Annotated in this window: 48 protein-coding genes (2 of these 48 cut by a window edge); 17 read left to right on the top strand and 31 right to left on the bottom strand. The window is 45.1% G+C overall.

Annotated elements, in window-relative coordinates:
* Positions 1–2,585 carry the 5' portion of a glycosyl hydrolase gene (locus R3D00_24670; GenBank protein ID MEZ4776392.1) on the bottom strand. It extends 1,525 nt beyond the left edge of the window, so only the first 2,585 of its 4,110 coding nucleotides appear in the window; the start codon lies at positions 2,583–2,585; its stop codon lies beyond the left edge, outside the window.
* 209 nt (positions 2,586–2,794) lie between these two features.
* Between R3D00_24670 and R3D00_24665 the strand changes: the two genes are divergently transcribed.
* Entirely contained in the window at positions 2,795–4,618 is a 1,824-nt protein-coding gene (locus tag R3D00_24665) for a TIR domain-containing protein (GenBank protein ID MEZ4776391.1), read from the top strand.
* A gap of 119 nt (positions 4,619–4,737) precedes the next feature.
* On the opposite strand, the gene R3D00_24660 is transcribed toward R3D00_24665, so the two are convergent.
* The 4 genes from R3D00_24660 to R3D00_24645 all read right to left on the bottom strand — a co-directional run bounded on the left by R3D00_24660 (position 4,738) and on the right by R3D00_24645 (position 10,499).
* Positions 4,738–6,732: a T9SS type A sorting domain-containing protein gene (locus tag R3D00_24660; GenBank protein MEZ4776390.1), complete on the bottom strand. Its 1,995-nt coding sequence runs from the start codon at positions 6,730–6,732 to the stop codon at positions 4,738–4,740.
* Between the two features lie 548 nt (positions 6,733–7,280).
* Positions 7,281–8,327 (bottom strand): hypothetical protein, encoded by a 1,047-nt coding sequence (locus tag R3D00_24655; GenBank protein MEZ4776389.1) that lies wholly within the window; start codon positions 8,325–8,327, stop codon positions 7,281–7,283.
* Between the two features lie 28 nt (positions 8,328–8,355).
* Positions 8,356–9,396 (bottom strand): hypothetical protein, encoded by a 1,041-nt coding sequence (locus R3D00_24650; protein MEZ4776388.1) that lies wholly within the window; start codon positions 9,394–9,396, stop codon positions 8,356–8,358.
* 20 nt (positions 9,397–9,416) lie between these two features.
* Positions 9,417–10,499 (bottom strand): hypothetical protein, encoded by a 1,083-nt coding sequence (locus tag R3D00_24645; protein MEZ4776387.1) that lies wholly within the window; start codon positions 10,497–10,499, stop codon positions 9,417–9,419.
* A gap of 851 nt (positions 10,500–11,350) precedes the next feature.
* On the opposite strand from R3D00_24645, the gene R3D00_24640 reads away from it, so the two are divergent.
* On the top strand, positions 11,351–12,829 hold the full coding sequence (locus R3D00_24640) for a hypothetical protein (protein MEZ4776386.1): 1,479 nt from the start codon (positions 11,351–11,353) through the stop codon (positions 12,827–12,829).
* Between the two features lie 33 nt (positions 12,830–12,862).
* On the opposite strand, the gene R3D00_24635 is transcribed toward R3D00_24640, so the two are convergent.
* Entirely contained in the window at positions 12,863–13,294 is a 432-nt protein-coding gene (locus R3D00_24635) for a T9SS type A sorting domain-containing protein (protein ID MEZ4776385.1), read from the bottom strand.
* Between the two features lie 196 nt (positions 13,295–13,490).
* Between R3D00_24635 and R3D00_24630 the strand changes: the two genes are divergently transcribed.
* Positions 13,491–14,300 carry a hypothetical protein gene (locus R3D00_24630; protein ID MEZ4776384.1) on the top strand — a complete coding sequence of 270 codons (810 nt, stop codon included), beginning with the start codon at positions 13,491–13,493 and terminating at the stop codon, positions 14,298–14,300.
* Between the two features lie 79 nt (positions 14,301–14,379).
* On the opposite strand, the gene R3D00_24625 is transcribed toward R3D00_24630, so the two are convergent.
* The 4 genes from R3D00_24625 to R3D00_24610 all read right to left on the bottom strand — a co-directional run bounded on the left by R3D00_24625 (position 14,380) and on the right by R3D00_24610 (position 18,500).
* Positions 14,380–15,264, bottom strand: coding sequence for an Rpn family recombination-promoting nuclease/putative transposase (locus tag R3D00_24625; protein MEZ4776383.1), 885 nt, complete (start codon positions 15,262–15,264; stop codon positions 14,380–14,382).
* A gap of 162 nt (positions 15,265–15,426) precedes the next feature.
* Positions 15,427–16,461 carry a cytochrome d ubiquinol oxidase subunit II gene (gene cydB, locus R3D00_24620; GenBank protein ID MEZ4776382.1) on the bottom strand — a complete coding sequence of 345 codons (1,035 nt, stop codon included), beginning with the start codon at positions 16,459–16,461 and terminating at the stop codon, positions 15,427–15,429.
* Between the two features lie 8 nt (positions 16,462–16,469).
* Entirely contained in the window at positions 16,470–17,852 is a 1,383-nt protein-coding gene (locus R3D00_24615; protein ID MEZ4776381.1) for a cytochrome ubiquinol oxidase subunit I, read from the bottom strand.
* 6 nt (positions 17,853–17,858) lie between these two features.
* Positions 17,859–18,500 (bottom strand): Crp/Fnr family transcriptional regulator, encoded by a 642-nt coding sequence (locus R3D00_24610; protein MEZ4776380.1) that lies wholly within the window; start codon positions 18,498–18,500, stop codon positions 17,859–17,861.
* A gap of 145 nt (positions 18,501–18,645) precedes the next feature.
* Here R3D00_24610 and R3D00_24605 point away from each other — a divergent pair, with 145 nt between their 5' ends.
* Entirely contained in the window at positions 18,646–18,996 is a 351-nt protein-coding gene (locus R3D00_24605) for an iron-sulfur cluster assembly accessory protein (GenBank protein MEZ4776379.1), read from the top strand.
* An 8-nt stretch (positions 18,997–19,004) separates the two neighbouring features.
* Here R3D00_24605 and R3D00_24600 read toward each other — a convergent pair whose 3' ends face one another.
* From R3D00_24600 to R3D00_24590, 3 genes are all read right to left on the bottom strand, one after another.
* Positions 19,005–19,394, bottom strand: a complete 390-nt coding sequence (locus R3D00_24600) for a helix-turn-helix domain-containing protein (GenBank protein MEZ4776378.1) — start codon at positions 19,392–19,394, stop codon at positions 19,005–19,007.
* Positions 19,342–19,659 (bottom strand): type II toxin-antitoxin system HigB family toxin, encoded by a 318-nt coding sequence (locus tag R3D00_24595; GenBank protein ID MEZ4776377.1) that lies wholly within the window; start codon positions 19,657–19,659, stop codon positions 19,342–19,344. The genes R3D00_24600 and R3D00_24595 overlap by 53 nt, the downstream gene beginning before the upstream one ends.
* Before the next feature lie 113 nt (positions 19,660–19,772).
* The gene (locus R3D00_24590; protein ID MEZ4776376.1) at positions 19,773–20,627 is read right to left on the bottom strand and encodes a thioredoxin family protein; all 855 of its coding nucleotides are present in this window, start codon (positions 20,625–20,627) and stop codon (positions 19,773–19,775) included.
* A gap of 757 nt (positions 20,628–21,384) precedes the next feature.
* Here R3D00_24590 and R3D00_24585 point away from each other — a divergent pair.
* From R3D00_24585 to R3D00_24570, 4 genes are all read left to right on the top strand, one after another.
* Positions 21,385–22,482, top strand: a complete 1,098-nt coding sequence (locus R3D00_24585; GenBank protein MEZ4776375.1) for an ATP-dependent 6-phosphofructokinase — start codon at positions 21,385–21,387, stop codon at positions 22,480–22,482.
* Positions 22,483–22,496: 14 nt separating this feature from the next.
* Positions 22,497–23,648: an iron-containing alcohol dehydrogenase gene (locus tag R3D00_24580; protein ID MEZ4776374.1), complete on the top strand. Its 1,152-nt coding sequence runs from the start codon at positions 22,497–22,499 to the stop codon at positions 23,646–23,648.
* A gap of 88 nt (positions 23,649–23,736) precedes the next feature.
* The gene (locus R3D00_24575) at positions 23,737–24,324 is read left to right on the top strand and encodes a sigma-70 family RNA polymerase sigma factor (GenBank protein MEZ4776373.1); all 588 of its coding nucleotides are present in this window, start codon (positions 23,737–23,739) and stop codon (positions 24,322–24,324) included.
* Positions 24,325–24,336: 12 nt separating this feature from the next.
* Positions 24,337–25,098: a hypothetical protein gene (locus R3D00_24570; GenBank protein MEZ4776372.1), complete on the top strand. Its 762-nt coding sequence runs from the start codon at positions 24,337–24,339 to the stop codon at positions 25,096–25,098.
* A 91-nt stretch (positions 25,099–25,189) separates the two neighbouring features.
* Here the strand turns inward: R3D00_24570 and R3D00_24565 are convergent, their stop codons facing one another.
* The 4 genes from R3D00_24565 to R3D00_24550 all read right to left on the bottom strand — a co-directional run bounded on the left by R3D00_24565 (position 25,190) and on the right by R3D00_24550 (position 31,489).
* On the bottom strand, positions 25,190–28,228 hold the full coding sequence (locus R3D00_24565) for an efflux RND transporter permease subunit (GenBank protein MEZ4776371.1): 3,039 nt from the start codon (positions 28,226–28,228) through the stop codon (positions 25,190–25,192).
* A 44-nt stretch (positions 28,229–28,272) separates the two neighbouring features.
* Entirely contained in the window at positions 28,273–29,352 is a 1,080-nt protein-coding gene (locus R3D00_24560) for an efflux RND transporter periplasmic adaptor subunit (protein ID MEZ4776370.1), read from the bottom strand.
* A gap of 31 nt (positions 29,353–29,383) precedes the next feature.
* Positions 29,384–30,751 (bottom strand): TolC family protein, encoded by a 1,368-nt coding sequence (locus R3D00_24555; GenBank protein MEZ4776369.1) that lies wholly within the window; start codon positions 30,749–30,751, stop codon positions 29,384–29,386.
* Positions 30,752–30,844: 93 nt separating this feature from the next.
* Complete coding sequence (locus R3D00_24550; protein MEZ4776368.1) at positions 30,845–31,489, bottom strand: TetR/AcrR family transcriptional regulator; 645 nt, start codon at positions 31,487–31,489, stop codon at positions 30,845–30,847.
* 95 nt (positions 31,490–31,584) lie between these two features.
* Between R3D00_24550 and R3D00_24545 the strand changes: the two genes are divergently transcribed.
* Both R3D00_24545 and R3D00_24540 read left to right on the top strand, forming a co-directional pair.
* Entirely contained in the window at positions 31,585–32,232 is a 648-nt protein-coding gene (locus R3D00_24545) for an esterase (protein MEZ4776367.1), read from the top strand.
* A 28-nt stretch (positions 32,233–32,260) separates the two neighbouring features.
* Positions 32,261–33,784 carry a serine hydrolase gene (locus tag R3D00_24540; GenBank protein ID MEZ4776366.1) on the top strand — a complete coding sequence of 508 codons (1,524 nt, stop codon included), beginning with the start codon at positions 32,261–32,263 and terminating at the stop codon, positions 33,782–33,784.
* A 35-nt stretch (positions 33,785–33,819) separates the two neighbouring features.
* Here R3D00_24540 and R3D00_24535 read toward each other — a convergent pair whose 3' ends face one another.
* The 3 genes from R3D00_24535 to R3D00_24525 are packed head-to-tail and all read right to left on the bottom strand — an operon-like array spanning position 33,820 to position 35,885.
* Positions 33,820–34,230: a DUF6157 family protein gene (locus R3D00_24535; GenBank protein ID MEZ4776365.1), complete on the bottom strand. Its 411-nt coding sequence runs from the start codon at positions 34,228–34,230 to the stop codon at positions 33,820–33,822.
* Positions 34,231–34,273: 43 nt separating this feature from the next.
* Positions 34,274–35,002, bottom strand: coding sequence for a YafY family protein (locus R3D00_24530; GenBank protein ID MEZ4776364.1), 729 nt, complete (start codon positions 35,000–35,002; stop codon positions 34,274–34,276).
* 34 nt (positions 35,003–35,036) lie between these two features.
* The gene (locus tag R3D00_24525; GenBank protein MEZ4776363.1) at positions 35,037–35,885 is read right to left on the bottom strand and encodes a 3-keto-5-aminohexanoate cleavage protein; all 849 of its coding nucleotides are present in this window, start codon (positions 35,883–35,885) and stop codon (positions 35,037–35,039) included.
* A gap of 95 nt (positions 35,886–35,980) precedes the next feature.
* On the opposite strand from R3D00_24525, the gene R3D00_24520 reads away from it, so the two are divergent.
* From R3D00_24520 to udk, 4 genes are read left to right on the top strand one after another with little or no spacing between them, the layout of a single operon-like run.
* Positions 35,981–37,699 (top strand): 2Fe-2S iron-sulfur cluster-binding protein, encoded by a 1,719-nt coding sequence (locus R3D00_24520; protein ID MEZ4776362.1) that lies wholly within the window; start codon positions 35,981–35,983, stop codon positions 37,697–37,699.
* A gap of 14 nt (positions 37,700–37,713) precedes the next feature.
* Positions 37,714–38,229 carry a hypothetical protein gene (locus tag R3D00_24515; protein ID MEZ4776361.1) on the top strand — a complete coding sequence of 172 codons (516 nt, stop codon included), beginning with the start codon at positions 37,714–37,716 and terminating at the stop codon, positions 38,227–38,229.
* 1 nt (position 38,230) lies between these two features.
* Positions 38,231–38,818 carry an RdgB/HAM1 family non-canonical purine NTP pyrophosphatase gene (gene rdgB / locus R3D00_24510; GenBank protein MEZ4776360.1) on the top strand — a complete coding sequence of 196 codons (588 nt, stop codon included), beginning with the start codon at positions 38,231–38,233 and terminating at the stop codon, positions 38,816–38,818.
* 18 nt (positions 38,819–38,836) lie between these two features.
* Positions 38,837–39,469, top strand: a complete 633-nt coding sequence (gene udk / locus R3D00_24505) for a uridine kinase (GenBank protein MEZ4776359.1) — start codon at positions 38,837–38,839, stop codon at positions 39,467–39,469.
* Positions 39,470–39,518: 49 nt separating this feature from the next.
* Here udk and rpsA read toward each other — a convergent pair whose 3' ends face one another.
* Both rpsA and R3D00_24495 read right to left on the bottom strand, forming a co-directional pair.
* A complete protein-coding gene (gene rpsA / locus R3D00_24500) occupies positions 39,519–41,666 on the bottom strand; it encodes a 30S ribosomal protein S1 (GenBank protein MEZ4776358.1) in 2,148 nt (715 codons plus the stop codon).
* Between the two features lie 91 nt (positions 41,667–41,757).
* Positions 41,758–43,731: a hypothetical protein gene (locus tag R3D00_24495; GenBank protein MEZ4776357.1), complete on the bottom strand. Its 1,974-nt coding sequence runs from the start codon at positions 43,729–43,731 to the stop codon at positions 41,758–41,760.
* A gap of 143 nt (positions 43,732–43,874) precedes the next feature.
* Here R3D00_24495 and R3D00_24490 point away from each other — a divergent pair, with 143 nt between their 5' ends.
* Complete coding sequence (locus R3D00_24490; GenBank protein ID MEZ4776356.1) at positions 43,875–45,029, top strand: methionine aminotransferase; 1,155 nt, start codon at positions 43,875–43,877, stop codon at positions 45,027–45,029.
* A 16-nt stretch (positions 45,030–45,045) separates the two neighbouring features.
* Here R3D00_24490 and R3D00_24485 read toward each other — a convergent pair whose 3' ends face one another.
* The 9 genes from R3D00_24485 to R3D00_24445 form a co-directional block, all read right to left on the bottom strand.
* A complete protein-coding gene (locus tag R3D00_24485; GenBank protein MEZ4776355.1) occupies positions 45,046–45,780 on the bottom strand; it encodes a tetratricopeptide repeat protein in 735 nt (244 codons plus the stop codon).
* Positions 45,777–46,766 carry a VWA domain-containing protein gene (locus tag R3D00_24480; protein ID MEZ4776354.1) on the bottom strand — a complete coding sequence of 330 codons (990 nt, stop codon included), beginning with the start codon at positions 46,764–46,766 and terminating at the stop codon, positions 45,777–45,779. Before R3D00_24480 ends, R3D00_24485 begins: the two co-directional genes overlap by 4 nt.
* A gap of 68 nt (positions 46,767–46,834) precedes the next feature.
* On the bottom strand, positions 46,835–48,343 hold the full coding sequence (locus R3D00_24475) for an LptF/LptG family permease (GenBank protein ID MEZ4776353.1): 1,509 nt from the start codon (positions 48,341–48,343) through the stop codon (positions 46,835–46,837).
* A gap of 72 nt (positions 48,344–48,415) precedes the next feature.
* Positions 48,416–49,336, bottom strand: a complete 921-nt coding sequence (locus R3D00_24470) for an aspartate carbamoyltransferase catalytic subunit (protein MEZ4776352.1) — start codon at positions 49,334–49,336, stop codon at positions 48,416–48,418.
* A gap of 32 nt (positions 49,337–49,368) precedes the next feature.
* Positions 49,369–49,911, bottom strand: coding sequence for a bifunctional pyr operon transcriptional regulator/uracil phosphoribosyltransferase PyrR (gene pyrR / locus R3D00_24465; protein MEZ4776351.1), 543 nt, complete (start codon positions 49,909–49,911; stop codon positions 49,369–49,371).
* A 405-nt stretch (positions 49,912–50,316) separates the two neighbouring features.
* Entirely contained in the window at positions 50,317–51,225 is a 909-nt protein-coding gene (locus tag R3D00_24460; protein ID MEZ4776350.1) for a sugar phosphate isomerase/epimerase family protein, read from the bottom strand.
* Positions 51,226–51,228: 3 nt separating this feature from the next.
* Entirely contained in the window at positions 51,229–52,533 is a 1,305-nt protein-coding gene (locus R3D00_24455) for a Gfo/Idh/MocA family oxidoreductase (GenBank protein MEZ4776349.1), read from the bottom strand.
* 81 nt (positions 52,534–52,614) lie between these two features.
* A complete protein-coding gene (locus tag R3D00_24450; GenBank protein MEZ4776348.1) occupies positions 52,615–53,790 on the bottom strand; it encodes an acetylxylan esterase in 1,176 nt (391 codons plus the stop codon).
* 28 nt (positions 53,791–53,818) lie between these two features.
* Positions 53,819–55,219: a Gfo/Idh/MocA family oxidoreductase gene (locus R3D00_24445; GenBank protein MEZ4776347.1), complete on the bottom strand. Its 1,401-nt coding sequence runs from the start codon at positions 55,217–55,219 to the stop codon at positions 53,819–53,821.
* A gap of 58 nt (positions 55,220–55,277) precedes the next feature.
* Here R3D00_24445 and R3D00_24440 point away from each other — a divergent pair, with 58 nt between their 5' ends.
* Positions 55,278–56,600 carry an MFS transporter gene (locus tag R3D00_24440; GenBank protein MEZ4776346.1) on the top strand — a complete coding sequence of 441 codons (1,323 nt, stop codon included), beginning with the start codon at positions 55,278–55,280 and terminating at the stop codon, positions 56,598–56,600.
* 25 nt (positions 56,601–56,625) lie between these two features.
* A protein-coding gene (locus tag R3D00_24435; GenBank protein ID MEZ4776345.1) for a glycoside hydrolase family 2 TIM barrel-domain containing protein crosses the window boundary here: on the top strand, positions 56,626–57,671 show its 5' end (the start). Its footprint extends 2,086 nt past the window's final position; only the first 1,046 of its 3,132 coding nucleotides appear in the window; the start codon lies at positions 56,626–56,628; the stop codon falls past the right edge of the window.

The raw sequence follows: 57,671 nt of genomic DNA, 5'->3' as shown, positions 1-57,671 counted from the left end.
ACACCGCCCTCAAAGATATCATAGTGCGCTGCCTGAAATGTACCGGGGATGGTAATGGGTGATCCGGAATAAGGGCGCTGCTCACCGACGATCACCGTTACGATATTGGTGAGATTAAACAGCGTATCGTTATATACCTTCGCATAAAAATTGTGCCTTCCTACGCTCAAATTTGCTGCGGTAACCACAAAAGGCGCCGATGCTGTTTGCCCTACTAAAACATTCCCATCATAAAATTCAACCTTTGTTGCTGTTCCGCCGCTGACTACGGTTGTCAAATCTACACTTCCGCCCGGATAAGCTTCCGGGAAACTGGAAGTCAAAACACCTTTTATGGCGATATCTCTGCTTGTGGCCAGGGTTCGCGGCGGTACTTTCAATATATATCCATCAGAGAAAGTTACGCTGATCGTATCCATGCCATAGTTTTGGCCAACATAAGTTTTTGCGCCGTTTTTATTAAAAGCTACTGCCAGCGGATGGTTGGCTGTAAGGGAAACATCAACATTCCCTAAAACATTCATACTATGCAGCCAGTGATAGGTTTGCGCATCAGAGACACCAAATTTCAGCGAACGCTCGGGATATGAGTCGTACAACTCAATGGCTTTCTCAGGGTTGACAAACGCCAGGTATTCCCACATGATATCATGCCATAGGTTGACGTTGGGTGCGTTGGTCAAAATGCCGGTATTTTGCGCAATTTCGTTCCAGAGCTGGTTGACATAGGTTGTGTCATGGCCCAAATACAGCGACCCCCCATGTATCGGGTATAATTCGATGCCATAAGATGCGGCAATGTCGTTGGTCCAAAACGTACCATTATCATAGCTGTTGCCCCAGACTCTGGACACCAGACTGTAGGGATGGGGGGGGGCAAAGTTGCGGTTGTATTTATCAAACCAATATTCTTCAACGGCGGATTGCTCGGTGGTATATAGGTAAATGCCCAAATCTCTGATGGAATCGTTGCCGGTAATTTCTCCCCAATGGATGAGCGAGGAATTAAATTGCATACTTTCAGAGGTTGATTCCTGATCGTTGCCCTGCGGGAAAGAAGCAAAACCATTTGCCCAGCAGTGACCTGCGTAAGGGCTGAAGTTTCGCAGGAAAGGAAACAGATTATCCTGTCGGTTTGGGCTGGCAGCATCCCTCACCAATAGATTGATCATATCCCCCCACTGGGCTGCCCAACCGGGCTCAAATTGCTCTATAAAGGAAGCAGCATGAATAAAATACCCCCAGTGAAAGTGGTGGTCGTTGATATTGCCGTCCTGTCCGTGGCCTGCGGGATAGCCGATCATGGCAGACCAGGTTTGATTGTAATAGAATAAAAAAGCGACTTCGCCACCGTTGACTTTCAGCCAGTCTTCCAGCCGCGCTTTGACGGTGGTCAGTAGCTTTTGTAAAGCAACGGTGTCGCCGGAAAGCTGGGCTACTCTGGCAGTCTGAATCAGTCGATTCATTTCCTGCCCTTCGTTGTAGGAGTCTGTCCAGCTGTTCAGGCCGTCATTTTGCAGCAGTTTTACTTTTTCATTTAATTGCGCCGGACTAAAACCCGGGCTGTAATAATCGAGATAAGGGAGGGTGGGTAAAATACCGTAAAAAGTATTTTCGACGGTAAAGCTATTGCCGTCCAGCATTTTCATCTGGCCTCTGACTGTATTGTAAGTGTATGGGGTTAGTCCTGGAGCACCAGGCGCTAAGTTTGCCCATTGGTGTGGGAGCAAACCCAAAAGCATCGTACTATCTGTCCCTTCTTTTACCTCTGTTTCAACCGTAAAATTGGTGGTGACTACGGAAGATGTTTCATCATAAGACCAGTCAGTCTTTGTGTTTGCCGGGAAAACGTAAGCGTATTTTTTATAGGCATTTGCGGTGGAAGTAACGTTTGAGGCGTTTAGCGGGATAAACCCTAATGACCAGTAATTTTGACCATTTAAAGTAGAAGTGTACGTATTGCCATTTTGCGACCAAACACTTCCCATTGGCGCGTAAACAGCGAAGTCTGCCCCATTTCGCGCATCGACGATGATCAGCATTTCATTTGAAATCGTTACTGTTCCCTGGTTGACGGTAACCCGTGCTACGTCATTGGTACCTTTTGAAAAATAGATAAAAGGCATTCCGATGCCCGATTTCGCCTGGAAATTGTTGGCTCCACTACTCCAGTCTATGGAAACGGTCCAATCTGTGAAGTCGGAAACATTTGCTGCCGAAGCGTTTAACCCGGTAACCCCCACAATCACAGGCTCAATATTATCGATCACACCCCAGGGAATATACGATACGACGAGACCCGAATTGACCGTTTTCATCGTAAAGGGATAGTTGAATAAATTGTCGGAATGGCTATTTTTTACTTTATGAGACCACCAGTCATTGGTTGGTGTAGGTTTCGTAGCAGCAACCCCTATGGTAAAAGGCGTACCGGAAGGAAAGGTATTTCTTCCGGCGGCATCGGTTCCGGGGAAAGTTTGGGTATAACTCCCACTGCCGACATTGACGATTTGCCCAAAGGTTGTTGCTGTAATACACAGCAGCAGAGAAAGTAAACCTACTTTAAAAAATGGGTGGATGATCATTTTGTATTTTTAAGCGATAAGTAATAGGAATGAGACAGGAAATAGTTAACGGTTATCAGAGCCTGTTGTTCAACCGTATCAGGTAAAGATAATCAATTCTGTTAGCGGGATCGCATTTTTTGTTGTAGGTAGCTGGTTGGGCTTTGGCTGTTTTCTCAAAAAAAACTATTTTTAGAAGCATCTTCTGCTTTGAGAAAGTCTTTATTAATATGAAAAATCCGTTTCGGGAAGAGAAATTTGAGTTCGATGTATTTATCTCTCACGCAGTAGAAGATAAGCAGCATTTTACAGAAGCATTTGTAGAGGCATTATCACAAACTGACCTAAAGGTTTGGTATTCAGGATATAAACTAAAACCTGGGAATAAGCTAATGGGGGAGATTGATGCAGCTATTTCTCGGTCAGCATATTGTGTGGCGATTATCAGTCTAGCCTATTTAGAGCATAAATGGACGAGAGATGAATATGCGGCATTTTACGGAGTTGAAACGGTAGGTCAGTCCAGAATTATTCCTATCTGGCATGGCGTAACAGAAAGTGAAGTAAGAAAATCTTCACCCATGATGGCAGACCGGTTTGCCATTTCCTCGGAACTACCAACAGAAGAAATTGTAGAAAAAATCGTGTCCATTGTCCGTGGAAATCCGGTTTCCAGGAGGTCAGGAACTTTATGGTCCAGCGTTCGGCGATTTGCTTCAAATCAAAAGAGAACAGGTCTGATAGGGCTGGTAATCGGGTTGTTTGTGGGGGGGAGCACTTATATTGGAAACCAATATAATTCTGGTAGAGATCTTATTATTAATCCAGGAGCCGATGAGCATTTTCAGGGTGCATGGAACTCTATCCATGAAGAAATGAAGAATCTCTTCTCTAACTATAGTTCCCTGCTTTGGATGTTGGAAGAAGATAATCCAGCGCCATATTGGGGCACCAAAAAAATCAATGAAATTGAAGAAGGCTTTCAGCAGCGTGCACTTCATAGCTTTCGCCAGTACGAGGAAAATATCCAAATGTACCGAAGAAAGTGGCCTATCAACCGCCGACAGTACGAAGTGCTGAATAAAGATCTGGTTTTTCAGCCTAAAGTCAAGGAAGGCGTTGATTTTGTCTATCGGTTTTTCGAGGACATTGACATGCAAATCTCGGAGTATCAGGACCAATTGCTGTATCTCCAGCGATTGGATCATATCAGCGACACAGAAAGAGCCGCGAGGGCAAAATATTTCCGGGACATGAAAATCGTGGAAGGTAAACGGGCATTGGTTGAAGCTACCCTGAAGTACATCCAGTTGCCCGAAGCGGATCCCGGTTTCCCTGAAGATCAGTTCCGCGCACTTCAGCTCGACCTGCCACTTCCAGAGGGTAAACTTACGTTTCAGGAATGGAATCAGGTTCTCTCTACCCTTTACCAGCAGAAAACAGAATTGCTAAGTAGAGAAACCGGAATAATGGAAGATGCCCAAAAACGCGAAATCAAACGACAGATCACCGATCCCTACCTGGTTTACCTGCGCAAACTTACCGGACTACCTGACAGCCTTACGGAGGGAGAGTATGAAAACCTGAAAAAACAGACTTTAGACAACAGCATTACAGATCCGGCGGAGTTGTTTGAGAGAGCGGCCTTTTCGTTTATCGAATGTGATGGACAGGCATCGGCTTATTATTTTCGACAGGCGTTGAAAAACACAGAATTGAGCCCGCTTCAGCAGTTATATGCCCGTGTTTCCATCTACAGGATTGAAAACCCGGCAACCTATCAGGGCAGTCTGGGGATTATGGTATTGGGTACAGACGAAGGTGGAAACCTCGAAAAATCAGGCATAAAAGTCGGGGATGTCATCGTTGCTCTGGATGGCATCAGGGTAAATGAGCCTTCCGAAATTTCATCTATCCTTGGCAAATCAGACAAGGCCCAGGTTGTACTGGACGTTATCAGGGAAGGAAAATCCATGCGATTTCCCATATCGGGCAGGCAATCAGCGGGAGGGCTGCTGACGCAGATGGTGGTATTGAATGTGGTGAGGGGTTAACCAGACTTTACTTTTTTGATTCCCCTTTCGTGGTTAAAAAAACTCAGTTTATAACTCGCAGGTTTTTATGCATGAATCCCATCTGGTTCTCTACTTAATTTGGTTTTAATGGTGATTGTTTACTGCTTAATCACGCGTAAGGCATGTGCGCCTGCTTCAGTTATAATGCGAATGACATACACCCCATTTTCCTCCTTACGTAAGTCCACCTCAATATGAGGCACAGATACCTGATCTCGGATAACCACCCTGCCAAGCATATCGGTCAACTCTATGGTGATGCCTCCCGTGAGAGGCGTGTTGCCAAGGTCAATGGTTAGTATGCCTGAGGTTGGATTCGGATAAACTGAGGCAAAAGCAGTATTTCCATTTTCGACAATGCCCGTGATTACTACTGAGTAACAAGCCGAAGTATCTGTACAATTATTGGCTGTTACCGCCACAGCGTAATTCCCATCAGCCGTAGCGAGGAAGGATTGGTTAGTTGCTCCTGCAATAGCAGCATAGCCGTTGTCGCAATCCAGCCACTGATAAGTAGCTCCCAAAGCATTGGCTGTCAGAGTAGGGCTACTGTCGGTTACATTTACATCTATTGTGTTTATTGTCAAATCTAACGTTACCAGACTGTCGCATCCTGCGGCATTGATTAGTGTATGTGTAGCTGTGTTATTGGATGCCGTATAGGTATTACCATCAATCCAGGTGTAGCTGTCGCAAGCAGTTTGGAGGTCTGTTCCGGCAGTATTGGTACAGGACTTCCCCCAAAAATAAGCCGAACCGGAATTGGATAAGGAATTCCCGCCCGAGGCGTCTTCATCTTCCCGATGAGCTCCCACCAAGGCATAGTCCCCGGAGATAGCTACTGAGATGCCGAACCGATCCTCAGTGTTTAGGTCGGAGGCATTAATCTTTTGCACCTGGGTCCATATCCCGACCTGGTTGTGAAAGATGTAGGCTGATCCAGCACTGGGGAGAGAATTCCCGCCCGAGGTGTATTCATCTTTCCGGGGAGCCCCTACCAGGGCATAGTCTCCGGAGATGGCTACCGAGGATCCGAAAGAATCAAAAGCATCCCGATCGGAGGCGACAATCTTTTGCACCTGGGTCCAGGTTCCGGCCTGGTTGTGAAAGAGGTAGGCCGAACCGGCACCGTCAAGGGTGTTCCCGCCCAAGGCATCTTGATCTTCGTTATAAGCCCCTACCAAGACATAGTCCCCGGAGATGGCTACCGAGGATCCGAAAAAATCTGTAGTTTCCCGATCGGAGGCGACAATCTTTTGCACCTGGGTCCAGGTCCCGGCCTGGTTGTAAAAGAGGTATGCCGAACCGGCACGGTCAAGGGTATTCCCGCCAGAAGCATCTTCATCTTCGCTATCAGCCCCTACCACAACATAGTCCCCGGAGATGGCTACCGAGTAGCCGAAGAAATCTGAAGGTGCCCGATCGGATGCGACAATTTTTTGCACCTGGGTCCAGGTTCCGGCCTGGTTATAGAAGATGTAGGCCGAACCGGAACTGAGTATAGCACTACCACTCAAGATGTCATCACCTTCTCTTTGAGCCCCCACCACGGCATAGTCCCCCGAGATGGCTACCGAGTAGCCGAACCAATCAAAAGCCTTTCGGTCGGGGGCGACAATCTTTTGCATCTGGGTCCAGGTACCGGCCTGGTTGTGAAAGATATAGGCCGAACCGGCACTGGTTTGGGAATTCCCGCCCAAGGCGTCTTCATCTTCATTATAAGCCCCTACCACAGCATAGTCACCGGAGATAGCTACCGAGTAGCCGAACCGATCCCCAGCATCCCGATCGGAGGCGACAATCTTTTGCACCTGGGTCCAGGTTCCGGCCTGGTTGTGAAAGAGGTAGGCCGAACCGGCACCGTCAAGGGTGTTCCCGCCCAAGGCGTCTTCATCTTCTTCATAAGCCCCTACTATGGCGTAGTCCCCGGAGATGGCTACCGAGTAGCCGAACCGATCCTCACTTTCCCGGTCGGAAGCGGTGACTTTGATGATTTCGCTCCAGTTTTGTGCCTGAGCAGAGTGTCGGCATAGCAGGGCAGTTAGCGTTAATAGTAAGAGTGCTCGTATGAAGCTTGGTGTAAACTGTTTCATTAGGATAAATTTGATTTCATTTATACTCTCCTCAACAAGAGGCATGGTTTTATTTGTTGCTTATAACGGTTACAGGTATGAGTATTAGCAGATTGCGGAGCAGTTATACTTGCTGGAAAGAGGAATGCGGAAAAAATCCAGCACTGTCTGTCGGAATTCCACATAGTGCTTGTAATAGAAATAGGAGATTACCTTTTTTCGCTTTTCCGCAAACCACTTCCCGCTCAGTAGAAAAGTGGAAGAAAGGATCAGATGGAATTTTTTACATGAAAGGCATTTTCCTGTTCTCCGAAATGACCTGAACTCTTTGGAGAATTTCATGTTAAGGTATAATTGGGAGCAAACCAAATTGTCGCAAAAGCAATAGACCCTTCCTTCCGTTGGTCGTCAGGGTGAGGTGGCATCCTACCAGAAACGCTCTTCTCCGGCCGGAGAAGCGGTTTTTCTCATGACAAACCGTCATCTCCGAAGGAGTCCTTTCAGACTCGACGACCTAAGGAGGAGGAACCTTTCCGTTCACCGCGACAATTTGAATTGCGTCCTATTTGCTATTCACCTAAATCAGGAGGAGGAGGCTTATCTTTATGATTTGGGCGCTTTTTGGGGCGGTGTTTTTCTTCTTCTTTATCTTTTTTTAGGAAGTTATCTATTGCAGTTAAAGAACCTCCTATTACTATAATTGAGCCTCCGATGACAACTATGTAAACTGATTTCAATATAGCACCAGCGAGAGTTATTACAGTTCCGAAACCTAAAAAAGCTACAGTCTTTTCTTTTGCTTTTTCAAACACTCTTTTTTCTGGAAATTTATCTAATTTCTCCTCAATAATAGGTTTAGCTTCTTCTGGCAGTTCTTCTTTTTTTATTTTTTTAAAGGCATATGGTATTTCTTCGTAATGATAGTTTTTCGCGGGAATAGTAGCAATATTTATAGTAGATTGAAGCACATCCTCTTTCGTAGCCATAGTAGATTGAAGCGCATCCTCTTCCGTAGCCATTCCCAAACATACAATAAAATTATTTTCAGGGGGATTACTCAATATATTTTGCCAAATAGCCTCCATTTTACTGTCGGGATATATGAGAGTCCAGTCTTCTTCAATCCTAATTTTTATTTGTTCAATGGTACTAATTGGTTTAGATTCTAAAATTATGGTTTCTGACGAATAAGGTTCTGATTCAACTACTTCGTCCCACTTCGAATTAATATACAAGTATAAATTCCTGAATGTGTCAACAGAAAATGGAAAATATTCGATTACGCTTTCATTTGACACATTCTCGATAACATACCCCAAATAAACATAGAAGGGTCTTGTCCCCTCGTTACACCGGTTGTTAACATCTGAGATATTATGAGCAAGTCCAACTAACCCAATAAATAAAACTTTATTGAATTGAAAAATAGTCCAACGAAATTGAGTCTCTTCATCGTAAAGGCTGTTTGGAGAGCTTAAAAAATTTATTTCAATTAATTGCCTGATATCATTGGCGGTTGACTTCAATGAATTTGGCATTGATAAAATTCTATAATCGATTGAGTTTGTTCTACTCAACACGAATGGAGCTGCGTTAATTTTTTTGGGCTGCGACATTGTTATATTTTTTAGATTAACAAATTTTTCACATATCTGTTTTATTGCCAGAAATTAAAGACTCCAATTGTTCTAATTTTAATTTTTTGCCTTTGAAGTAGAAATACGCAGAATCTTTGGGGAAAAAAGTTTCTTTTACAAGGGGTGCGTATTTTTTGATGAAATCAATTTCATCTGATGCTTTTTTCTCTCTTAATTCATGGTGTTCTATTTCTTCTGAAAACCACCAATCTTTTATGCCAAGAAAACTGCCTTTGTAACGATCTGCCTCCCTACTATGATAACTAATATCTTCAGAAAACGCTTTTTTCAGTTGTTCAAATACAAAGTAAATGGCAAAGGCTATTGGTTCCATAATCCATTTTGGCTTAATTGTGGCTTTTTCTAAATCATTATCAAATTCCGACAAATCAAAACCGAGAGTAGATTTCATAATAGTAACAAGCCAATCCCCTTCTTTGGTAAATAAGATGTTCAGTTTTGACTTTATTAATCTTTGCAGATTATCACTTGGTACATTCTTGCATTGGTCATATTTTGTAATAAGAAGAATTACGGGAGGAACAGGCTTCTTATCTTTGTCTCTCTTACTTTTTAAATCTGCAAGAAGTGCATTGATATTTGAAATTTCCAAATCAATATTAGAGTATTCGTCCTCATCCTGGTCTTTCCAATACTGACCTGGAACACACCACATTATTACTTGCGAATTAGAAAGATTTGATAACAAAGTTTGGTAATCTTTTGAATCTTTTCCGTCTTTTAAGGCAGATCCTCTGTAATCTAAGTACTCAAAACTAATTAAACTTTTCCCAGCATAATTAAATGAAAAATTATAGTTCTTGCCCGAGCCAATTGTACCTGGCACCCATTCTTTTTTTTGAGAAATTATTTGCCATCCTTTAAGTAGCTCATTATGAGCATCTTTATCCAGTTCTAATGAATATGGCTGACATGCTGTAAAAGTGAATCCGTCTCTGCCTTCACTCATTATTTTATACATCGCATACATGTAACAAGTTTTTCCAGAGTTTTGAGCACCAAGTATTGTTATTTTAAATGAATTCATTGATTTTGTTTTTCTTGAGTTTATAAGAAAGGATTACTGTTTTTGTCATCCTTGTATGTACGAGAGCGACTTATTTTTTCAATTTCAATGCTTCGACGATTTATTAATTCGTCAAATTCTTTTAATTTTTCTCCAAGTTCTGGCACTTCATCTGATATTTCTTTTATTCGATTTTTTTTCTTGCTCCTTACATTATCCCAAATTTTGTTTTCTTTATTGGTAATCCAAATTAATGCATAATCAATTAGTAACTGGAGTTGAGAGTTAATGACGTAGTCAACAACACTGTCGGTTTTTTCTTTCCCCTTTTGCAACTCGTTTGAAGCTGAGGATATCTTCTCTATTATGCTTATCGGAATTTCTCCTAAGGTAATATTTTCAGGTTCTATACTTATTTGAATATCATCATCATTAACGTATTCTATTTTGACCTGATTTTCAAGAACACCGCCAAACGTTGCATAAAATCTGAGGTAGTTTCCAGAGAGAAGTCCGTAAACAATAATAGCGGGTTTAAAAATAAATTCTCTATTATAAAACATTGCAGCTTCAGAGCTCGTACCAAACCCTTCAGCCGTATCAAGAATTAATAGTGATTTTTTCTGTTCAAAGTCTTTGTTCTGCTCTTTTAACCTATCTTTCAAGAAATACATTGGATTAGGTATGGTCGAATCATTAAAATGAACACTAAAGACAACAAACAAATGTCGGCTACTTCTGCTGTATCCTTGTGCCTTGAGCCATTCTGTAGATGAGTATGAGGACCCATATTTCTGAAATCTTAATCTTTTGATATCTAATTCGGTTTGTAAATCTTTTTGCAATTGATTTCTAAGGATGTGTTCTGTGATTCTTCTTTCATATTCCCTTTGTCTAAGTTCATCTTGGGTAAGAAACCTCCAATACTCCATGTATTGCTCAAATTCCCATTGGGCTTGCTGGTTTATCAGTTGTCCTCTTCTAACCTGTTCATTTGAAACAAGCCTAGTAATCAACATGTCAACTAAGTTGTCATTCATGCCAACAAAATCACCATTCATGCTAACTAAATCACTATTCATGTTAGCTAAATCACCATTCATGCTATCTAAGTCATCATTCATAATAATTATAATTGAATTTTATTTTTTTCTTCACTTTGATTTTGATAAAATCTATGGTCATAAAATGAATGCCCACATGTACAAACATTACTTGTCAAACTTTCATTAAAGTCACTACATGTGCAAGACATACAATTGTAATTGCCGTTGACAATTTTTGGCACTTTCTTTTTCGGTTTTTTGACTTTTTCCATTGTTTTCTTTTTTTATGTGGCCCAACACCCGAGCTGCACACCATGACGAGCAGTGGGCGAATTTATGGCGCGCGTAGCTCATGCTTGGGACTTTTCTATTTTGATTTTATTGCAAATTTATTGACGCTTGCATAGGTAGAATAACCAATCTCTGTTTTCCCATTAATACTTTTTTCAATGCGAAGAAAAATAAATACTATCCTTTTAATAGATTCAATATCCACTAAGAGCTATCAGAGCAAATATTAACCAGGCCGACCAGCCTAGTATGGAAAAACCCAACACAACTATGGCGACAAGACTTTTAATATTCATAGGTGTTTAATTTTGGCATTTTGTCTTATTGACGGTTTTGTGGCATTAATTCGGGTGCGCCACTCACCACACCAGGCCGGTCCACTTCCATCCCTGTCCGAGAACCGGCCACAGCATGGTATATGATTACTCTCTATCTTCTTTTTTCTCTCAAGACAAAATCGCAATAAATCAACATGCATTTAGCACCACATTTTTGTAATTGTTGGAAAAATTTCTCCCCCGAAAATCTCCATTATCTTGGAAATTGAGGCATAAAGCGCTATTTTGAGTGCATAAAACATTTGAATTGTTGATCTGCCTGCAAAATTGTCTGCTGATAAAAATTAAAGCACAATTGTTTTGAAGGTTCTTACATTGTACCATTCGCTTTCGGACTCAGAGAGGGAAGATTTCCGCCTCTGGCTTTTTTATGAGCTTAGGGAAAATTCCTCCGAAACCCTGGCCCAAAAACAAAATCCCCATAAACTCATTGTTTACCTGGAGCTGATTCTGGAAAAAGGAGGTAATGTCCGTGAACACTTCCACTATCTTTTCCCCAACCAGCCCTACAACGATAATAAAGTGCGGGAAATCCGCAATCTGATGCTGGAAAAACTCAGCACATTTCTCGCTATTTCCCAACTGAAGCCTGAAAAATATGCTTTATCCGTAGCTTATCTGAAGGCCCTACTGGATCGGAACCTGCACGATCTTTTTTTGAAAGAGTTTAAAAAGGTAGAAAAAGCACTGAAAAAGGATGTCGGAACGCATGTTCGCATTCAAGGATACCTCTATGAAATCTACCAATTAAAAAAACAATTGCTCGTCAAAAGAGGTGCTATTCCTGATAACCAAAGCGAACAGGATATTATCGACTCCTTTAATCAATGGATAGCCGAGGAAAAACTTCAGCTTATACTGATGAAAATCAACTATGAACGTGTTTCCGGAGAATTATTAACCGATGATCTGGCAGATACTTTTCTCGGATTTGTTCTCTCAAAAGAAAATCATAGCAGCCTGTTATTGAAACTGCTTTACCAGACCTACCTCCTCATCGGGGAAAAACTCAATGACACCGGGCAGCAGGCACTGATCTCCTTACTGAAGCAGGGATATAATCATATTCATCATATCCCCATGACCAACCTTTATAATCTGATTACCAATCATTATATCCGCTATCTCAATCAGGAAGAAAGTCACGGGAAATTAAATATGCTCTACCAACTGTACCTTTGGGGATTAGAAACGAAACTGCTATTTATAGACCAGAAGCTTCCCGCTTCCCATTACAGAAATTTACAGAAAACCTGTATCATATTGGGGCTTTATGACGAAGCAGAAAAACATATAGAAAACTTTTCGAAGTTTCTCGATCCGGAAAAGGAGCAACCGGAAGATGTGATTCACTACAGCCAGGCGGATCTCCTTTTAGCCCAGGGAAACGCACTGGAAGCCCAAAAAGTTCTTCACAACAAAAAATTTCGTTCCCCCAATATAGATGTAGCTGCTAAAGCACTTGAAATAAGAGCGAGATACCTGACTACGGATGTTCATAACTATAAAGAGTTTGAATTTTTCCAAAGCAAGGTTGACGCAAATATTCGATCTCTGAAGCGAAAAAAAGATATCAGCGAGGGCCGCAGACATGCCTACCTGGTATTTTATAACCTTCTCCGAAAACTGGCAGAAGCAGAGAGCGATGTGAACTTAGGGGTCAGAGTCAAAAAACTTGAAGCGTTGCTGATTAAGGCAAATACGCAGAAACCCTTTTACGCCCACTCCTGGCTGATTGGTGAAATACAAAATAAAATAGCCGCCCTGCAACATTCATAGCCGGGCGGCACAAAGTCTTCACTTAAACATACATCAGGCCTGCATTACCCAGAGTCTCGTAGCACAACCATCTTCCAAAATCACCCGAAAAATATAAGTACCAGGTTCAAGGCTTACAGTAGTAGATGATTGGAAGCTGGTGATCTCATATAATGTCTCTCCAGACAAATTAAGAATGCTAACCGATACCAGACTATCAACAGAAGGCACTGCCACTCTTACCTGAGTCGTCCCCGGGTTGGGAGAAAGCGAAAAACCCGCATCAGGAAACGAACTACCTTCGCAAATTGTTAGTCCGCTACTATTTGCATATCCAATCAAATCTTCAATAATAATGATTACCCCATCCGCCCGGGCCGAACCCGGAAACAACATAAGGCATATACATGCACAAATCAGATACCGTCCCAAATTGGGGAAATAATTACCCGACCCTGGCCAGGTAGTGGCAAAGTTGTAAGTCATGATTTAATGATTTAGGGTTATGGGCTACCTGCCCGGGATCGGTAACCACTAATCAAATGTGTATGCGCAACACAAGAACCTTACAAACTTCGCTCACAAAGGGGGCCGTTCATACTTAGATATTCATTACTTTGACACAGTTTTGCGTTATTTTCATTAGAAATAATTATTTATACTTTCTCCGACTTCTTTATCTATGCAGTTTTCTTTGAAAGATATTCTTGAATTGAGGTTTACCCTTTCCGAAGAAGCGGAAGTCAGTCTCCCGCTCACGTATTCCAAATGTGGCCTGCTCAGTCAGGTTATTGAAAACACAGTCCCCGGTACACCCGAAATATCTCAACGTTACCTCTATGAGTACCTGCATCTTAGAATTAATCGGGCATTAAAGGCAGATGAAACCACTTATGGGCTCAATGTTGAATATGTGGAAAAATTGGTTCGATTTGCTGGTTATGAGGGCGTTCAGGATTGGCTTGCCAGCAGGGAAAATCAAAAACCCAAGCCCGATGACCAGTTGGAAAGCCTTAAGGGAATGTATTACTGCTATGTAATGTGTAACTCAGGGCAGCCAGACCTGCTAAAATCACCTGTGAAGATTCACCACAATGGAAAACATTATGTGGTAGAAATGCGGGGAAAAGTGAGGAAATTTGAAGGGGTACCTGAAATCAGGCAGGGGTGTTTGTTTGTACTGCTTCGTTCTGACCAGGACAAACAACTCCATTGGGTGTGTAAAGTAGGAAACAGTCGTTCACCTGAAATTATCCAATATATTTTCTCTGGTGTTTCTTCAGGTGGCGACCCCATTGGCGGAAAGGGATTGCTGGTCAAAACGCGTCTTTCTGATATGAATGAAGGAACCAATGAAAAAATTCCGATGGAAAATCTAAAATTCAGTTCTTCGGAAAAAGATCTGGGCCTGTTTACTTATTTTTCAACTGCCAATCCAGCACGGATGAAAATCAGTAGTGTGAGCACTTTTGACTTTCGGGATATCAATTAAATATCAGTAAGTTTCACTTTTTTAAAAGTACCAGGCTTAGTTTGATGAACAGACTTTGACCAACAGGGTATTTTGTTTTCTACAAATTCTCAATTTCTTCTTTAGATAACCCTGTCGACTTAATGATAATATCAATAGCTACATTATTTCTTTTTAATTCTATAGCAACTTCGATCTTGCCTTCGATCTTGCCCTCAATCTTGCCTTCGATCTTGCCTTCGATCTTGCCCTCAATCTTGCCCTCTTCTTTAGAAGTATCCACTACATTTTTTAAGTCCCGATAATATTTCAAACTTTCCTCATACGCCTCTTTTTCTTCAGGCGTAAAACGGGCGATCTCAGCGGCTTCAAATAATTTTCCAAAGACTTTTTCTTGCAAAGCTTTTGGCCTGTTATTTAACTTCGCTAAGTGGCGGAATACATATAGCCATTTATCAAAATGAGAGGATAACTCATCCTCCTGCTTGGTGAATTTGGGTAATTCAATATAGATAAACTTCAATTTGTCATAAAAAACCTCACAGCGTTGGTTCTTTAATTCTACTATATGCAGTAATTCTTCCTCCTTTTTATGATCCTCAAAAATGAAATCAAGAATGCCTACTGTATAAACCGGATCTAAGCGGTAATCCCAATCGCCTTTCTTCGCCTGTTCCTGAATCGGAAAGGATGAATAGTAAATACTACGGTCTTTAAAAAAATTCTGCTTCGCTTTCTGAATCTCTACGATAAATCGCTCTCCCGATTCCCCTAAACAATACAAATCAAATATAGCTTTTCGATCCAGATCATGAGATCCCAATTGTTCGGAATTTGCATAGCTAAGGTCCTTAATCTGATGTCGTGCCGGCAATATTTGGTTGAGAAAGTCAATTAATAAACTCTTATTGGGTTCAGTGCCAAATAATTTCTTGAACCCAAAATCAGTTAGCGGATTAACATACCTCTCTTTTAGCGCACTCATTTCCACCTATTTATATTACAACAGTCAACAATTAGACCAGGTAAAGATAATCATTTCTGTAAACGGATCGAAGCTATTTATTGTTGTTCGTGGGGTTGTTTCCTCAATTGAATTATGACCAAAAGTCAGTATGGTGGCCGATGGTTTTTAAAGCCTCCCCCCTCAATAACTACTCTCATCCAGCTTCACTTTTCCACGGAAAGTCCAAAACACAAACGCTGTATAGGAAAGCACCAATGGCGCGCCAATCGCGGCGATGATCAGCATGATGGACAGGGACTTTTGTGATGCCGCAGCATTGTAAACCGTCAGGCTGTACGCCGGGTCGATCGTGGACAGGATAAGATTGGGGTACAATTCTATCGCAACAACGATCAGCATCAGGCTCAATGTCAGGCAGGAAAATAAAAATGCTGCCATATACTTCCGCTTCGTGGCAAGCCTCGGGATATTCGCGATGCTCAGAAAAGCTGCCAGTGGTATGATAAACAACAACGGCGTTTCCTTCAGCCGGTCTGACAAATGGGGGAAATAAATCAATGTGTAAATGGTCGTGATCGCAAAACTCACGACAAAAAATATGATCGAATTCCGCAACAGAATGGTAAACTTGGCGAACAGCCTGCCCTCCGTCTTCATGGTCAGGTAAATCGCTCCGTGCATCATAAACAGCGCCAGGGTCGTGATTCCTACCATAAACGCATACGGATTCAGAAACGCCAGCCAGCTCCCTTCCAGTTCTGTGTTTTTGCCAATGGGCATTCCCTGCAATACATTTCCCAAAACCACTCCCAGCAATACCGCCAACATGATACTCGAAACGCTGTAACTGATGTCCCACATTTTTCGCCACCACAACATCGGCTCCTTGCTCCGAAACTCAATCGAAACCGCCCTGAAAATCAGGAAAACCAGAAAAAGGATAAACGGAATATACATCGCCGACAATACTGAGGCATACACGATAGGAAAACCGGCAAACAATGCCCCGCCACCAATCACCAGCCAAACCTCATTGCCATCCCATACCGGGCCGACTGCATTGAGGGCAATTCGCCGGCTTTCTTCCTTGCGAAGAAATAAATGCCAGGCTCCGGCGCCAAGGTCAAATCCGTCGAGAATGCCATAACCCGAAAACAGGCCTCCGATAACCAGAAACCATAACGTAGGATAATCTATACCGAGAAATGTTTCCATTTTACCTTTTAATTTTTTTGTTCGAATGCTTCTGCCATCCCCTCCAGGGTCGGACTATGGGATGTATGATCCTCTTCGTAAGGACCATGAACAATTTTTTTGTTGAGCAGATAGAGAAACAGCACCAGCAACAAGGCGTAAATCAGGGTAAATAGGATCAGTGAAAATACAATTTGCCCTGCGGTCACAACCTGCGAAAATGCCTCAGACGTGCGCAGCAAACCGTACACCACCCAGGGCTGGCGCCCCATCTCGGCAGTGTACCAGCCAAACTGATTGGCTAGTTGAGGCAAAAATACGGCAAATACAAATGCCCGCATCAACCAGGGGGTTTCAAACAATTTACCCCGCCAGAGCATAAATACTCCCAGCAGCGATAGTCCGATAAGCGCCATGCCAATCATGACCATCAAATGATAAAACTGGAATACGGCATTGATTGCCGGAGGGCGGTTTTCCGGAGGGAAACTGTTAAGGCCGGGGACAGGTGTTTCAAAATCGAAGTTGATAAGGAACGTAAGTCCCCCCGGGATTTTCAATCCGGTAACTGTCTGCGACTCCTTATCCACCCAGCCCAGCAGGTAGAGATCTGCGACAGCGAGGCTGTCGAAGTGGCCTTCCAGCGCGGCGAGTTTGGCGGGCTGGTTGCGGGCTACGCCCGAAGCTGATTCGTGCCCGGTGACGAGCTGGGAAAGCGAGGCAATGACCGCAACAACCAGTGCAATGGAAAATGCGCGTTTCGAAAGGGGTACATAGCGGTTTTTGAGTATATACCAGGCGTGCACACTCATCACCAGAAATGCCCCGGCGAGGAATGCGCCGATCCAGACGTGGAGCAGCCGCTCCACGCTGGAGGGATTAAATACCATGGCCCAAAAATCCGTGATTTCTGCCCGGGCATTCATTCCTTCGCCTACTACGTGAAACCCTGCCGGTGTCTGCTGCCAGCTGTTTGCCACTACGATCCATACCGCTGAAAACATTGAACCCAGCCATACGCCCAAAGTTGCAATAAAATGCACCCGTGGACTTACCTTATTCCAGCCAAATATTAATATTCCGAGAAAGCCGCTTTCCAATGCAAAGGCAAAAATCCCTTCGGCTGCCAGCGCACTGCCAAATACATCGCCCACATATCGGGAGTAGGTCGCCCAGTTGGTCCCAAATTCAAACTCCATCACAATACCTGTCGCGACCCCGATTCCGAAGGTGAGGGCAAAAATCCTCGCCCAAAACCGGGTCATTTGCTCGTACATTTTATCGCCGGTGCGCAGGTACATCCCTTCCATGATGACCATAATTAGCCCCAGCCCAATGCTGAGTGGCGGGTAGATATAATGAAAGGCAACCGTGAAGGCAAATTGTATTCGGGCTAATATTTCTACATCCATGAGTTTTCAGGTTAAAATGATTCGGTTTCTGCCCAGCTGAACCTGCCCCAGAGTTTCGAGTTGTTTGAGCAGGCGGGAAACAGCTTCGCGGGAGGCGTTGAGGTCATTGGCGATTTCTTGGTGGGTAGCCTGAACTTCATTGCTTCCGGTTGCGCCGGCTTTTTTGTGCAGATAGTCGAGGAGGCGCTCGTCCATTTTCCGAAAGGCGATATTGTCGATGGTTTTTACCAGTTCAAACATGCGGTTGTCATAGGAAAGCATGACGAAATTGCGCCAGATCTGGTAGCGGGCGAGCCATTCTTCGGCGTATTTGACGGGAATGCCTATGATGACGGAATGATCTTCGGCCGTAGTGCGGATCACGCTTTGTTTTTCCATCATACAGCAGGTAAAGGACATCGAGCAGGCATCACCGGCATTGAGGTAGTATAGGAAAAGTTCATTCCCGTCATCACCTTCCCGCATGACTTTAATATATCCTTCAATTACCAGAGGCACCATACGGATGTAACTTCCGTAGTCCATGATGACTTCTCCTGCCTCATAACTTCTCAGTACCCCTACTTCGGCAATTTCCTTCAAAAGGTCGGGGTTGGCAAGCTGGGGGAAATATTTGCTCACAAGCCCGGATAGGTTTTCGTCATGCATACAGCGCTGGTTTGAGCTGTAAAATTAACCTAATTTGGGAAACCTGTCATCACTTTTGGCGTATTTGTTTGTAGTTGTAAATGATATTTTCAGGGATAAAACAAAAAGTGTAAATTTGCAGTTATTCCAAAATAAGGACAGAAATATGGATATGACAGAAGTACAATCTCCGGTAATTACGCTGACGGAAAGTGCGGTAACTGAGTTGAAATCTATCCGTGAGAAGGAGCAGATCCCTGCTAATAAATATCTTCGCCTGGGAGTAAAAGGCGGCGGTTGTGCAGGTATGAGCTATATTCTGGACTTTGACGAAAAGCAGGATTTTGACGATCTGCTCGATATTGATGGGATAGCTGTAGTGCTTGACCGCAGACACGCTTTGTACCTTGCCGGTATGGAAGTCGATTATCAGTATGGACTCAATGACCGGGGTTTTATATTCAATAACCCCAACGCCAAATCGAGTTGCGGCTGTGGCACTTCGTTTTCGGCATGATAATACGTTTAGTATTCTTTTATAAGAATTTCTGCCGGAACATCTAACTTTTCATGGATCCTGCGAATCATTCCAAGGCTAAGTTTTCTTCTTCCAGAGAATATGTCACTGATCCGGCTTCGGTACCCTAACACTTTTTCAAGTTCTGATTTCTTCATGTTTAGCTGATCCATCCGGAACTTTATAGCTTCAATCGGCCCTGGGGTGTCAATAGGATAGTGTATTTTCTCATACTGTTCTATCATAATGCTCAGAACTTCCAACTCATCTGATTCCTTGGAATTTTCCTCTAAGTCCAATTGCATAAGATTATATGCCAGCTCAAGGTATAATTCGTATTGTTCATTATTTTTTATGGGCTTTACCATATTGTATTGTCTTAACATTGATTTTGTCATATTCATTATGGGTTCCAATCCAAACGATAAAGATAATCTTTAGCCTGTACTCAATATCTACAACTAGTCTGTAATCGTTTCCCTTTATATTAAAAACTACTCGTTTCGAAGATATTATTGAAGCATTTTTGTATTTAGATTTAAGTTCATGAGAATTCTGCCATTCAGAATGTATGGCTTCTTGATACCAGGATTTTAAAGATTCTTCTGAATGGGTATGATTTTGCCAGAAATTCCGAAGAGTACTAACTGCTATTATCCTCATATACTTTCAAAGATACAATTTGTTACCAAAATGGTTCGTATTCCTTTAAAAAAAATCCAACTCTGGTCATGAGATGGATTTTATGCCTTACAAGGGTAAAATAAACATCAATTCTACTTATAAGCGTCGAGGTTTACAATCATCGCTGTTCGTTTTTCGCGTTCCTGAAACAACTTCCGAAATCCTTCTGCCTGACTTGCTGAGTCAAATGGGCCGACAACCACTTTAAAAACCGTATTGCCGCTCAGTTTGCTGATGTTTACCATCACCTGCTGTTTGTAGAGAACTTCCAGTGCAGATACTTCCCGAAGCACATTTGCATAGTCCCCAAAAACACCAATTTGTACACCATAACCATTGGAATCTTCTTGTTCCAGGCTGATGCGGAAAAGCCCGACTTCTGTATTAATCAGGTCTTTGGTGGTTTTGGTTGTTGGAACTGATTTTTCAACGATTTTGGCAGGACTCGTTGAAGAAGTTGCGGTTGTGGAAGTTTTGGGTGGGGCAGAAGTAGGGGTATTTTCCGCCAGATGAGCTTTGTCTGAAACCCGGTGGAACTCTACCAGTTGAGCTTTCAGGTCGGCTGCATTTTTAAATCCAGAAAATTTGCTGACAACTTCGGCCTCATCATTAAATATGATAATGGTGGGAAAGAAGATGATGTTAAATTCTTCCGCAAGGTCGCTATTACCCCGATCCGGAGATTCTGCATCTACTTCAAATGCCAGATAGTTATTTTTGACATACTCAATAAGATCTGGATTGGTATAGGTGTAGAGCTCCATATTCTGGCAGGGAGTGCTCCATGAAGTGTGGAAACTGATAAAAAATGGTTTGTGTTCTTCTCTTGCCTGAGCTTTTAATTGTTCAAAAGTTCCCTGAAAAAAATTAATGGACGTACGTTCTTCTGCCATAAGGGCACCCCATACCATCAATAGCAAGGTGAGAAGATTCAATCGCTTCATCATGATAATTAGTGTTAGATATAGAGGACGGGTAACTCTGTTTTTGTCTGGCAAGATCGACAATATGAAATAACCCATTTTTTTTATTCAATCAAAAATTGGCTCATAGACCAGCAAGATAAAAACTGTAAGGTTTACCGGGGAATGTTTGACTTTATGCGAATAGTGTTTGTAAATGCTTTAAAATCAGTGAATTCATTTGTTTCGATTGTCGCAATTTCTTTCATATGGAAAACGAAAATTTGGCTCGTCTGGTATAACCCGGATCGTGATCTCAACTATGCTTAATATTTCGATTAAGGCAAAAAAGATCAAGCATGAACAAATATTTCAGTTTGAAAAAATAAATCATCTTCAATCATCAATTTTGTGCCCGAAATCATTTTTTACGAATGTTAAACAGCCTTTTAATTTATGAATGGATCATATTTTATATATATATTATGAAATATCGTATTAAATATACGATCCTGAACAATCTGATAAAGAGTAACATTTTCTTTGCTTATATGTATTGGATATTGAAAGAAACTTTCTCCGGGAATGGTTTTCTGTCAGCCAATTCTGCCCTGGAAAATACATGAAAATATAATTTTGGAGCAAACATCCGGCACATTGGCAAGATATGTAATGGGAGAACGCCTTTCATACTTTTTCTTTTGCAAATATATGGAGACCAATGGCCTCCTGTGTTGATGCTTTTTTTGGGGAATCATGCAATATCGTCTTACCTTGCAACCAGAATTTTAACAGCTGATACATGAAGAAAAAACTCCTCGTAGCAACAGGTGGTGGTGATTGCCCTGGGCTCAATGCCGTCATTCGTGCTATTGTGAAAAGATCCTTGCTTGAAAATGATTGGGAAGTCTATGGCAGCATAGAGGCCTATACCGGACTTATGCGCGAACCCATGGAACTTGTTCGTCTGGATGAACATGCAGTCGCTGGCATCCACGTTCGCGGCGGCACAATTATCGGCACGACCAATAAGGCCGGGCCCTTCGAATGGCCGGTACAACAAGCCGATGGCTCCTGGATTACGGAGGACCGCTCTGACTGGATGATTGCCAGGTTGAAAGAAATGGGCTTTCATGCAGTAATCAGTATCGGCGGTGATGGCTCTCAAAAGATTTCCCAAAAGCTCTTTGAACAGGGCCTCAATATCGTAGGCGTACCCAAAACCATTGACAACGACCTGTCTTCTACCGATTATACCTTTGGTTTTCAAACGGCTGTGCAGGTTGCGACCGAGAGTTTTGATAAACTGGTTACAACGGCAGAAAGTCACAACCGGGTGATGGTCATGGAGGTAATGGGCCGCGATGCCGGATGGATTGCCCTCCATACTGCAATTGCAGGGGGTGCCGAAATCTGTCTGATACCTGAAATTCCATATGATATTGATAGAGTAGTGGAAAGAATCAAGTCGCGCTACCATGCAAGAAGAGGATTTGTAAATATCGTCATTGCCGAAGGTGCTTACCCCAAAGGCGGTAGTGTAGTTGCTTCTGATTCTGGTGAAATCGGCTATAAACACGTACGTTTGGGGGGGTGTGGATATCGCCTTGTCGAAGAACTTCAGCGAGCCGGCCTGACCGCGGATTGCAGAGTTACCGTTTTGGGACATGTGCAGCGTGGCGGCACGCCTGTCGCTTTTGACCGGGTACTGGCCACCCAGTTTGGGGTAAAAGCGTTCGAAATGGTATTGGAAGGTAAGTTTGGTCGAATGGCTGCCTACCGCAACAATTCTATTATAGATGTCTCGCTTACAGAAGCTATCAACACGTATAATTTTGTCAACCCTGATTCCTTTATGGTGAGTACTGCTAAAGGTACAGGTATTAGTTTTGGAGAATAGAATAACGCATCTATATGTCAGTGATAACAGAACCCAGATCATTCAACTATCCTACACAGATCAGGTTTGGCGTAGGGGTAATCTCCGAATTGCCGGACTATCTCAATCACCATAGCTTGCTCCGGCCACTGTTGGTTACGGACCCGAATGTGGCGAAGCTGGATTTTTTCAAAAAAATCGTCGCAAACCTTCAGGCTAAGGGCCTGAGTGTGGAAGTATTTTCTGACATTCATGCCAACCCGGTAAAAGCCGATGTGCTAAATGGCGGAAAGTTGTACCATGCTTCCGGTCGTGATTCCATCGTCGGTATCGGTGGTGGCGCGGGTCTCGACGTCGCAAGGGCCATCGTGCTGCGTGTCAATCACCACAGGGATTTGTTTGATTATGACGACCTGATAGGCGGAGATCAATATGTAACCGAAGATGTCCCTCATTTTGTAACGGTGCCTACTACATCTGGAACCGGCAGCGAAGTAGGGCGAAGCGCGATTATTTCGGAGGATGATACCAAGCGGAAACGCATTCTTTTCGCCCCAAAACTCATGGCAAAACAGGTATTTGCCGATCCTTCTCTCACCTATGATCTCCCTCCGCATATTACAGCGGCTACGGGTATGGATGCATTTACCCACAATATCGAGGCCTTTCTGGCAAAAGGGTTTCACCCCATGGCTGATGGCATCGCGCTGGAAGGCATTCGCCTGATTGCCGAATCGATAGAGTCGGCTGTAAACTATCCTACCCCTGAGTCACGTGCCAAAATGCTGATCGCTTCGATGATGGGCGCCACTGCCTTCCAGAAAGGCCTGGGGGTTGTACATTCTCTGGCACACCCGCTTTCGACCCTGCTCGATATGCATCATGGCCTTGCCAATGCCGTCAATCTTCCCTACGGTATGCAGTTTAATCTGCCTGGCCTGGAAGATCGTTTCAAACGCATAGCCATAGCGATGAACCTCGAAAAGACGGATGGCGAAGCCGTGATTGAAGGACTATTTGCCCTTAATCAGAAGATTGGCTTACCACTTAAGCTATCGGAATGTGGAGTAAAAAGAGAACATCTGGAACCGCTTTCCGATCTGGCCATTGCAGATTTTGCACATCCCAATAACCCCAAACCCGTAAGCCGTGCAGATTTTCGGCAGTTGTACGAAACGGCCTTCTGAGCGAATAGAGGCAGGTTGTAAAAATATTTTAAAAAAAAGTGCCTTTTGCTGTTTACGTTTTTGTCTCCTCGTTGACTAAGGTATAACTGTGCGCTATTCAGACGAGGATATCAAGGGCATGATATGCCAGGGAGGAGATGCTTTGCCAAAAGCAATGCGGATTCTCTATGACCAACATCGACGGGAAATGATCGGAAAGCTCCGGAAAGTCATGGGTTCGGAAGCCGAAGATGTTTTTCACGATGCACTGGTGATTTTGGTAGGCAATGTGATGGACGGGCGGTTTTCAGAAAAGAGTACACTCAAAACCTACCTCAAATCGATCGCCCACAAATTGTGTCTCCGGCATTTTGCGCGCTCAGCCAGGGATGAGCGGTATGTGAATCGTTTCTTTGGAAACGAAACGCATACCAACGATCCCGAAGCGGATTTTATGGAAACCCAGTTTCGCAGTTCGATGGAGCAGGTGCTTGATCAGTTACCCGCACAGTGTGGCGTGATTCTTCGCATGTGGATGCGCAAATATTCCATGCAGGAAATCGCAGCCCAACTGGGCTACGAAAATGCTGTGGTGGCCAGAAATGTGAAAAGCCGCTGTCTGAAAAAACTGGCTTCTCTTGTCGGCAATGACCCCGGTTTGCGCCAGATGCTGGAAGAGTTGAACAAAAACGATTAGGATTTCCTAAACATGGACAAAAAAGACAGTACAAACCCACAGTTGGAAGCGTATCTCGAAAACCAACTATCTCCGGAGGAGAAAAAAGAATTTGAAAAGGAACTGGAGCAAAACGTTGCCCTCTCGGAAGAACTGTTGCAATACCGGCAGGCTTATGCTGCATTAAAAGTGCTTCGTCACAATGATCTGCTGAAAGAAGTTCAGAATTATTCAGATGAGAGACGCCGCGCCTGGCGTAAGTCTTTGCTGTTGTATTCCGGTATCGCCGCAAGCTTGCTGATTTTGGTGTTTTCTGCTTATGGATTTGCCTTCTCATACAGCAATGGAGCGATTTTTGACCGGTACTTTTCTCCCTATGTTTCCCTTTATGGTACATTGAGAAGCCAGGGCAACGATGATTCAACAGATTTTTTCAGGGCGATGAAAGCCTATTCTGAAAGAGACTATTCCTATTCTATCAAAGCCCTTCGCACCATTTCCCCTGAAAGTGTTTTCTATAAAGACGCGCAACTATATCTTGCTAATGCACTGATGGCCTTAAAACAATATCGCGAGGCCCAACAGGTGCTGGAGGATGCAGATGTATCTGTGCCTCAGGTGGGCTGGTATCTGGGGCTCTCACTGCTGGCAACCGAAGATAGTGAAAAGGCTCAAAAAGTTTTTGAAGCCCTGCGCCAAAATCCGAAGGATGATTTTTACCAGAAAAAAGCTGATTTGGTGCTATCCGATCTTCATTCTCCATTGAGGCGGTTACCGGGAATGGTATATCATTGATAAAAAAGAAAAGAGTGTAAGTCCCAATATAGCTGTGTCATAAGTCGCTATAGTTTGAATTACACTCTTTTATGAATTGTTTTCTAAAAACTTATGCCTGCTTCTTCGTCAGCCACTGATACAAGATCGGCACAATCAGTAAAGTCAACAGGGTTGAAGATACCATTCCTCCGATAATTGTCCATCCCAACGGTGACCAAAGGTTGCTGTTGGAAAGTGTCAGGGGAAGAAGGCCGAATATTGTGGTAAGGGTGGTCAGCAAAATCGGCGTAAATCGCGTCTCACTTGCTGTCATCAGGGCATCTCTTATGCTCATTCCCCGTTCCAGAAGCTGGTTGGTATAGTCCACCAAAATGATAGATGTATTCACGACAATTCCTACCAGACTTGTGAATCCTACAAAAGCGAGGAATGAGAATGAATATCCGGAAAGGAATAATGCGACAATAGAGCCCGAAAATGCCAGCGGAATTGCTGAAAACACTACAAAAGGCTGACTAAAAGACTTAAACTGAAGTACCAGCACGGCAAATATTCCCAATAATGCTACTACCAGCATTTGCCCGAGGTCGCCAAATGATTCCTGCTGCGTCTCATATTCCCCCGAAATATAATACTCGTAACCCGTAGGCAACGGAATAGTCTTTAAATCTTCAATAATGGCTTGTGTAATTTCGGTTACATTATATTCATCTTTCACATCTGCGGTCACAGTAACCGTTCGCTCCAGCCCGTAATGATCGATTTCAGAAGCCCCTGCTTCAAACTCCAGCCGGGCAACCTGACCTAAAGGAACCTGTGCACCGGCAATACTTGCTACAGATATCCGGCTAAAATCGCTGGCCTGTGCATTTTCTCCCTGGGCCATGCGGGCTACCATCGGGTATTTATTTCCGTCAGGAAGATTCATGGTTCCCAGTTCATTGCCTGTAAATGCTGTCCTGACCGCAATGTCTATATCGGCCAGCTGTACCCCCAGCATTCCTGCTTTGTCCCGGTTGATCTTTGTGCGAATATTGGTTTTGCTGAGTTCCAGCGGATTGTCCACATTAAATGTGCCTTCCTGAGCCGAAATCACTTTTTCCAGCGATGCCGCAAATACTTTGAGCGAGTCCAGATCGTCTCCGATAATTTTTATGGCTACAGGCGCGTCGTACGGAGGGCCATTTTTGAGCTCCAGAACTCTGATCTTTGCGCCAGGATATTGGTCAAAGGTATGCCGGAGATTGGCTACCAACTGATAAAATTTTTCCTGATCCCAGGTCTCCAGATGTACCAGTGCCTGGGCATGATTGGCGGAGAAGTTTTTGGGAATAATATTGTAGTAAATCTGTGGATTGCCATGTCCTACATTCATGATATGGCTGGTTACAAATGTTGATGTGTCAAGGACACTTTCGACAAATTGCGCAGCCTGATTGGTTTTTTCCAAATTACTTCCGTCAGGTAAGTCAATGTTTACAACCAACATAGGCTTGTCTGCCGTTGGAAAAAAACTCACCCCTACATAAGGGAAAAGGAAAATGCTGCCAACAAGCGATGCTGCAGACAGGCCGACGATTAGCCATGGTCTGTCGAGGGAAAAAGACAAGACTTTTCGGTACCGGGTTTCAATGAATTTCTGCATTATCTTCTCTGCACGGGTGAGTTTTCCATCCACTACCGGACGCATAAGTTTGCTTGCCAGAATAGGCGTCAGGACCAATGCCAGCACAACTGAAGCCAGCAGGCTATATATCACGATCAGAGGTAATGACTGGATAAATTCTCCCGTCCCGCCACCAAGTTGGGTGATGGGGAAAAATGCCAGTACCGTTGTGACCGTAGAACTCACAATGGCCCAGCCTACCTCTGAAGTACCTTTCGCAGCGGCTTCCAATGGGCTGTAGCCTTCTTTTACAAACCGGTAAACATTTTCTACAACCACAATTCCATTGTCAACCAGCAACCCGAGCGCAAGAACCAGTCCGGCAATGGAAATCTGCTGAAGACCAAACCCGCTGATGTCGAGCAGGTAAATGGCGATGATAATAGACGTTGGAATCACTGTCATCACGATCAGGGCATTGCGTATCCCCAGGAATAGCAGGATGACGATCCCCACCAGCGCAATTCCCTGAAGCAGATTCATAAAAAAATCATTGATCCGTGAGGCAACGGCCGGGCCTTGTTTAAAGGCATATGTCAGCGTGATTCCCTGCGGCAATTCTTTCTGGAAATCTGCAATTTCGGCATCAAGTTCATCGGTGATTTTCAGGATATTTTCGCCTGATTTTTGTGTAAGGGAGACAAATATGGCCTGTTTGCCGTTGACCCGGGCAAGGTAGCGGGGATCTTCGTAACCAAAGTATACATCTGCTACATCGTGGAGATAAACGATATTGCCATTTCTGGCCGAAATCACTGTATTGCTCAAATCTTCAATGGATTGATACCCTCCGCTGGTCTTCAGGGTAAATTTTTGGGTTCCTGCTTCGAGGTCACCTCCGGGAATGTTGGCATTATTTCCCTGAATGATACCGGTTACCTGATTGAGGGGTATGCCCAACCGGGCAATTTTTTCGAGATCCAGCGAAATCCGGATTTCCTGCCCGGGGTATCCTTCTTTTGTCGCGCTGCGCACGCCGTCCACACTTTCGAGCCGGTCTTCCAGTCGGGAAGCCCATTGAATCAGTTCGCTGTATGGCGTACCATCAGATATGAGTGCCATTTGCAGAATTTTCACATCAAGGGGGCTGATTTGCCTGATTTCCAGACTGTTGAGTTCTCTGGGAAGTTGATCCCTCACGGTGTTGACGCTGGCTCTTACTTCATCAAACTGGTCGTCTGTATTGACGCCAAACTCGCCTTCGATTCTGATCACTGCGACCCCGTCTTTGATAGAGGTCCGGATCTCGGTGAGATCGTCCAGCTCATTGAGTTTTTCTTCTATCGGATCGACTACAAGTTCTTCAATATCTTTGGGGTCTGCTCCGGGATACACCGCGACTACGGTGTAAAGGGGGAAGTTGAGCGCCGGGTCTTCCGACCGCGGCATATTCAGGAAGGAAAGTGTACCCATGCACAAGGCCAGAAAAACCAGCACGGTGACAAAGGCATAATTATCTATGGCTATTTTTGGTAAACGCATATTAGGAGTGAGTTTATGGAGGTAAATGACGTTTCCTGTAAATGTTATCGCTGCTCCGCGAGGTTTTTCTTTCCTGCTTCAGGGATGGTAACCGTGTCTCCGGGTTTGAGATACCGGGCTCCGTCAGTGATTACTTCCGTCAGGCCATTTAATTGATTCATGGGGACTGCTATATGATCATTGCCGATCCGGTAATGGGGCAAGTTGACCTTGCGCACGGTTTGGCTTCCCGGCTCAGTCGTATAAATGGTGGCTCTTCCGGGCTCTGCTTCTACAATGGCTGTCATTGGAATTTTTGCCCATTTCCCTTCGTTTTGCGGGATGAGCGTAACTTGTCCGATGAAACCGTTTTTGAGCGATTTGGGGTGTTTTTCTATTTGTAATTCCACCTGAAATGCACCTGTCATTGGATCTGCCCCGGCTGCGATTTCCACGATTTTCGCTTCAAACGTATCCGCAGGCCATGCATCAAAATGTACCTGCGCACGGTCGCCATAATTGACTCTCACGATGTCGGCATCTGTAAGCCCGGCGCGGATAACCTGGTCTGAGTTTGTGGCTGCGAGGAAAAATACCGGGCTGCCCGGACCGATGATCTCTCCTGTTTCGGCTAGTTTTTTCAGAATACGCCCGCTGGCCGGTGCGTAGATTTCGGAATACTGCTGGTTGAAGGTGGCAATACGAAGATTGGCCTCTGCTACATCTTTTGCTGTGGTCAGGTCCTGTACTACTTCCAGGGTGACGACTGTATCCTGATACAGCCTGGTTGCGCGCTCCAGATCGCGGCGGGCTTTTTCGGCGGCACTCGTTGCCTGATTGACCTGTGCGTCGATTTCCGATGGATCGAGCTTTGCCAGCAACTGTCCTTTGCGTACCGTGCTGCCTTCATTTACATAAACGGCGCGGATCACTCCGCCTGTTTTAAACGAAAGTTTGATCTCTTCCTGCGCAGCGACTATCCCGCTCGTGAGTATGGACGGGGCCTCTTTCAATGGTACAATGGTTTCCATCCGCACGGGGATGGCAGGGGTTTGAGCGGATTCAGATGCTACCTGTGTCTTTGAGCCGCAGGCGGCAAGAATCGCAATAGCAGTCGCAATAAGAATGGATTGAAAAGTATTCATTTTCTATTTTGTTTGATTGTGATCGGAGTGATTAAATCGCGGATGCCCAGTTCAGTTCTGCAACTTTGCTGTGGTAATCCCATAGGTAAATATTGTGGTTGAGTTTAGCCTGAGTGAGTTGGTTTTGTGCGTCCATGAGTTCCAGCAGACTGGCCTGATTTTCCTGGTACCGCCTGCGGATGTGTTCAAATGTTTCTGTAGAGGATTTGACTGCTTTCCCGGCTGCAAGGCCTGCAGTTTTTGCTGCTTGTACCTGATACCATGCCTGCTGTACCTGAAGCTGGATTTGCTGCTGCAACTCACTTTCCTGATTGTGCAAAATGGCCTGATCGATCTCTGCCTGCTGGATTCGCGCATCGTTTTGAAAGCCCTTAAACAAATCCCATTGGAGGGAAATCTGTCCCAGCCAAAACCGCTGATCTTTGTCAAAAGTATAACCAAAGCCTTGAGCGCCTGCATCTACCACGGCAACTACACGGGGAAGGTTGGCTGCACGGGTTACGCTGGTTGCATATGCTCCTGCTTCTTTGGCATAGGATAGCTGAGTGAGTTCGGCGCGCTGCATGATACTCTGGTTTAATGCCTGCTCAAGACCTATGACAGGGCTATGGTTGTTGAGGAGGGTGTCCCTGACAATATTTTCTGCAAGGGGACGGTTGAGCAGGAAATTAAAATATGCCTTGGCAGTCTGGTTTTGCTGAATGGCTTGCGCTTCCTGTTCTTTGAGTTGGGCAAGCTGTGTTTCGGCTCTGGAAACTGCATCTGGTGTAGCCTTTTGGTGGTCAAGCAGGCGTTGATTTACCCGGATAATCTCACGTAGCAGCGTCTCTGTTTCACGGAAAATAGCCAGTGCATCTTCTGTTTTCTGGTAGTTGAAGTAGGCGACGCGAATGTCTTTTTCCAGCTCAGCAGCATAGCTGGCTTGTTGTGCTTCAGCCAGACTGATCAGGGACTTTTTGGCTTTGTAGTTCAGGTAAATATCGGGGTTGAACAATGGCTGAATGACGCGAAATTTGGTCTCCTGGAAGTTGTTGGGCAGAAATTGCTCTTTTACATTTTCGAGGTTGGTGGGAAAATTCTGTGTTTCAGTCAGTGCATTGAGTGTGGAGTATATGGGATTGAGTAAATCGCCTATAGGAAACTGAATAGCACGACCGCCATTGGCCAGGGTGTAGGAGGCTGAAAAAGTAACCTGAGGCATAAACAGTCCTTTGGCTTCGCGCAGTGCCTGCACACTTTTTTGGTAGGAGAGTTCCCGGCTTTTGAGTGCGCGGTTGTTCTCCAGACCGGTTTTTACATAGGTGTCCAGAACGTCGGTCTGCGCGTACTGGGCAACAGGTGTCAGCAGGAAGAAAAGCCACAGAGGCAGGGTTGAGATTGATGAGAATATTTTTCGCATATCCTTAGTGGTTTATATTTTGGAGTGAATGGTGGTTACTGTATGAACATATATTTAAAAATGAACAGTGTTTAGTTTTGGGGTAAATTTTTTTTATTTCTGATAAAGGTCCAGCAACATATTGGTGGTTTCTGCTATTAAAGCATCGGTAAGATGGCTGGGGAATAGTTTTTCCAGTCGCTTGCATATACTCAGGCTTGCCATTCCATGTACAGATGACCAGATCGCAAATGTGATTAAATTGACATCGGGGTTTTTAAAATACCCCTGCTCTATACACTCCTGAACAGTCTGGTGTAAAGTGCCAAAAGATTTCATTACCGCCGTCCATTTGTCCGGGGAAACTGATTCTGCGGGATGCAAACCCAATCGCTCTTCGATGATATTCATTGGCGCTGACTGAATAAACATCAGCTCATAGGTTTCCGGAAATTCAAAGGCAAATGCCATATAATGTCGCCCTAGTTCACGCAGCCGCTCTACCGGGTGGGTAATGGCCAGGGCCGGGGACATTTTCTCAAAGAGCAGATTAAAACCCTCTTCGTGCAGGGCAAAAAATATATCGTCTTTGTTTTTGAAATACAGATAAATCGTTCCTACGCTGTAATCGATCGCTTTAGCTATTTTTCGCACACTGGTTTTTTCATATCCCTCCTTCCGGAACATTTTTCCGGCCGCCTTCAGGATTTTGTCTCTTAATTCCTGCTTTTCCCTTTCTCTTCTGTCTGCGATGCTCAAGCTTTTTTTATTTTTAGTGTACAACGCAAATTAAATGAACATTGTTCAGTAAAACCAAATTTTTTTTCGACATTTGTCTCAATCAATATCCATTCATGCAAAAACAGGTTTCTTTTACCATTCAGGCCCCTTATTTTTTTATGGGAGAACTGACCGAAAATACCCGTCATATATGGGTTGCCTGCCACGGTCACGGTCAACTCGCCCGGTATTTTATGAAACGATTTGACTTTTTGGACCTTCAAGAGCATTACCTGATTGCGCCACAAGGTCCTGATCGTTTTTACATGGACAATTACACCCGCATCGGTGCTTCCTGGACTACCCGCGAAAACCGGGAAATGCACATAGAAAACCAGTTGAATTATCTTGACAGCGTATTTGATACGGAAACTGCTGACGTTGACTGGTCTCAGGTAAAACTCCACTTGTTAGGGTTCTCTCAGGGGGTGAGTGCCATTACGCGGTGGGCAGCCTCGCGAAAAATTTTATTTGACAGCCTTTCTCTTTGGGCGGGTGGTTTTCCTCCCGAACTCACCAAAGATCAATGGTCATTTGTCAAATCCTCTGCACGCACGTTTGCAATTATCGGGCGACAGGATGAGTATTTAACCGAGGAAAGGCTGGAAGAGCAGAAAAAACTCATCTCTGGGGTATTTGAAAATTGTGAATTTATACTTTTTGAAGGCAAACACGAGATGAATCGCGAGGTTTTGGCTACGCTTGTGGAGAAAATCTCCTAATTTTCCAACGGCTTATTATTTACCCGATATGAAAAAATTTCTTTCTGTTTCGCTGTTTCTGTTCCTGCATCTCTCGCTGCTTCATTTGCCGGTGCTCGGGCAGGTCGATTATGAAAAACTCAACACGTATCTTGCTAAAGCTGTAGCTGACTACAACGTCCCGGGCCTTGCAATTGCAGTTGTAAAGGATGGGGAAATGGTATTTTCGCACGGTTACGGTCTTCGGGAAGCTGGAACAGACAAAGTCATCACGCCCAATTCGATTTTTGGTATCGCCTCCTGTTCGAAGGCATTTACTGCAACGTGCATCGGCATGTTGGTCGATGAGGGAAAACTCAAATGGGATGACAGGGTAATAGACTATCTGCCTGATTTTCAGTTGTATGACTCATACATCACCCGGGAGCTGCGCGTGCGTGATTTGCTTTGTCACCGCACAGGATTTGATACATTTGACGGAGACCTTCTTTGGTATGGTTCCAGTTATGACCGTAAGGAAATCGTCAGAAGAATCCGTTATCTCCCCATAAAAAATAGTTTTCGCTCACAGTTTGGCTACTCCAATGTCATGTTTATAACCGCCGGAGAAGTGATTGAAGCGGTAAGTGGAATGACCTGGGATGAATTTGTGCAGAAGCGGATATTCGAGCCGCTGGAAATGAAAGATGCACGCACCACCAATCAGGATTTTAAGAAAAAAGCAGAAAGAGCACTTCCTCATCTGGAGGGAAAAGTGGTCGGGGATATCAATTACGACAACAGCGGCCCCGCTGCTTCTATCAACGCCTCCGTTACAGATTTGAGCAAATGGCTGACTTTCTGGCTGGCTGGCGGTAAATATGGAGATAAACAACTGCTTTCTTCTGAATCGTGGCAGGAAATTCTCTCTGCCCAGACTGCACAAAACCCCAGCAACCTGGAAAAACAAATGGGGATTCACTTCGAAAGTTATGCGCTCGGCTGGCGATTGTTTGATTATGGCGGCAGAAAAGTCGTAGAACACGACGGCGGCCTTCCCGGATATATTTCGAAAGTGGCTTTTATCCCGGAAGAAAATCTCGGCGTAGTGATCCTCACCAATGGCATGCCCGTCGTATTGAATATGGCCATACGCAACGAAGTATTTGACCTGTTTCTCAACCGTCCCGAAAATGACTGGGCCGGGCGTATGCTAAAAATTGAGAAAAATTACCTCAACTACGTGGCAGGCCAGAAAACAGAACGGGAAAAGACCCAGATTCTCAATACCCAGCCTTCACTGGCAATGGCTGATTATTCGGGTAGATATGAAGACAAAATGTACGGTCCGGCAGAGATAACGATCCGAGATGGGAAACTGTTTCTGACCCTTTTGCCAACAGCTACCCTATTTACCGGCGAACTCAAACACTGGCATTACAACACTTTCCGGGTGGATATTGCCGACCCGTTTTTGCCTTTTGGATTGATTGTATTTGAGATGGATTCGCAGGGGAAAGTGACGGGTTTTACGATTGATCTGCCCAACCCGGACTTCAATTTTTACAATTTGAAATTTGAAAAAGCAGAGTAGGGGACATGCGCTCAAATTTCAGCTAATGACAGGTTTTAAGCCCTTCCGGAACGCATCGCTTTGACTTTTTTTACAGAATCATCCGCGACAAACTGCTCATACTCTGTGGTTTCTGCACCATACATGGCAATTTTTCCGTTTTCGTCGCTGTGAATACCCCAGCCGTATTGTTTGGTCAGAGGAGAGGCTCGAAAACAAGGTTGACCTTTAGAAAAGAAGTGTTGCCTTTGTTCCTCCAGTTCGCCCTGGGGTATATCTTTCCTTTGTGCGAAGGTGGAAAATAATACATCATCAGAAGTGTATTGATAAGGGTTTTCATACAGCATATCAAACTGAAGGTTTGCGACTGATTTTTTTTCACCTTTCAGTGGTGGCATGTTACCTTCTTTGACCGGGCTATCCTCCGCGATTTCGATAAACGTGTTGAAGTAATTTGTAGAATGCATAACTGATAAATTTTGTCAAATGTATATCGGTTGTGTGACAACCCTATGTCAGTGGTTCTCCAAAATGTTTTTTTCGCTGTATTTCAATATATTCATCAAGGGTGATGGTATGAGGGGTGAATTTTTGAGACAATTTTTCCAGCTTGTGAATACGATCAACCCTGAAATTGCGGAATTCATTTCTTAGCCGGCACCAGGCGATAAGCACCCATTGCTCTGACTGGTTGTGGTAAATGGCAAAAGGCTCAACTTCCCGTATTGAATTTTCCTCTGCATTTTCTTTTCTGTACGTGATTTTTAGTACATGATAATGCGTCAGTGCCTGTTGAATATCAGTCAGATAATCACTCGTCCTGATGTTTGCCCAATTTTTTCCAATAATGATTCGCTCAGCGAGGATATCAGCTTTTTCCCTTTCCGGATGCGGTAAAACGGACTTTATTTTTTCGGTTGCTTTTTGAAATTCGGCGATGAGGGAGACATCGGTAGTTTGCAGGATCATTTTTTCGGCAATGATGATAGCATTGGCTTCCGTCTCGGTAAACATGACCGGAGGCAGGCTAAATCCATCCATCAGCGTATATCCTTTCCCCTCAATGGATACGATGGGTACCCCCGCATGTTCGAGGGAAAGTAGATCCCTGTAAATGGTTCTTGTACTGACTTCAAAGTGTTGAGCAAGCTGGTTTACGGAAACATAGGATTGGGATTGCAGTTTCAGTAAAATAGAAGTCAGCCGGGACAGCCTTGAAATATTATCAGTGTAAGCCATTGGTAACAGAATTTATCAAAGACAAAAGATTGCTTCATGTAATCCCCAGCATATCACGGGTTTCAGCGATGGTAGCGATTTCCCTGCCCATCATACGTGCGAGAGAAACGCCGGCTTCCACACAAGCTCCGTTGGATTTTGCCATTTCTCCGGAAGGCAGGTAAAAATTGTCTTCCAGCCCGACGCGAAAACTTCCTCCCATGGTACAGGCAACAGCAGCCAATTGCCATTGCTTTCGGCTGATGCCGATGACCTGCCAGTGTGAGCCTTCGGGCACCTGCCGGATCTGGTGCAGCAGATTTTCTGTTGACGCCGGAATTCCGCCCAGCACGCCCATGACCAGGCTATATACGGCCCTTTCGTCGATCAGCCCCATTTCCCGAAACGGCGCCGCATTATGGATATGCCCCGTATCAAAACACTCCATTTCGGGGATGGTACCAGCCGATTTCATGGCGCGCACAAAAAATTCCATATCGGCGAAAGAGTTTTCAAACACAGTTTGCCAGTGAAACTGCTTCGATTTTTTGGAAAATATGCCATAGTTCATGCTGCCCATATTGAAAGCGGCCATGTCGGGTTTCAGGGCTGTGATATGGCGAATTCGGTCTTCTCTCGAAACCCCTACCGCTCCGGTGGAGTAGTTGATGATGACTTCCGGGCAGCGGGTGCGCACTTCTTCATGAATCTGAGCAAAAACTTCAGGGCGCCACGAAGGCATCCCATTGTCTTCACGAGCATGGATATGAACGATGCTTGCACCCGCTTCTACAGCCCGGAGAGCCTCTGCGCCAATCTCCGCCGGTGTGTATGGAATGGCAGGGCAATGGCTTCGATTGGTAACCGCACCGGTCAGTGCCGCGGAAAGAACCAATTTTTTCATAGAATTTCGATTGTAACAGCGAATTTTTAAAATTTATATCTATCTTTATCCGGCTCTTAAAAGAACCTGCAAAACCATTATTGTTACTGCAAAATATGGCAAAAATTACGATTGACGGCAAAGAGATTGCGTTTGAAGGTCAACACAAGTTACTACAATTTGCCCTGGATCAGGATATTGAAATTCCTTATTTCTGTTACCATCCTGCAATGAGTATCCCGACCAACTGCCGGATGTGTCTGGTCGAAGTTGGTGTTCAGTCCAGAGACCGCGCCACGGGTGAGTTTCAGTTTGACGAAGAAGGTAAACCTGTGGTAAACTGGGGGAGAAAACCCAATACCGCATGTAATACGCCACTCACCGATGGGATGTTTGTCAAAACCCATCGATCTTCTGAAATGGTAAAAACCGCGCAGCAGGGTGTATTGGAGTATATGTTGATCAATCACCCGCTCGATTGCCCGATTTGCGATCAGGCAGGTGAATGTCCGTTGCAAATCTGGACCTACAAATACGGACCGGAAGGCTCTCGTTTTGAAAACCAGAAAGGTCATAAACAGAAGCGCGTAGAATTGGGCCCAAGGGTAGTCCTCGATGAAGAAAGATGTATCAACTGTACCCGTTGTACCCGTTTCACTGAAGAAATTTCCGGCTCCAATCAGTTGTCTATTGTAGGAAGAGGTGAGAAAAACCGCCCGGCTACTGCTCCCGGCGAAGTTTTCGACGAGCCTTATTCCATGAATGTCATAGATATTTGTCCGGTAGGTGCGCTTACCAGCAAACAGCACCGGTTTAAAGCCAGAGTTTGGGAAATGTCTCATTCCCCCGCAATTGACGTAAACGATAGTACCGGTACTAATATTCACGTATGGATTCGCGACAATAAAGTACTGCGCATTACTCCACGTGAAAATCAGGATATCAATGGTTTCTGGATGCCTGATGACCACCGCCTCAATGTAGATTACTACAATGAAAAGCGTGTCTCCGGAACCAAAATCAAAGGCGATATTCCGGTTGATTTCCAAACGGGCATTCAACGCGCTGCACAGTTGCTGCAAGATCACAAAGGCAAAATATTTTTCCTTGGTTCTGCTTTCGCTTCGATGGAAAGCAACTACGCACTGAAAGAATTCGCCACCAGCCTCGGTGCAAAAGATATTTACTATGTATCCCATATTGTTCCCGGACGTGGAGACAACTGGCTGATGCAGGATGATTGTACGCCAAATGCTGCAGCATGTGAATTGCTTGGCTTCAAGGCGCTTTCTATGGATGAACTGAAGGCAAAGTTTGAAGCTAAAGAAATCAAATGCCTTTACTCGCTGGAAAATGATCATGTATTTGCTGATCTGGCCAGCTATATCTCTGGTGTGCCTACCGTAGCCCATGGTCATCAGCACCAGCCTGGACATGAGTTTGTGGAAGTATTGCTTCCTGCAGCTTGCTCCATTGAGGCAGAAGGTACATTTGTCAATGTAAAAGGTATGCCACAGGTAAGCTCACTGGCAAAACAAATCCGCCAGATGACGCCAGAAATGTGGATGCGCCTTCCCAAAAGCCGCCTTGACAAAGGTGCAGTCGCCGTTGACCGCTGGCGCAATCTCGACAATATCTTTGATGTGCTTCCCGGCTGGAGATTAATTACGCTGGTTGCAACTGTAATGGGCTTAGAAATGTCCTATCAGGAACATAAAGATATTTTCCCCAAAATGAAGGCGGAGATTGATATATTGAAAGATATTACTGTATCATACAAACCACCCAAAGCTGCATTCAAAACTACTCAGTTGGAGTTTGCACCCAGGTGGTAAACACAAGTCGTTCTATGGATTTTTCGACGGAAGATATATCCCGCCTCTATGGCCAATACCTGTTTGTCGTTGCGCAGGATGATCTTACCGAAATAGAACAAGCTAGTGAAATAAAAAATGAAAACTATCCGGAACCGGCTGATGATCAGTCTGTTCTGGATTTTTCTATTGTAACATCTGGCTCTGCAATCGACTGGAAACTCAAGCAGACCTCACAACTTGTACTGGTCCTTTCGCAGAAAGAATTTACTGACAAATCGCTGACTGGTTTCCTGAAACAATGTATTATTGAGGCTGCTGTCAATACAGATCAGGTAGGATTTGGCATTTTGGATCCAACTGCAGAAAGCTGGAATTTCTCAGACCTTCCGGTTTCTTTTGCCTGGGTATTTGGTACGACCCTTTCTCCCCAGACAATAACCTTGAATGATAATACCCTCTTCATTCATCCGCCACTGGCAGGTTTACTGGAAGACGGGGAGAAGAAGAAGGCCTTGATCCAACAGCTTCAGGCATTCGCGAAAAAATGATATGGAGAAAAAGAAGCTTCTCTTTGGTACAAATAACCGCAATAAACTCCAGGAAATCCGGCAAATGATCGGCGATTCCTATGAAGTGTTATGTCTGGCAGATCTTGGGAAAGAGATTGATGTCGAAGAAACGGAGCCGACACTGGAAGGCAATGCCCTGTTGAAGGCAAAAGCGTTTTATGAGCATTCGGGAATCCCCTGCTTCGCAGATGATACCGGTCTTGAGGTAGACGCGTTGGACGGGCGTCCTGGCGTTTATTCGGCGCGTTATGCAGGGGAGGGGTGCAGCTATGAAGACAATGTCAGAAAAATGCTCGCGGAGATGACTGGGAAAGAAAACCGGAAAGCGCGCTTCCGCACAGTAATTGCCTATTTTGATGGTGGAGCACCTTCCTTTTTTGATGGGGTTGCCGATGGCGAAATTACCGAAGAGACTTATGGTCAGGGGGGATTTGGGTATGATCCGATTTTTCGCCCGGCTGGATATACACAAACATTTGCAGAACTTACTGCTGAAGAAAAAAACAAAATTTCACATCGGGGTAAAGCGGTTCGGTCGTTTGTCCGGTTTATCCTTCAATCACACTAACAAGATTACTCATCCGCAATGGATAAAAAACCCTATATCGTAGGAATCTGTGGTGGAAGTGCTTCCGGAAAAACGTTTCTTCTCAACCAGTTGATGAAGCAGCTTCCCCAGGGACAGATCACATTGATCTCCCAGGACAATTATTACAAAAAACAGGAAGATCAGGTAGTGGATGAGGAAGGATTAATCAACTTCGATCATCCTGACTCTATAAATCTGGACGAGTTGCATCAGGAGCTTCTGTTGTTGATTCAGAAAAAAGGGTTTTCCCGTTGGGAGTACACCTTCAACAATCCGGAAGCGGTTCCCCGTCTGCTTCGGTTTGAACCTGCACCGGTTATTATTCTGGAGGGATTGTTTATTTATCACAAACCGGAAATAGCGCGGTTGATTGACCTGAAATTATTTGTAGATGCGGAAGAACATATACGGCTGAGCCGTAGGTTGCAGCGAGATCATACGGAGCGCGGATATACGGTGGAGTCTATTCTGAGAGATTACGAGAAATATGTGGCCCCCATGTTTTACCGATATGTGGCACCTTTAAAATCGCAGTGTGATATGATTATTCCCAACAACCGGCATATGTATAAAGCATTGCAGGTGGTGGTAAATCATTTGACGAAGGTTTTAGATAAAAAACCAGCATAAAAAAAAACCTTCCCATTGGGAAGGTTTTTTTTTATGAACTGATAATTGCTTATTCGTCGCTTTCGTCGTCTGAATCAGCAGCATCAATTTCCGGTTCTTCAGTCATGATTACATCGACTTCCTCTTCAACTTCTTCCACAGGAGCTTCTTCCTTTTTCTTGGAAGATTTTTTCTTAGTACCTTTTTGCTCCTCGGCTTCCATCTGCTCTTTCAGCTTAGCGAGAACATCCAACTCTCCAAGGGTGGTTGTACCGGCTTTCGCTGTCTGCTGAGCAGGAGTAGCTTTGGTACGGCCCTGGCCTTTGGTTGCATTGCCATTGGATTTGGGTTGCTCGGCTGCAGGCGCTTCTTCTTCTTTCCAGGCACGGGTATGAGAGAGAATCAGTCGTTTTGCATCTTTGTGGAATTCAATTACCACAAATTCTGCTGCATCATCAACTTTGAGGGCTTCTTTTCCATCTTCTACGGAAAGATGTTTAGGAGGAACGATTCCTTCAACACCGTAGTCGAGTTCAACAGTAGCACCTTTGGTTTGAATCTTTTTGATCGTACCGCTGTGTACGGATCCAACTGTAAAGATGGCTGCGAAAGTATCCCATACATCTTCAGTCAGTTGTTTATGGCCGAGGCTCAGGCGGCGGTTTTCCTTGTCAATGTCAAGAACAACCACTTCGAGCTGATCGTCCACTTTGGTATATTCAGAAGGGTGGCTGAACTTTTTGGTCCAGGACAGATCTGAAATATGTACCAAACCGTCAACACCTTCCTGAAGTTCAACAAAAAGGCCATAGTTGGTCATATTGCGAACCAGGCCGGTATGTTGGCTACCAACAGGATAGCGGGTTTCGATATCTGCCCATGGGTCATTGAGGAGTTGTTTCAAGCCCAGTGACATTTTACGATCATCGCGGTCAATGCTCAGAACAACAGCTTCAAGTTCTTCACCAGGTCTGAACATTTCGGTTGGATTTTTGGAGTGCTGAGACCAGGACATTTCGCTGGTATGGATCAGCCCTTCCACTCCGGGGAGGATTTCGAGGAATACACCGTATTCGGCAACGGTTACGATTTTTCCTTTTACTACAGAGCCTTCAACGAGAGTTTCAGGCAGAGACTCCCACGGATGAGCAGTGAGTTGTTTCATTCCAAGACTGATACGCTTTTTGGCGTCATCAAATTCCAGAACTACTACATTGACTTTCTGGTCAAGTTCCAATACTTCTTCAGGGTGGTTGATACGACCCCAGGAAATATCAGTAATGTGCAGAAGACCATCAACACCTCCGAGGTCAATGAACACCCCGAAGTTGGTCATATTTTTAACAGTACCTTCGAGTACCTGACCTTTCTCGAGTTTTTCAAGGATTTCTTTCCGCTGTTCTTCGAGTTTAGCTTCGATCAAAATTTTGTGGGAAACCACTACGTTTTCATAAGCATGGTTGATTTTTACAACCTTAAACTCCATGCTGCGACCTACGTAAACATCAAAATCACGAACGGGCTTAACATCAATCTGAGAGCCGGGGAGGAAGGCTTCAATACCATTTACATCCACCACAAATCCACCTTTGGTACGGCGCATTACATGGCCCATGATAATGGTATCGTTGTCCATGGAGTCATTAATCATTTCCCATGAGCGCAGATTTTTGGCACGCTTGCGGGAAAGAATCAACTGACCATCCTGGTCTTCGACACTTTCGATAAACACTTCAACTTTGTCTCCGATTTTCAGCGCATTATCGCGGCTTCTGAACTCGGAAATGGGAACTACACCTTCGGATTTAAATCCGATATTGAGAACAACTTCTTTGTCGCCAATACTTACAACAGTACCGGAAACAATTTCATTCTCATTAAACTGACGCAGCGTACCGGAATACAATTGTTCCAGTTCTTCCCGCTGTTTGGATGAATAATCGCCTCCATCTTTCCACCAATCATCGTCATCATCATCCTCATCCTCTCCTTTGGCTGAAGCGTAAAGCTTTTTTACCAGGGGAGTAGAACTTTCGTCGTCCGAGACATCAAAATCATCATCATCATCTGTCTCGTCAAGGTCATCATCTCCATCATAATCATCGTCGGAAATGTCATCGTCGTAAGCTGAATCATCATCAGCCTCTACTGTGTCGTCCTCCATTTGAGGAACCACTTCTTCGTCTTTGTCAAATTTTTTGTTGGTTTCGTCTACCATTTATTTAGGTTCTCCTTTCTGTCGGGATTTACCGGACGGGTGCAAATGTAGTACAATCTATGTTTTTTCACAAACAAGAATCACATTTCCCTTAATTCCTGTATTTCTCAAACCTAGGATCCTCAGACATAACTGAAAATGCAGGGTTGTTAAATATAAGGGTTTTGTATTTGGCGTCCATTTTTACTGCTTTATCGAGGTATTCCATGGTCATTTTGGTGAGTCCGCGATAAGCGCTTACGATGGCGAGGTTGAATACGGGTTCAGACATTTTGGGATCCATTTGCATGGCAGCTTTAAAATCTGCTTCTGCTTCGGTGATCATATTGGTTTTCATCCGTGCTACCCCGCGGTTGTTGAGGTTTGCAGCAGTTGCGGTATTTCCTTCCAACAGATCTTTGTATTCTTTCAGGGCACCACTGATATAGCCGATTTTGTCCATCAGTACTGCCCGGTTAAAGTAGATGGGGCGGTTGCCAGGGCTTTTCTGGGCGAGCTCTGTATAAGCCTTGTACAGTTCTTTTTTCTGGTCAAATGCATATTGGTCGGCAAACAACACTTTATAGCCCTGCACGCTCATGCTGTATTCATTGGAATTTGCATCGCGGAAGCGGCTGGCGCTTTCAAGGTCAGCAAATGCTTTTTCGTACTCGTCGTTGGCGAGGTAGTAAGTCGCGCGGATTGCGTAAAGGTTGGGGGTAGCTGCTTTGGTCAATACCTCATTGATAACCGCCATATCTTTGCTGAAATCGCTGCCATCTTTATGGCCACCTACACGGAATACGGTCTTGGCAATATCCTCCAGTTGCATCGACGCTACCGGAAGTGGCTTCTCATAACGTTTGAGAATATTTTCTGTACCTCCATAACCAAAGTCCATGACTGAGAATGTATGCCGGGCTTTTACCAGAACATCATCTACGAGGGTTGTCCAGAACTTAACTTTCCGGAGTTTTGCTTCTTTTTGGTCATTGGTAAGTGAACCATCATTGGCAATAGCGAGAACTTCTGCTTTTTGTTCGGAAGTTAGTTTCGTGGATGCCTGCGTGAGAAGTCTTACCCTTTCCCAGTCTTCTCCTTTTCCTTCTGCAGTTACATTGAGTGAGGAGATATTTCCATTGAGGATTTCCAGCGCTTTTTTCAGTGCATCGGCCCGCTTTTGCGAAAGTTTCATGTTGAAAGACTCCTTACCACCGGGTGATGCCCATCCTTCGAGGCTCACGCCATCGATTTTATAGCCAAAGTTTTTGTATTTTTCTACAAACGCCTGGATAAGCAGCGCGGAGAATGACGTGTCATCGGCGAGTTTGAAAGAGCTTTCCTGAAACATTACATCAATGGTTCCGGTAAATCCTTCATAGCGATAAGTCTCATCTTTTACCATGATCTTAGGCATGGAAACCGAAGATTGCAGGGCAGCAGCCTGCCATGGCGTGGCACTACAGCAGGCAGGGAAAGCCGTGCCAATGGGTTTGGAATCTGTTTCACAGAAATATTGTTTGACATTGCCGGTCTTGTCGTATTTGGCAATGGCAAAAGACAACATCAGCTGTTTGCCTTCCAGGCTTTTTCCTCCGAGCGGAAATTTATACAGGAAGAAAGGTTTCCGGTTGGCAACATAATACTCGCGGCTTACAACCAGCGTACCGAGATCTCCGGCTTTTGAGGCTTCCAGATCCTGAATCTGATCTACCGCCTTATAGCTGGCATTTACATGGACAGCCACGCCTTTATCGAGATACTGAGCATATTCCAGGTCCTGAGCCAGGCGGAAATACAAAGTATCTTTTTTGATTTCATATTGTCCCTGTTCGAGATAATAGTAGGTGAAATCGCTGTTGTCGTATTCACTTACCTTTAAAATATTGGACTGGGTATTGTTCTGGATCAACTTATTGATCTCAGCATTAAAGGTTTCACAGGTGTTGACATATTTTACACCGTTGTATTTCACCTTATTAATAAGACCCTCCGGCTTACATGCAGACAGTACTACTACTGCAAGCAGAAGGTAAGTGTATCGGAAGAATGAGTTGCCGTTATTACTGGTTTGTTTTGGGCGCATACAGTAGCTATTTGAAGTTGGGTTTCTACAAAACTATAAAAAAAATAAACTTTCAGGTAACTCGTAAGGTTTTTTTTGATTAATTTCAAATGAATGACACAATTCAATTTGATTTTATTTGATATTCTGTCATAATTTCCCCGATGATTTCTCCCGCTATCTCTTCTAAACTCCCCTGGGTTGGCACAACGATTTTTTCTGTTATGTCTGCGCTCGCCCGGCAAAATAAGGCCATAAATCTCTCTCAGGGCTTTCCTGACTTTCCCTGCGACCCTCAACTCACGGAGTATGTCGCCCGTGCCATGCGTGATGGCTTCAACCAATATGCGCCAATGCCCGGACTCCCTACCTTGTGTGAAGAAATTTCGCAATTAGTAAAGGCAATGTACGGATATTCCTATGATCCTGCTACAGAAATAACGGTGACCTCCGGGGCTTCTGAAGCTTTGTATTGTGCCATTACTGCAATCGTCAGGGATGGGGATGAGGTAATCGTGCTGGAGCCTGCCTATGACCTCTATCTGCCGGCTATCGAGCTTGCTGGCGGAATTCCGGTTCGGTACGCTTTGAATCCTCCTGATTACCGGATCAACTGGGCACATCTGAAAAAACTTATCAATCCCAATACCCGGGCGATTCTCATCAATACCCCCCATAATCCTACCGGAACCATTCTGGAAGCATCGGATTTGTCCGAGCTTGCTGCCATCGTGCGTGATACGGGTCTATTTATTATTAGCGATGAGGTGTACGAGCATATTATTTTTGATGGGAAGGTTCATCAGAGCATTGCCTGTTATCCCGAACTTGTTGGCCGGAGTTTTATCGTTTCTTCTTTTGGTAAAAGTCTTCACACTACCGGCTGGAAGGTAGGGTACTGCCTGGCGCCGCCTCAACTTACGGCAGAGCTGCGGAAAGTACATCAGTTTGTAGGTTTTTCTACCAGTACGCCATTTCAGCAGGGCATTGCCTGGTATCTGCAAAATCATCGGGATAAAATACAGGGTATCAGTGCATTTTATCAGCAAAAGCGGGATTTGTTTTTGAAATTGATGGAAGGATCTCGTTTCCGGCCCATTCCTTCGAGCGGGACTTACTTTCAGCTGATGAGTTATGCGGCGATTTCGGATGAAACAGAGTTGGCATTTTCGAAGCGACTCACGACAGAATATGGCGTTGCCTGTATTCCCGTATCAGTATTTTACCGGCATGGATCAGAAAACCAGGTGGTGAGGTTCTGTTTTGCCAAAGAAGATGAGACCCTTCAAAAGGCAGCTGAGAAATTGCAAAAAATATAGTCAGGTAAACCAGGGGTTACCAGTCAGGACTTTTATCATTTTTGTGCGGGGCGGCAGCTGATTTTCGCAATTGTTGCAGGTACTGGATTTCGTTTTGCCGCATAGATTCAAGAATTCGCCGGGCCTGAAACAAAGAGATCGTATCCGCACCTACGGGTCTGGCAAAGTCATTGGTAGAATTGGACTGCCGCTGGCGTTGAATGATTTGCTGGATCATGCTGCGGTAGTCTTCGGGGATATTATCATCCGGAGCGGTATCTTCCTCTTCGGCAGGCGCATCTTCCTCATCATTGGATGAGGGCGGGCGCGGCGGTGGCGGTTGTTGCGGCGGATTATCGCCTTGCATCCGTTTGCGCAGCAATTCGTAATTGTAACGGGCCGTTTCGTTTTCAGGATCGAAGATCAACGCTTCCCGGAATGCTTCGAGCGCCTCTTTGGGCCGCTGGCGGCGAATCAGCAGCAGGCCAATCTCATTGGACGCCATAGCGGCAACGTCATTGGCGTTTCGGTCCAGTACCAGATGAAAAAACTGAAGCGCTCGCTCGGTGGAATCGAGCGCCAGATAACACTGCCCGATATTGTAGTGGATACTGGCTGCCTGTGCCGGATAGGCTTTGAGCGCGTCTCCATAATGTAAAATGCTGGTATGATAATCGCCGCTGTGAAATGCCTCAGCAGCCAGGGAAAGGCTTTTTTCCTTTCCACTAATATTACCGGCGAGCAGTATTACATATAAGAGTACTTGCATCATATTTTTCGAATCGGCATAATAAACATACTTCCCATCAGCAGCAGCATCGCCAGAAATAGAAATGCCTGGTACTGATTGTTTTGTATTTTATTCATATTGGCCAAAAATGGGGAGGAACTCAATGTTTTTATCTGTTTTTCGAGTGGATAAAAATCTTTTCCCAGTTCGTTGATCTTTACATAATCTGTTCCAAATGATTCGGCAATGCCAGCCAGACCGTTGTCCACCAATCTCGAAATGGCCAGTGCACCGTCTTCATACCTTTTATAACCTGCTTTCCTGTTTTCCACCATATTGGGAACGGGCGCTCCTTCATAAGTGCCAATGCCTACCGTATAGACAACAATGCCTGCCTGCTTAAGTCTTTCAATCAACGATACATAATTGTCGCCAAAGTCTTCTCCGTCAGATACGAGAATAACCGCCTGGGTTTTGTTGCCTTTTTGGTCGGAACCATTTTGAAACCGGTCCATCGCTACTGCCAGTGCAGAGCGAAACTGTGTCCCGGTTTGGGCAAACTGACCGGATTCGGCCATATCCAGAAAAAGATTGACGGCTCTGCGGTCAAGTGTAAGCGGGCATTGGACGTATGCATACTCTGCAAATAAGATTAGTCCTACCTTATCGCCTTCAAGGTGGTCTACCAGTTCTTTCAACTCCCGTTTGGCAAATGAAAGTCTTGATGGCTTGATATCTTCTGCATTCATGCTGGCGGATACATCCATGACAATAAAAATTTCCCTTCCGAGAAAACTTCCCGTTGAATCCGCATCATGGGTGTATGGCCCCAGTAGCGCAATAAAAAGGAGGATAAAACCGCCCATTCTCATCCCCAGTTTCAGCAATGGGAAAGACCGTTCGTACTGTTCGGTACTAAACCAGGTCTCGGTAATATAAGCTACCCTTCGGTACACAAGGTATATGATCCCCAGGGTTACTGGCAGACCGAGCATCCATATCCAATATTCAGGAAAAGCTACTTTCACAGCATGCAATAAGCAAAATTCCCGTAAAATTTGTACCGCAGAAAGTTTCAATCATCAAATTTTGATCCTCAGTCGTCGGTATGCGGTGGTTTCAGGGTAGAAGATCTTCGAAAATTATTTACACTCTGGCGGAGTCTGTACCAAAGATGCTGAATCTGGTCGCGGATTCTCATTCGCAGACTTTCATCCAGCAATTTGGAGTCTGTGGTCGCCTGATAAGTAAAGTAAATGGCAACTGGCGTAAAAATGAGTACAGACAACCAGGCACCTGCCCAGGGCTCAAGTACGCCCTCTTTTGCAAATTTTTTGCCGTAGGTTGTCAGAATATAGAAGATCATAAAAAGCGTGATGGAGATCAGCGAAGGAAAACCCAGACCTCCTTTCCGGATAATGGCTCCCAACGCAATGCCGATAAACATAAACAGCAGTCCGTTAAAAGGGAGCGCATATCTAAGGTGAAATTCGTAGTTATAGTTGCGGTCAATTTTATCCTGATCTTCTTTCTTTTTGACCATAAACTCTGTATAACTTTTGACGGCCCGCATACTTACCAATGCGCGGTTGTACAGGTCGCTGGGGGTATTTTGGGGAAAACAAAATGCCATGTCCTCGCCAGGCTCCAGGCTCATAGACTCGGTAATCTGGTATTTGATTTCATGGGTGGTGTCGCGGTAGTATTCCTGAAAGGCTGTATCTACAAAATTGTAGCGGGCAATTTGTTCGAATGATTTTTTTGTATAAGACTCGTCAATTTCCACAAGGCTGTCTAATGCAGATACGAGTTGACGGTAGGGGAGGGTGATCTGGTGGCGAAACTGGCTTTCATCCGTTCTGTCGAGATCAAAGCCTGAAAGGTCAAACCGGTAATAGAGTGAATCAAAATAAGTTCGCCCCAATGGGTAGGATTCGGGTTCTCCTGACTCGTTTTTATATTCTTCATGGCGGCTTCCTTTATAAAGCACCATCTTCATCACATTGCCATCCATTCCTGAAATAGCCGAGTCGGCAATAATGACATCCACATTGCCCCGGTTGGCGGAATGGTTATAGATCAGCACATCATACAGGGTGCCTGTCTCATTGTTTTTGTCGGAACAGCGGATGACATAGCCATCAATATCTGAGTAAAAGTATCCGGGCTGGATCGCAACGTTTGGCTTTTTGCGCTGTACATCATAAAGGAGACTAAAAAACTTGAGGTTGGCGCGGGGTACGGTATCGAGGGAAAACCATAGTGAGATTCCTGTAAGCAACATAGCAAATACCACCGAAGCCCGCATAATCTTAAGCAGACTGATCCCGCAGGATTTCATGGCTGCCAGTTCATTATTTTCGCCCATGCTTCCAAATGTCATCAGGGCAGCTGCCAGAATCGCCACAGGCATAGCGGTAATTGCCAGCCGTCCACCTGCATAGTAAAATAGTTTGAGCAATATTTCTCCCCCCAGCCCTTTACCAAAAATTTCGTTCATGTACAGCGACATAAACTGGATCACCAGGATAAAGAGGATGATCGCAAAACTCATGATAAAAGGCCCTACCAGCGAGCGAAATGTAAGCCAGTCTATTCTTTTCAATGGTTAATGGTCAATGGTTAATTGTTAATTACTGATGAATGTGGCTTTTTGGGGAGGGGAGGTTGTATGCAATTATCGGACATCGGCAAGAAGATAGAGCACAGCCATGCGAACGGCCACACCATTTTGAACTTGTTCGAGAATAATAGCCTGGTCAGAATCGGCGACTTCGCTTGTGATTTCCACTCCGCGGTTGATCGGTCCGGGGTGCATGATGACGAGTTTTTTGCCGATACTTTCCAGCAGCGGCATATTCAGCTGATATTGAAGTGAATATTCTCTCAGGCTGGGAAAATATTTGATGTCCTGCCGTTCCAGCTGAATGCGAAGCATATTGGCTGCATCACACCATTCGAGTGTGGCGCGCAGATCATAGCTGACTTTTACCCCAAGGCTTTCGATATGGCGGGGAATGAGGGTCGGTGGTCCGCAGACAGTTACTTCCGCTCCGAGTTTTTTCAGTGCGAATATATTTGAGAGTGCCACGCGGCTGTGGGTGATATCTCCTACAATAGCTACACGCAGTCCTTTGAATTCGCCAAATTTTTCCCTGAGCGAAAAGCAGTCAAGCAGCGCCTGGGTGGGATGTTCGTGGGTGCCATCACCGGCATTAATAATCTGTGCCGGAATATGTTTACTGAGAAAAACCGGGGCACCGGGTAAGGGGTGGCGCATGACGATCATATCCACCTTCATGGCGAGGATATTATTGACGGTATCGAGTAGCGTTTCTCCTTTTTTCACACTACTGGATGATGCCGAAAAATTAATAATATCGGCTGAAAGCCTTTTTTCGGCTAATTCGAAGGAAATACGGGTACGGGTGGAGTTTTCAAAAAAAAGATTGGCAATCGTCGTATCCCTGAGTGAGGGAACTTTTTTGATCGGCCGGTTGATCACCTCCTTAAAATTATCTGCCGTCTGGAAGATTTGTTCCATATCTTCCCTGGTGATATACTTGATGCCGATTAAATGCCGGGTGCTGAGGGCCATTCCGTAGATGTTATTTAGTCTTTACTGAATTGTCAAATAAGAAAAACTTCGTCGTCCCCTCCACTTTCTTTCAACTCAACCAGCACCCGCTGGGTATCGATGGTATCCACTTTAATTCCTGTGTACGAAGGTTCAATCGGTAGGTCGCGGGCATGTTTTCGATCTACCAACACCAGCAGTTCTACCGAAAGCGGTCTTCCATAAGCGAGCATGGCATCCATGGCAGCGCGTACTGTGCGACCGGTAAAGAGCACATCATCGATCAGGATCACCCGTTTTTTTTCAATCAGGAAGTCGATACGGGTGCGATTGGGCTGCAGGGGATTTTCCCGGGTGCGAAAGTCATCCCGGAAGAATGTTACATCCAGTTCGCCGTAAGGAATTTTTACCTCAGGCATCAGCTCTGTCAAAATCTGCTGCATTCGCCGGGACAAATACACCCCTCTGGGCTGTGCGCCGAGAATGACGGTCTGATCAAAATCTCCGTAATTTTCGATTAGCTGATGGCACAGGCGCAGCAGCGTAACCTGCAACTTTCCACTGGGGAAAAGGTCTAGTTTATCCTTTGATTTCATTCACCTGCGAAATTGCAAAGAATCTCTGTCAGGGGCAAGTGAAGGGGAGGAAAATGGTTAATTGTTAATGGTTAATTGTTAATGGGTTGAACTGAAAAAGGTCTTTTCGCTTTCTTCCTGTCTGCCCTTGCAGATGTGAAACTCCACTCTGCGTTTGCCCTTTATTTTTCTTGTCTATGACAAGCCTTATTATGTGGGGGACGCAGATTCCCGCAAAGGCCACGCAGAGGACGCAGAGGACCACGCATCTGCAAGAGCAGACTGGAAGTCACGCGGAAGTCACAATACCCTTTGCGTTACTTTTCGATTCCTTTGCGGACTTTGCGTGAACCCTAACCTCTCAGATCGAAGACCAGTTTCATTAAGTTGCAAACATATGAGTTGCGCAGAAACTCCCTGTTACGTTCACCCGCTGGCGTATATCTTATCCATCAGCTCGGAGATCTGCTGAAGTCTTTCGCGGTCTCCGCCCGGTACTTCGGCTGATCCCCAGCCTTTGTAACCAACCTCACGAAGTGCCTGGTTGACCGCAGGCCAGTTGCAGTCGCCTTCGGTGAGTTCGACATTAAATCCTGCCCAGATGCCCTGATTTTTTTGTTTTTCCCTGCTGTATTCTTTGATGTCCACCTTCATAATCCGGTGGCCCAACGCCTGAATCCAGTGTTCAGGCCAGCCATACCTCACGATATTGCCTACATCAAAATACCATCCGATCATCGGGCTTTCAAATTCGTCGATATATCGCGCCGCTTCCAGCGGGCTGATGAGGAAGTTGTTCCACACATTTTCGATCGCGATTTTGATCCCTGTTTCTTCTGCCACCGGCAACAGCTTTCTGATCTCTTCCTGCGAACGCTGGTATGCATCGGCATAAGAGACTTTTTCATTCACCACCGCCGGAACCAGCAATACCGTCGTGCCGCCATATAATTTGCAGTCGCGAAGGGCGGTTTTCATCGAGTCCACACATTTTGCGCGTACGGTTGGGTCCGGATCGCCCAGCGGCATTTTCCAGTGCATGGAGTTGACCACTCCCGGAATCTCCAGCCCGGTTTTATCGCGGGCTTTGAGGATTTCCTTTTGATCCAGATCGTTGGGACTGTCTAGTTCTACCCCGTGAAAACCCAAATCTTTGAGGAGTTTGAATTTGTCCATCACAGACAATTTTTCCTCCACCATGCCAAACTTCAGGCTTTTTTTGATCAGCGGTTGATCATCGGCAAATAGTCGGGCTGTATTTGCCAAAGCGCCGGGGATCAGCGACATTCCTGCTGCTGCCCCGGCTGTATATTTGATAAATGTTTTGCGATCCATCCGTTAGAAGAACTTGGTGAGTCCGGGTTTAGCTACATCTGCCGATTTCCATGCCAGATCCCAGTTGTACTCGTCGATTTTCGGTCCGAGGGTCTCCGTGGAGGCCATCATTTGTTCGAGGGTGATTTCCTGTCCGGTGTAGGCAACGGTTCTTCCCCAAAGCGCGAGCAGGGTGCTGTTGGCCATCCATTCTCCGTCGTTGACAGGTTCGCCCTTGCGGATAGCGGCAAACAGTTCGTCGTGTTCGGTCTGGTACATATCATTTTCCTCACCGCGGTAAGCCCATGCATTGTGACCGATGATTTCATGTTTGCGGCGGATACAATCCACATTCAGACGACCATCAGAACCCATCACCTCTACATGGTAGCTTCTCTGGGTATCTTTTTGCTGGCGGCTGAAGTGGAAACCTTTTACGCCGCTTTCCCATTCATATACGACAGCAAAATGGTCAAAAACATTTCCATAAATATCTTCTACCCGGCGTTGACGCCCACCGGTACCAATGGCTTTTACCGGCATTTTATTTCCCATAGACCATACCATCATATCGAGACTGTGTACCGCCTGTTCGGCAATATGATCTCCTGACAACCAGTTGTAGTAGATCCAGTTGCGCATTTTGTACTCCATATCGCTCCAGCCTGTTTCACGGGGATATGACCACAGATAATCGGCATAGTAGGTGTTGTAGATGGCAGTTACATCGCCAATGGCTCCTTCCTGCACTTTGCCAAAAGCAGCGCGTTTAGGATAATGATATCTCCAGCAGAATCCCGACATCAGGGAGGTCTGGTTTTCTTTAGCAATGCGTGCTGCTTCATATACTTTTTTCAGTCCGGGCATATCCACTGCCATCGGTTTTTCGCAGAAAATATGTTTTTTCTTCTGCGCAGCATAGAGCAAGTGATCGGGACGGAAAGCAGGTGGTGTAGCGAGAATTACCACATCGACATCGGCATCAATCAGCTTCTGGTAAGCATCAAAGCCAAAAAATTTGTGGTTGTCTTTTACTTTTACTTTGTCCGGATGGGCTTCCAGAAGATTCTGATAGGATTTTTCCATCCTGTCAGGGAATACGTCGGCCATAAAGGCGAGAACGACATCCTCATCAGCAGAAAGTGCCTGGCTGGCAGCGCCCGTTCCTCTGCCACCACAACCTATAAGTCCCACTTTAAGGGTTTTGCTGCTTCGTGCGAAAGCAGAGTTTACCAGCCCGACATTTAAGGCGATGGTACTTCCGACGACTGCTTTTCCTGTGGAGGAGATAAACTTGCGGCGGGTAGTAGTGTTAATATTGTCACTCATAATCAGATGTTTTGATGAAAGTAATCAATTTGTAATCAAAAATAGAAACAACAAGGTATCGAAATCACTTGCCCAATGTTTTTACCTGTCAATAAGTGCAGACACGGCTTCATTCCCGATAACTGCATAGGCAGGTCTGGGAAAGTCCTCTGTAAATACCTTCAGATCTTCTTTGGGCAAAATGGTAATGCCAGCCTCTGTAATCAGGCCTTTTTCTGCCTGCCACCTTCCGGGAATCAGGTCGAGGTAGTGAACGAGAAACTGATAGGCAGCCTGCCGTTTGTTGGGGCCGTAGTCATGTCCTTCGTCGGGTAAATGGGTGTATTGTACCCGCCCTTCCTGATTGTAGTAAGAATAAATATTCCGGATATAAGGATACTCAACTTCAGGCACATTTTTCGTCCAGTCTTTACCGTCAGAAACCAACAGCAAAGGTCTGGGGGCGGCTAAGGCGGCTATTTCCACATTGGAGGTCTGGTGGTGTTCGCTTTTGTGAATGGGCATTCCGCTTTCGCAGACACATCCTCCAAAAAAATGGGCAGAAACCATCACAACCGGTGCAGATACTGCGATACGGTCATCTAAAGCGGTAAGGATAAATGCCTGCGTTCCGCCGCCGGAAGCACCGGTAATGCCGATTCGCCCGGGATCAACACCGTCCTGTGTCAGTATAAAATCAATGGCGCGTATACTGTTCCAGGTCTGTATTTTGGGCGCTTTGGGATGTTTGTGGTCACATTGATCCGAATCCCCATAGCCGATCATGTCATAGGCAAATACGATGGCCCCCATTCTGGCAAGGGTAGCGCAGCGGTATTGCATGTCTTCGCGATACCGGCCGTGGTTGGCCGGATCACTCCAGTGACCATGAGTACTAAGTATAGCCGCAAACGGGCCATCGCCTTCTGTGGGGCGGTACAGATTTCCGGTAACAAAAAAGCCCGGCAGGCTCTCAAAAGAGACATTTTCAACCGAATACCCATCCATCACTTTTTTACTGTGAATAACCGTATTCAACGGTGTTTTTTCGGGTGTGGTGGTAAGTTCCAGCCCTTCCAGAATTCCCTGCCGGATGGTTTCTGCCCGATGCTCCCAATCTTCGAGGTTATGGTAAGTTGCCGCAAATTCGGTATGAATGGCAGCTGCTTCGGATTCTGTCCAGTAATTGCCCTGACAGAGCATACTCTGCCCAAAAGCTGAATAAACCCCTGCACCTGCCAGCAGAACAGTTAAAATGATACGTTCAGAAAAATGCATGATATAAATTTGTTTGGGGAATAAATGATCAGATATACTTGAGCATGCCCAATGTGCGGTTTTCTTTCCAGCGACCGCGGGTAAAGTCAGGAAAACGGACCGGAATATTTCCCAGTTGAACCGAAATCTCTGACAGCGGTGTTACTACCGACCAGGAAGCCGCATCATACACATCCATGTCGAGTGGGCGGCCCTGATTGAGGCAGTCAATGAGCCGGTAAAATTCGAGAAAGTCCATGCCGCCGTGTCCGCCATTTTTTTCGATCTCGGTTTTGAGTTTGTCCCAGATCGGGTGTTTGTATTTTTCGCGGTACTGGTTGTAGGTTTTTTCGTCCATCCATTCGTGTCCGTGACCGTGGTCAATATGAGACAGGCGGCTTGGGTAACCTTCGTGGCAGCCTTTGGTTCCGGAAAGGAGATTGATGCGATTGTAGGGTCTGGGCGTAACCACATCGTGCTGTACGAGAATCATGCGCCCGTTGGCCGTTTTGATCATGACATTGTTCATGTCGCCGTGGGCAAACTCTTTTCTTCCGTAGAATTCATTTTTTTTGTCTACAGTCTGAGAGTATTCACTCAGCGAGGCCTGTTTGCTGCTCATGGACACGAGCGTTTCAAATCTGTCGCCACGATCAATCCCCATATATTGCGCCACCGGCCCCAGGCCATGCGTAGGGTAGAGGTTTCCATCGTGGGCCACGTGGTGTCTGATTCTCCATTGGTTGTAATACCCATCCTCACTAAACAGACTTTCCTTCAGGTCGTGAATATAAGCTGCTTCTGCGTAGGTAAGGGTACCAAATACGCCGTCTGCGACCATATTGAGCAGCCAGAGTTCCTCATCTCCGTAACAGACATTTTCCAGCATCATACAATTGCGCTGGGTTTCTTCTGCTGTATCGACCAGTTGCCAGCAGCCTTCAAGTGTATAGGCGGCGGGTACCTCGGTCGCTACGTGTTTACCATTTTGCATACCATATACACACATGGGCACGTGGAGGTCCCAGGGCGTTGCGATGATGACCAGGTCGATATCATCGCGGCGCATCATTTCTTTCCAGCCTTCAGGGTCAGAGTGGTAAACCGCAGGTTTTTGCCCGTGCCCGCTGTCTTTCAGATTTTTGAGGGTTTTTTCTACCTGCTCCTTGCGCACATCGCAAATGGCCGTGAGCGTCGCTTTGCCCGGGCACAGTGCGTCGACAAGTTGAGTGAGAAAGGTTCCTCTGTTACCCAATCCGACTACCGCTACCTTTACCTGCGGAATCGGCGCTACGGTAAGGCCAATCACAGATTTTCCAGATGCAGGGCGCGGCGCGGAAATGCGCTCCAGAAGTGTTTCTTCGTGCGATTTTGCACTGGCGAAGCTACCAAAGCTGCCAAATAGGCCGGTAAGGGCGATGTTTTTGAGGAATGATCTTCGTTTTTCCATAATGCCAGAATTTGAGGTAATATACCTATTATTGTATAATTTCGACCAAAGATCGAACATGAGCGAAAAGCTTTCCACAAGTGCACGCCTGGGATATGGGTTTGCCGATTTTGGGCAGAATATTATTTTCCAGGCAACGGGCATTTACCTGTTGCATTTTTACACCGATATTTTTTTGATTGATGCGGGGTTTGTCGCCGTTCTTTTTCTGGTGGCCCGCATCTGGGACGGGATCAATGACCCGATCATCGGGTATTTTGCGCAAAAGACCAAAACCCGCTGGGGCACTTTTCGGCCCTATCTGTTATTTGCGTCTCTGCCCATGGCGGCGAGTATGGTGTTGTTGTTTTACGCTCCTGATTTGTCACCTGCCGGAAAACTCGTCTATGCAGCTGTAACCTATATATTTTTTGGGCTTTCATTTACCCTCTATAATATTCCTTACAGCACACTTACGGCTGTGATTACCAGTGATTATCACGAGCGATCATCCCTTACCGGGTATCGTATGACGTTTGCCATGACCGGAGGCATTGTAGCCGGTGTGTTGATGCTGCCGGCTGTAAATATGTTTGGTGGGGGGAAATATGGCTATCTGTATGCCGCTATTTTATTTTCTGTGATTATTTTTGCGGCCAATCTTTCTGGTTTTTTTTCGGTGAAAGAGCGGATTCAGCTTCAGCCAGCCGCAAATATTCCTTTCTTCAAAGCCTTTGAAGCGCTACGGAAAAACCGCCCTTTCTGGCTGCTGTGCCTGGCTTTCGGTTGTTGTTTTGCTGCGCTGGGTGTATATTCGGCCACCATCGCTTATTATTTTACTTACTATTGGGGCGATTCCTCCCAAACTTCTGTTGCGCTGTTTATCATGATGGGAACGACGGCTGTGACCGTTCCTCTCTGGACCTGGTTTGCGCAGCGGTATGGGAAAAAACGAACATTTCTTACCGGAGCAGGTTTTTACCTTGTGGCATTTGCCGGTTTGTTTTTTATTCACCCCGGGCAAAATATATGGTTGTATGTGTTACTTACTTTCCAGGGAATTGGGAATGGCGCTGCGGCATTTACCAGCTGGGCCATGTTGCCCGATACTGTTGAATACGGACAATGGAAAACCGGCCTGAGAACTACAGGTTTAAGTTATGGTATTTATGGATTTTGTTTTAAACTTGGACTTGGATTGGGCGGTGCAGCTACGGGGTTTGTTCTGGCAAACCTTGGTTATGTGCCCAATACCCTTCAGTCCGAAATTGTTTTGACAGGGATAAAAGTGCTGCTAACACTTGTACCTATGGGGTTGATTATCATCTCGTTTGCAGCCATTTCACGATATGAGATCACCGCTTCCCTGCACAAAGAGTTGAGTATGAATATTGAAAAATGAAAGTCAGAACTCAGAACTAATTATTATGAAATACATCGTTTTATTTTTTCTCCTCATTATTGGCGCGGTGGTATATGCTCAGACGCCTGAATGGCAGACAGAAACCGTTATTGGCCGCAATAAAACTGCCGCCCACGCTACATTTACGCCGTATCCCGATGTGGTAAAGGCGCTTTCCTTTGACCGGTCAAAGAGCCCCTGGTTTCGTTCTCTGAATGGTAACTGGAAATTTCTTTTCCTCGAAAAACCAGCAGATGTGTTGCCCGAATACGCTTCTGCCAACTTTAACGATTCTGGCTGGGATGAAATAGCCGTTCCCTCCAACTGGCAGACACAGGGGTATGGCCAGCCGATTTACACCAATATTATCCATCCTTTTCCTGCAACTCCCCCCACAGTGCCTTCCGATAAAAATGAAACCGGTTTTTACCGCCGGTCATTTGAAATCCCTGCTGACTGGGCCGATATGCAGGTGCTCCTGCATTTTGCTGGTGTACAGTCGGCCTGTTATGTCTGGGTAAATGGTAAGGAGGTTGGCTACAGCGAAGGAAGCATGACGCCGGCAGAGTTTGATATTACAGAATTGGTAAAACCCGGACAAAATTCTCTCGCAGTTGAGGTAATCCGTTGGTCAGATGGTAGTTATCTTGAAGATCAGGACTTCTGGCGACTGAGTGGTATTTTCCGGGAAGTGGTGCTCTACGCCCATCCTCAGGTGCATATCCGCGACTTTAAAGTGGAAACCACTTTTGGCGCTACAATGGAGAACGCAGCCATTTCACTGAACACTACCATCGCCAATACCGGAAAGAAAAAAGCGAAAAAACTGCAATTGGAAATTAACCTTTACGATGCGGAAAATAACGCTGTATTTGGTGCGGTGATTCCTGCGCTCAATGCTTTTTCGGGTTATTCCGAAGACAATGTTTCTTTTGGATGGCCGATTACCAATCCCGAACTATGGAGCGCTGAGATTCCCTATCTCTATACGCTTTCCATTCAACTGCTCGACAAAAACGGTATGGCCATAGAGGCTGTGAGTCAGAAAGTTGGTTTCCGAAAAGTGGAAAT

It is taken from the genome of Bacteroidia bacterium (assembly GCA_041391665.1).
Taxonomy (GTDB): domain Bacteria; phylum Bacteroidota; class Bacteroidia; order J057; family J057; genus JAGQVA01.
Note: the sequence above shows the minus strand (reverse complement) of the source record. Positions and strands in the feature narration are given on the sequence as shown.

Coding starts and splice junctions, on each gene's coding strand:
- R3D00_24565 (MEZ4776371.1), bottom strand. CDS start 28,228: ATGCGTTTACCAAAAATAGCCATAGATAATTATGCCTTTGTCACCGTG.
- R3D00_24570 (MEZ4776372.1), top strand. CDS start 24,337: ATGGACAAAAAAGACAGTACAAACCCACAGTTGGAAGCGTATCTCGAA.
- R3D00_24585 (MEZ4776375.1), top strand. CDS start 21,385: ATGAAGAAAAAACTCCTCGTAGCAACAGGTGGTGGTGATTGCCCTGGG.
- R3D00_24515 (MEZ4776361.1), top strand. CDS start 37,714: ATGGATTTTTCGACGGAAGATATATCCCGCCTCTATGGCCAATACCTG.
- R3D00_24665 (MEZ4776391.1), top strand. CDS start 2,795: ATGAAAAATCCGTTTCGGGAAGAGAAATTTGAGTTCGATGTATTTATC.
- R3D00_24635 (MEZ4776385.1), bottom strand. CDS start 13,294: ATGACTTACAACTTTGCCACTACCTGGCCAGGGTCGGGTAATTATTTC.
- R3D00_24490 (MEZ4776356.1), top strand. CDS start 43,875: ATGATTTCTCCCGCTATCTCTTCTAAACTCCCCTGGGTTGGCACAACG.
- R3D00_24530 (MEZ4776364.1), bottom strand. CDS start 35,002: ATGGCTTACACTGATAATATTTCAAGGCTGTCCCGGCTGACTTCTATT.
- R3D00_24615 (MEZ4776381.1), bottom strand. CDS start 17,852: ATGGATGTAGAAATATTAGCCCGAATACAATTTGCCTTCACGGTTGCC.
- R3D00_24600 (MEZ4776378.1), bottom strand. CDS start 19,394: ATGACAAAATCAATGTTAAGACAATACAATATGGTAAAGCCCATAAAA.
- R3D00_24460 (MEZ4776350.1), bottom strand. CDS start 51,225: ATGGATCGCAAAACATTTATCAAATATACAGCCGGGGCAGCAGCAGGA.
- R3D00_24555 (MEZ4776369.1), bottom strand. CDS start 30,751: ATGCGAAAAATATTCTCATCAATCTCAACCCTGCCTCTGTGGCTTTTC.
- R3D00_24590 (MEZ4776376.1), bottom strand. CDS start 20,627: ATGATGAAGCGATTGAATCTTCTCACCTTGCTATTGATGGTATGGGGT.
- R3D00_24545 (MEZ4776367.1), top strand. CDS start 31,585: ATGCAAAAACAGGTTTCTTTTACCATTCAGGCCCCTTATTTTTTTATG.
- R3D00_24605 (MEZ4776379.1), top strand. CDS start 18,646: ATGGATATGACAGAAGTACAATCTCCGGTAATTACGCTGACGGAAAGT.
- R3D00_24610 (MEZ4776380.1), bottom strand. CDS start 18,500: ATGCATGACGAAAACCTATCCGGGCTTGTGAGCAAATATTTCCCCCAG.
- R3D00_24520 (MEZ4776362.1), top strand. CDS start 35,981: ATGGCAAAAATTACGATTGACGGCAAAGAGATTGCGTTTGAAGGTCAA.
- R3D00_24535 (MEZ4776365.1), bottom strand. CDS start 34,230: ATGCATTCTACAAATTACTTCAACACGTTTATCGAAATCGCGGAGGAT.
- udk (MEZ4776359.1), top strand. CDS start 38,837: ATGGATAAAAAACCCTATATCGTAGGAATCTGTGGTGGAAGTGCTTCC.
- R3D00_24445 (MEZ4776347.1), bottom strand. CDS start 55,219: ATGGAAAAACGAAGATCATTCCTCAAAAACATCGCCCTTACCGGCCTA.
- R3D00_24455 (MEZ4776349.1), bottom strand. CDS start 52,533: ATGAGTGACAATATTAACACTACTACCCGCCGCAAGTTTATCTCCTCC.
- R3D00_24660 (MEZ4776390.1), bottom strand. CDS start 6,732: ATGAAACAGTTTACACCAAGCTTCATACGAGCACTCTTACTATTAACG.
- R3D00_24485 (MEZ4776355.1), bottom strand. CDS start 45,780: ATGATGCAAGTACTCTTATATGTAATACTGCTCGCCGGTAATATTAGT.
- R3D00_24595 (MEZ4776377.1), bottom strand. CDS start 19,659: ATGAGGATAATAGCAGTTAGTACTCTTCGGAATTTCTGGCAAAATCAT.
- R3D00_24580 (MEZ4776374.1), top strand. CDS start 22,497: ATGTCAGTGATAACAGAACCCAGATCATTCAACTATCCTACACAGATC.
- R3D00_24630 (MEZ4776384.1), top strand. CDS start 13,491: ATGCAGTTTTCTTTGAAAGATATTCTTGAATTGAGGTTTACCCTTTCC.
- cydB (MEZ4776382.1), bottom strand. CDS start 16,461: ATGGAAACATTTCTCGGTATAGATTATCCTACGTTATGGTTTCTGGTT.
- R3D00_24650 (MEZ4776388.1), bottom strand. CDS start 9,396: ATGAATTCATTTAAAATAACAATACTTGGTGCTCAAAACTCTGGAAAA.
- rdgB (MEZ4776360.1), top strand. CDS start 38,231: ATGGAGAAAAAGAAGCTTCTCTTTGGTACAAATAACCGCAATAAACTC.
- R3D00_24625 (MEZ4776383.1), bottom strand. CDS start 15,264: ATGAGTGCGCTAAAAGAGAGGTATGTTAATCCGCTAACTGATTTTGGG.
- R3D00_24525 (MEZ4776363.1), bottom strand. CDS start 35,885: ATGAAAAAATTGGTTCTTTCCGCGGCACTGACCGGTGCGGTTACCAAT.
- R3D00_24470 (MEZ4776352.1), bottom strand. CDS start 49,336: ATGGCCCTCAGCACCCGGCATTTAATCGGCATCAAGTATATCACCAGG.
- R3D00_24540 (MEZ4776366.1), top strand. CDS start 32,261: ATGAAAAAATTTCTTTCTGTTTCGCTGTTTCTGTTCCTGCATCTCTCG.
- R3D00_24450 (MEZ4776348.1), bottom strand. CDS start 53,790: ATGCATTTTTCTGAACGTATCATTTTAACTGTTCTGCTGGCAGGTGCA.
- R3D00_24645 (MEZ4776387.1), bottom strand. CDS start 10,499: ATGAATGATGACTTAGATAGCATGAATGGTGATTTAGCTAACATGAAT.
- R3D00_24440 (MEZ4776346.1), top strand. CDS start 55,278: ATGAGCGAAAAGCTTTCCACAAGTGCACGCCTGGGATATGGGTTTGCC.
- rpsA (MEZ4776358.1), bottom strand. CDS start 41,666: ATGGTAGACGAAACCAACAAAAAATTTGACAAAGACGAAGAAGTGGTT.
- pyrR (MEZ4776351.1), bottom strand. CDS start 49,911: ATGAAATCAAAGGATAAACTAGACCTTTTCCCCAGTGGAAAGTTGCAG.
- R3D00_24495 (MEZ4776357.1), bottom strand. CDS start 43,731: ATGCGCCCAAAACAAACCAGTAATAACGGCAACTCATTCTTCCGATAC.
- R3D00_24655 (MEZ4776389.1), bottom strand. CDS start 8,327: ATGTCGCAGCCCAAAAAAATTAACGCAGCTCCATTCGTGTTGAGTAGA.
- R3D00_24560 (MEZ4776370.1), bottom strand. CDS start 29,352: ATGAATACTTTTCAATCCATTCTTATTGCGACTGCTATTGCGATTCTT.